The organism is Photobacterium minamisatsumaniensis (genome assembly GCF_050336695.1).
Taxonomy (GTDB): Bacteria; Pseudomonadota; Gammaproteobacteria; order Enterobacterales; family Vibrionaceae; genus Photobacterium; species Photobacterium minamisatsumaniensis.
In genome coordinates, this window is the sequence record NZ_JAKJSI010000013.1 from 1 (window position 1) to 57,671 (window position 57,671).

Annotated in this window: 46 protein-coding genes, 1 tRNA gene, 3 rRNA genes and 1 riboswitch (1 of these 51 running past the window's edge); of the genes, 34 read left to right on the forward strand and 16 right to left on the reverse strand. The window is 46.0% G+C overall.

Translation table 11 applies throughout. The annotated features are described in order from the left end of the window. The 5 genes from L4D78_RS04925 to metA all read left to right on the forward strand — a co-directional run. A 23S ribosomal RNA gene (locus L4D78_RS04925) occupies positions 1–234 on the forward strand; the annotation flags it as partial. A 118-nt stretch (positions 235–352) separates the two neighbouring features. Further along, positions 353–468, forward strand: a 5S ribosomal RNA gene (rrf, locus tag L4D78_RS04930). 84 nt (positions 469–552) lie between these two features. Beyond that, positions 553–628 (forward strand) — tRNA-Thr (locus L4D78_RS04935). Between the two features lie 8 nt (positions 629–636). Continuing rightward, positions 637–752, forward strand: a 5S ribosomal RNA gene (gene rrf, locus L4D78_RS04940). Between the two features lie 224 nt (positions 753–976). After that, entirely contained in the window at positions 977–1,918 is a 942-nt protein-coding gene (gene metA, locus L4D78_RS04945; protein WP_428465907.1) for a homoserine O-succinyltransferase MetA, read from the forward strand. 116 nt (positions 1,919–2,034) lie between these two features. On the opposite strand, the gene L4D78_RS04950 is transcribed toward metA, so the two are convergent. Beyond that, positions 2,035–3,318, reverse strand: a complete 1,284-nt coding sequence (locus L4D78_RS04950) for a cation:proton antiporter (protein ID WP_428465908.1) — start codon at positions 3,316–3,318, stop codon at positions 2,035–2,037. A 195-nt stretch (positions 3,319–3,513) separates the two neighbouring features. On the opposite strand from L4D78_RS04950, the gene metH reads away from it, so the two are divergent. Further along, on the forward strand, positions 3,514–7,188 hold the full coding sequence (metH, locus tag L4D78_RS04955) for a methionine synthase (RefSeq protein ID WP_428465909.1): 3,675 nt from the start codon (positions 3,514–3,516) through the stop codon (positions 7,186–7,188). 75 nt (positions 7,189–7,263) lie between these two features. Here the strand turns inward: metH and lysC are convergent, their stop codons facing one another. After that, a complete protein-coding gene (lysC, locus tag L4D78_RS04960) occupies positions 7,264–8,556 on the reverse strand; it encodes a lysine-sensitive aspartokinase 3 (protein ID WP_428466078.1) in 1,293 nt (430 codons plus the stop codon). Positions 8,557–8,756: 200 nt separating this feature from the next. After that, a riboswitch (Lysine riboswitch) is annotated at positions 8,757–8,942 on the reverse strand. 252 nt (positions 8,943–9,194) lie between these two features. On the opposite strand from lysC, the gene L4D78_RS04965 reads away from it, so the two are divergent. Further along, positions 9,195–10,313: a pyridoxal-phosphate-dependent aminotransferase family protein gene (locus tag L4D78_RS04965; protein WP_428465910.1), complete on the forward strand. Its 1,119-nt coding sequence runs from the start codon at positions 9,195–9,197 to the stop codon at positions 10,311–10,313. A gap of 57 nt (positions 10,314–10,370) precedes the next feature. On the opposite strand, the gene L4D78_RS04970 is transcribed toward L4D78_RS04965, so the two are convergent. Next, positions 10,371–12,116 (reverse strand): PglL family O-oligosaccharyltransferase, encoded by a 1,746-nt coding sequence (locus L4D78_RS04970; protein ID WP_428465911.1) that lies wholly within the window; start codon positions 12,114–12,116, stop codon positions 10,371–10,373. A gap of 123 nt (positions 12,117–12,239) precedes the next feature. Then, positions 12,240–15,083, reverse strand: coding sequence for an excinuclease ABC subunit UvrA (gene uvrA / locus L4D78_RS04975; RefSeq protein ID WP_428465912.1), 2,844 nt, complete (start codon positions 15,081–15,083; stop codon positions 12,240–12,242). A 271-nt stretch (positions 15,084–15,354) separates the two neighbouring features. On the opposite strand from uvrA, the gene L4D78_RS04980 reads away from it, so the two are divergent. After that, a complete protein-coding gene (locus tag L4D78_RS04980; protein WP_428465913.1) occupies positions 15,355–15,924 on the forward strand; it encodes a single-stranded DNA-binding protein in 570 nt (189 codons plus the stop codon). An 81-nt stretch (positions 15,925–16,005) separates the two neighbouring features. Here L4D78_RS04980 and L4D78_RS04985 read toward each other — a convergent pair whose 3' ends face one another. Next, complete coding sequence (locus L4D78_RS04985; RefSeq protein ID WP_428465914.1) at positions 16,006–16,890, reverse strand: LysR family transcriptional regulator; 885 nt, start codon at positions 16,888–16,890, stop codon at positions 16,006–16,008. 321 nt (positions 16,891–17,211) lie between these two features. Here L4D78_RS04985 and csrD point away from each other — a divergent pair, with 321 nt between their 5' ends. The 25 genes from csrD to tldD all read left to right on the forward strand — a co-directional run bounded on the left by csrD (position 17,212) and on the right by tldD (position 48,262). Next, positions 17,212–19,134 carry an RNase E specificity factor CsrD gene (gene csrD, locus L4D78_RS04990; protein WP_428465915.1) on the forward strand — a complete coding sequence of 641 codons (1,923 nt, stop codon included), beginning with the start codon at positions 17,212–17,214 and terminating at the stop codon, positions 19,132–19,134. Between the two features lie 240 nt (positions 19,135–19,374). Then, on the forward strand, positions 19,375–20,796 hold the full coding sequence (locus L4D78_RS04995; protein WP_428465916.1) for a PilN domain-containing protein: 1,422 nt from the start codon (positions 19,375–19,377) through the stop codon (positions 20,794–20,796). Further along, positions 20,793–21,428: an MSHA biogenesis protein MshJ gene (locus L4D78_RS05000; RefSeq protein WP_428456812.1), complete on the forward strand. Its 636-nt coding sequence runs from the start codon at positions 20,793–20,795 to the stop codon at positions 21,426–21,428. Before L4D78_RS04995 ends, L4D78_RS05000 begins: the two co-directional genes overlap by 4 nt. Next, the gene (locus L4D78_RS05005; RefSeq protein ID WP_428456811.1) at positions 21,421–21,750 is read left to right on the forward strand and encodes an MSHA biogenesis protein MshK; all 330 of its coding nucleotides are present in this window, start codon (positions 21,421–21,423) and stop codon (positions 21,748–21,750) included. The genes L4D78_RS05000 and L4D78_RS05005 overlap by 8 nt, the downstream gene beginning before the upstream one ends. A 17-nt stretch (positions 21,751–21,767) precedes the next feature. Beyond that, the gene (gene mshL / locus L4D78_RS05010) at positions 21,768–23,432 is read left to right on the forward strand and encodes a pilus (MSHA type) biogenesis protein MshL (protein WP_428465917.1); all 1,665 of its coding nucleotides are present in this window, start codon (positions 21,768–21,770) and stop codon (positions 23,430–23,432) included. Positions 23,433–23,441: 9 nt separating this feature from the next. Beyond that, positions 23,442–24,290 carry an ExeA family protein gene (locus tag L4D78_RS05015; protein ID WP_428465918.1) on the forward strand — a complete coding sequence of 283 codons (849 nt, stop codon included), beginning with the start codon at positions 23,442–23,444 and terminating at the stop codon, positions 24,288–24,290. Between the two features lie 5 nt (positions 24,291–24,295). Continuing rightward, positions 24,296–25,537, forward strand: coding sequence for a tetratricopeptide repeat protein (locus L4D78_RS05020; protein ID WP_428465919.1), 1,242 nt, complete (start codon positions 24,296–24,298; stop codon positions 25,535–25,537). A gap of 2 nt (positions 25,538–25,539) precedes the next feature. Continuing rightward, the gene (locus L4D78_RS05025; protein ID WP_428465920.1) at positions 25,540–27,261 is read left to right on the forward strand and encodes a GspE/PulE family protein; all 1,722 of its coding nucleotides are present in this window, start codon (positions 25,540–25,542) and stop codon (positions 27,259–27,261) included. Positions 27,262–27,274: 13 nt separating this feature from the next. Then, positions 27,275–28,495 (forward strand): type II secretion system F family protein, encoded by a 1,221-nt coding sequence (locus L4D78_RS05030; protein WP_428465921.1) that lies wholly within the window; start codon positions 27,275–27,277, stop codon positions 28,493–28,495. After that, positions 28,473–28,958 carry a hypothetical protein gene (locus L4D78_RS05035; protein WP_428465922.1) on the forward strand — a complete coding sequence of 162 codons (486 nt, stop codon included), beginning with the start codon at positions 28,473–28,475 and terminating at the stop codon, positions 28,956–28,958. Before L4D78_RS05030 ends, L4D78_RS05035 begins: the two co-directional genes overlap by 23 nt. Before the next feature lie 43 nt (positions 28,959–29,001). Beyond that, positions 29,002–29,601: a prepilin-type N-terminal cleavage/methylation domain-containing protein gene (locus L4D78_RS05040; RefSeq protein WP_428465923.1), complete on the forward strand. Its 600-nt coding sequence runs from the start codon at positions 29,002–29,004 to the stop codon at positions 29,599–29,601. A gap of 19 nt (positions 29,602–29,620) precedes the next feature. Continuing rightward, positions 29,621–30,103 (forward strand): prepilin-type N-terminal cleavage/methylation domain-containing protein, encoded by a 483-nt coding sequence (locus L4D78_RS05045; RefSeq protein WP_428465924.1) that lies wholly within the window; start codon positions 29,621–29,623, stop codon positions 30,101–30,103. A 100-nt stretch (positions 30,104–30,203) separates the two neighbouring features. Next, positions 30,204–30,713, forward strand: a complete 510-nt coding sequence (locus L4D78_RS05050) for a pilus assembly FimT family protein (RefSeq protein ID WP_428465925.1) — start codon at positions 30,204–30,206, stop codon at positions 30,711–30,713. Continuing rightward, positions 30,710–31,408 (forward strand): type IV pilus modification PilV family protein, encoded by a 699-nt coding sequence (locus L4D78_RS05055; protein ID WP_428465926.1) that lies wholly within the window; start codon positions 30,710–30,712, stop codon positions 31,406–31,408. The genes L4D78_RS05050 and L4D78_RS05055 overlap by 4 nt, the downstream gene beginning before the upstream one ends. Continuing rightward, complete coding sequence (locus L4D78_RS05060; RefSeq protein WP_428465927.1) at positions 31,408–32,163, forward strand: PilW family protein; 756 nt, start codon at positions 31,408–31,410, stop codon at positions 32,161–32,163. The genes L4D78_RS05055 and L4D78_RS05060 overlap by 1 nt, the downstream gene beginning before the upstream one ends. Further along, the gene (locus L4D78_RS05065; protein WP_428465928.1) at positions 32,153–32,578 is read left to right on the forward strand and encodes a hypothetical protein; all 426 of its coding nucleotides are present in this window, start codon (positions 32,153–32,155) and stop codon (positions 32,576–32,578) included. The genes L4D78_RS05060 and L4D78_RS05065 overlap by 11 nt, the downstream gene beginning before the upstream one ends. Beyond that, positions 32,571–37,256, forward strand: coding sequence for a DUF6701 domain-containing protein (locus L4D78_RS05070; RefSeq protein WP_428465929.1), 4,686 nt, complete (start codon positions 32,571–32,573; stop codon positions 37,254–37,256). The genes L4D78_RS05065 and L4D78_RS05070 overlap by 8 nt, the downstream gene beginning before the upstream one ends. A gap of 115 nt (positions 37,257–37,371) precedes the next feature. Further along, positions 37,372–38,415: a rod shape-determining protein gene (locus tag L4D78_RS05075; protein ID WP_428456797.1), complete on the forward strand. Its 1,044-nt coding sequence runs from the start codon at positions 37,372–37,374 to the stop codon at positions 38,413–38,415. Positions 38,416–38,455: 40 nt separating this feature from the next. Next, positions 38,456–39,316: a rod shape-determining protein MreC gene (mreC, locus tag L4D78_RS05080; protein WP_428465930.1), complete on the forward strand. Its 861-nt coding sequence runs from the start codon at positions 38,456–38,458 to the stop codon at positions 39,314–39,316. Next, the gene (gene mreD / locus L4D78_RS05085; protein WP_428456795.1) at positions 39,306–39,794 is read left to right on the forward strand and encodes a rod shape-determining protein MreD; all 489 of its coding nucleotides are present in this window, start codon (positions 39,306–39,308) and stop codon (positions 39,792–39,794) included. Before mreC ends, mreD begins: the two co-directional genes overlap by 11 nt. Positions 39,795–39,903: 109 nt before the next feature. Next, positions 39,904–40,482, forward strand: a complete 579-nt coding sequence (locus L4D78_RS05090; protein ID WP_428465931.1) for a Maf family protein — start codon at positions 39,904–39,906, stop codon at positions 40,480–40,482. An 8-nt stretch (positions 40,483–40,490) separates the two neighbouring features. Beyond that, entirely contained in the window at positions 40,491–41,960 is a 1,470-nt protein-coding gene (gene rng / locus L4D78_RS05095) for a ribonuclease G (RefSeq protein WP_428465932.1), read from the forward strand. An 18-nt stretch (positions 41,961–41,978) separates the two neighbouring features. Beyond that, complete coding sequence (locus L4D78_RS05100) at positions 41,979–45,875, forward strand: YhdP family protein (protein ID WP_428465933.1); 3,897 nt, start codon at positions 41,979–41,981, stop codon at positions 45,873–45,875. 68 nt (positions 45,876–45,943) lie between these two features. Continuing rightward, positions 45,944–46,762 carry a carbon-nitrogen hydrolase family protein gene (locus L4D78_RS05105; protein WP_428465934.1) on the forward strand — a complete coding sequence of 273 codons (819 nt, stop codon included), beginning with the start codon at positions 45,944–45,946 and terminating at the stop codon, positions 46,760–46,762. A 54-nt stretch (positions 46,763–46,816) separates the two neighbouring features. Then, positions 46,817–48,262, forward strand: a complete 1,446-nt coding sequence (gene tldD / locus L4D78_RS05110; RefSeq protein WP_428465935.1) for a metalloprotease TldD — start codon at positions 46,817–46,819, stop codon at positions 48,260–48,262. Positions 48,263–48,377: 115 nt separating this feature from the next. On the opposite strand, the gene yjgA is transcribed toward tldD, so the two are convergent. Then, the gene (gene yjgA, locus L4D78_RS05115) at positions 48,378–48,902 is read right to left on the reverse strand and encodes a ribosome biogenesis factor YjgA (RefSeq protein WP_428465936.1); all 525 of its coding nucleotides are present in this window, start codon (positions 48,900–48,902) and stop codon (positions 48,378–48,380) included. Between the two features lie 168 nt (positions 48,903–49,070). Here yjgA and pmbA point away from each other — a divergent pair, with 168 nt between their 5' ends. Beyond that, entirely contained in the window at positions 49,071–50,414 is a 1,344-nt protein-coding gene (gene pmbA, locus L4D78_RS05120) for a metalloprotease PmbA (protein ID WP_428465937.1), read from the forward strand. A 106-nt stretch (positions 50,415–50,520) separates the two neighbouring features. On the opposite strand, the gene mgtE is transcribed toward pmbA, so the two are convergent. The 10 genes from mgtE to kdsC form a co-directional block, all read right to left on the reverse strand. Further along, a complete protein-coding gene (gene mgtE / locus L4D78_RS05125) occupies positions 50,521–51,879 on the reverse strand; it encodes a magnesium transporter (RefSeq protein WP_428465938.1) in 1,359 nt (452 codons plus the stop codon). Positions 51,880–52,074: 195 nt separating this feature from the next. After that, a complete protein-coding gene (locus L4D78_RS05130; protein ID WP_428456786.1) occupies positions 52,075–52,350 on the reverse strand; it encodes an HPr family phosphocarrier protein in 276 nt (91 codons plus the stop codon). Continuing rightward, a complete protein-coding gene (rapZ, locus tag L4D78_RS05135; RefSeq protein WP_428465939.1) occupies positions 52,347–53,198 on the reverse strand; it encodes an RNase adapter RapZ in 852 nt (283 codons plus the stop codon). The genes L4D78_RS05130 and rapZ overlap by 4 nt, the downstream gene beginning before the upstream one ends. Positions 53,199–53,238: 40 nt before the next feature. Then, positions 53,239–53,688 (reverse strand): PTS IIA-like nitrogen regulatory protein PtsN, encoded by a 450-nt coding sequence (gene ptsN, locus L4D78_RS05140; RefSeq protein WP_428465940.1) that lies wholly within the window; start codon positions 53,686–53,688, stop codon positions 53,239–53,241. 2 nt (positions 53,689–53,690) lie between these two features. After that, complete coding sequence (hpf, locus tag L4D78_RS05145) at positions 53,691–53,978, reverse strand: ribosome hibernation promoting factor (RefSeq protein ID WP_428465941.1); 288 nt, start codon at positions 53,976–53,978, stop codon at positions 53,691–53,693. Between the two features lie 26 nt (positions 53,979–54,004). Next, positions 54,005–55,486: an RNA polymerase factor sigma-54 gene (locus tag L4D78_RS05150; protein ID WP_428465942.1), complete on the reverse strand. Its 1,482-nt coding sequence runs from the start codon at positions 55,484–55,486 to the stop codon at positions 54,005–54,007. A 114-nt stretch (positions 55,487–55,600) separates the two neighbouring features. Continuing rightward, entirely contained in the window at positions 55,601–56,326 is a 726-nt protein-coding gene (gene lptB / locus L4D78_RS05155; protein ID WP_428465943.1) for an LPS export ABC transporter ATP-binding protein, read from the reverse strand. A 7-nt stretch (positions 56,327–56,333) separates the two neighbouring features. After that, entirely contained in the window at positions 56,334–56,834 is a 501-nt protein-coding gene (gene lptA, locus L4D78_RS05160) for a lipopolysaccharide transport periplasmic protein LptA (RefSeq protein WP_428465944.1), read from the reverse strand. Next, positions 56,821–57,378: an LPS export ABC transporter periplasmic protein LptC gene (gene lptC / locus L4D78_RS05165; protein ID WP_428465945.1), complete on the reverse strand. Its 558-nt coding sequence runs from the start codon at positions 57,376–57,378 to the stop codon at positions 56,821–56,823. Before lptC ends, lptA begins: the two co-directional genes overlap by 14 nt. Further along, on the reverse strand, positions 57,375–57,671 hold the 3' portion of the coding sequence (gene kdsC, locus L4D78_RS05170; RefSeq protein ID WP_428465946.1) for a 3-deoxy-manno-octulosonate-8-phosphatase KdsC. The gene runs 255 nt beyond the window's last position; 297 of the gene's 552 nt are visible here — the last part of the coding sequence; the start codon falls outside the window, past its right edge; the stop codon is at positions 57,375–57,377. Before kdsC ends, lptC begins: the two co-directional genes overlap by 4 nt.

The following is a 57,671-nucleotide window of genomic DNA, read 5'->3' on the forward strand; positions in this document are numbered from 1 at the left end:
GTGGACGAACCTCTGGTGTTCGGGTTGTCACGCCAGTGGCATTGCCCGGTAGCTAAGTTCGGAATCGATAAGCGCTGAAAGCATCTAAGCGCGAAGCGAGCCCTGAGATGAGTCATCCCTGATACTTTAAGTATCCTAAAGGGTTGTTGGAGACTACGACGTAGATAGGTCAGGTGTGTAAGTGCTGCGAGGCATTGAGCTAACTGATACTAATTGCCCGTGAGGCTTAACCATACAACACCCAAGGGGTTTTTACGGACTCCACAAACGCTTGAATGTGAAGCGAGAACTAGTCAGATTTTCCCAGATTGCTTATTGACTGCCAGATGGCGGTGGATAAAAACAGAATTTGCTTGGCGGCCATAGCATTATGGACCCACCTGATCCCATGCCGAACTCAGTAGTGAAACGTAATAGCGCCGATGGTAGTGTGGGGTTTCCCCATGTGAGAGTAGGACATCGCCAGGCTTTAATTTAAGTTTTCATCTTTTTAAGATGAAAATAAGCAAATAAAGCGTAATAAGTAAGACTTTGTTTGTTATAAAGTTATTTGCTGGTATGGCTCAGTTGGTAGAGCGCACCCTTGGTAAGGGTGAGGTCCCCAGTTCGAATCTGGGTACTAGCACCATTAATTTTTTCAGCGACAATAGCACAATGGTACCACCTGATCCCATGCCGAACTCAGAAGTGAAACGTTGTTGCGCCGATGGTAGTGTGGGGTTTCCCCATGTGAGAGTAGGTCATTGCTGAATACCCTTTTAAAACCCAGCCTTCGGCTGGGTTTTTTCATTTCTGATGCATAAAATATTATGAATTATTTTCATGCTCTTGCCGTAAACCCCAATTCTTTTTATGTTCTTTTTCTTGCGTCATCCGACAAATTTCTATAATTTTATTTAGAAATCTGGACGTCTAAACATCTTGTTGTGTAAATAAGAATGGATCGTTCGGTGTAATGTTTAAGGAGTAAACTAAGATGCCGATTAAAATTCCTGACCAACTTCCAGCTACGGATATTCTGCGAAGTGAAAATATCTTTGTGATGTCAGAAGCTCGTGCTGCAAGTCAGGAAATTCGTCCATTGAAGGTTCTATTATTGAATTTAATGCCGAAGAAAATTGAGACAGAAACTCAGTTTCTACGTTTATTATCTAATAGCCCCTTACAGGTAGATGTTGAGCTATTGCGCATTGATAATCGGCCAACAAAAAATACACCAACAGAGCATCTAGATACTTTTTATCGACAGTTTGAGATGGTCAAAGACCGAAACTTCGATGGTCTTATTGTGACTGGAGCCCCACTAGGGCTTGTTCAATTTGAAGATGTACTGTATTGGGACGAAATCCAAACTATCATGAACTGGGCCAAACAGCATGTTACCTCAACCCTATTTGTTTGTTGGGCTGCCCAAGCTGGATTAAAGCTTCTTTACGACTTGCCCAAACGCACACGAAAGGAAAAGCTTTCTGGTGTGTATGGCCATCGTACTCATGATTGCCACCACCCTATTCTTAGGGGATTTGATGATACTTTCTTAGCTCCCCACTCGCGTTATGCAGACTTTTCTTCGGAGTTCTTAGCGGAGCATACAGATTTAGATATATTGGCGACGTCAGAACAAGCTGGGGTGTACCTAGCTGCAACCAAAGATAAGCGTAATGTGTTTGTGACTGGCCACCCTGAGTATGACGTTGAGACGTTACATAATGAATTTATAAGAGATCGTGCTGAAGGGATGGAGCCAACGGTTCCTGTTAATTATTATCCTGATGATAATCCAGATAAGCCACCGATGGCGAGCTGGCGCAGTCATGGACACCTGTTATTCTCAAACTGGCTAAATTATTGTGTGTACCAGCAGACACCGTATGATTTGAATCTGTTCTCTGAAGCGAATTTTACAAAAGAAGAATAGTGTTGATACTTTAATTGGTGTGATTAAATATAAAAAAGACCTGCACTGCAGGTCTTTTTTTAGGTATAGATAGTCATCAGATTGATAGACGTTGGTCGTCTCTAGATGGTTCGTCTTTAATTGTTATTTTGTGCTTCCCAGACTTTCGCTTTATGAATAAGTGACGTGATCGTTGAGCCTTGAATCAGAATAGAGAAGACAACGACAGAGTAGGTCATCACAAGGATAACTTCGCGAACATCAATATTCTTCTCAGGTATCACCATAACCCCAGCAGGTATTGCCATCGCCATTGCTAATGCAAGGCCACCACGTAAGCCTCCCCAAGTAAGAATCTTGACTGAAAGTGGGTTGTAGTCACGGTAGCGTTGGAAGCCTAAGTAAGACAGTTGGACACTTAAGAAGCGGCTGAATAGCACCAGCGGTATCGCAATGACCATTAATACCCAATCTTCTTGATGAAAACTGAATTGCAGCATACTCATACCGATCAGCAGGAACAATACGCCGTTTAGGAACTCATCGACTAGTTCCCAAAAGTGATCGAGATGGTCTTCACTTTCTTTCGAAAAGCCAATGTAGCGCGTCCAATTACCAATCATAATACCTGACACAACCATGGCTAATGGACCTGATACATGGATGACATCTGCGAACACGTAACCAGCAGTTGGGATTCCTAGAGTCAGAAGTAGCTCCATTGAGTGGTCATTGGTTGAACTGATTAAGTAGTGGAAAATAAGTCCAAGTGCGAAACCATAGGCGATACCTCCAATTGCTTCTTGCAAAAACAACTGAGTAACCCCTAAAACGGTTGGGGCTTCAGCACCAAAAGCAATGGTAAATAAGGTGACAAAGATGACTAAGCCAAAGCCATCATTAAATAACGACTCTCCCTCAATTTGCGTTGATATGCGTTTTGGTGCATCAAGGTTCTTAACGATTGCGAGCACTGCTATTGGATCGGTTGGGGAAATCAGGGAGCCAAAGAGTAAACAGTAAATTAAATCCAACTGGATACCAATGACCTGACAGATGCCCCATAGTGCGAACCCAATAAAGAACGTTGAAAATAATGTCGCTGCAAGCGCTAATGTAGTGATCTCCCATTTTTGATCTTCAAGGTGAGGCAATTTAATGCCTAACCCGCCAGCAAACAGTAAGAAACCAAGAATGCCTTTAAGCAGAAAGCTTTCAAAGTTGATCTCTCCGAGCTGTTCGGCAGCGATGTCTTCTAAGTGGAACCAACCATTTTGACCCGCAACGATAATGCCTAGGGAAAGAATCAACGCCCCAGCTGTAATTGCAATTGTGGTCTGCATTTTTCCTATCTTGCTGTTAATAAATGCAATAAACATTGCAGCAGCAGCTAGAAAGCATAGGGTGCTATAGACGGACATCCAAACCTCACAGGGTAATAAAAATAAAGCATGAAATTGTGTCAAAATATAAATGTATCGTGGTGTGATAGCTATAACTATTTTTACTCTCTTCCGTCATTATTTAATCAATGAAAAGAGCTTTAGACGTCTAGATTTCCATTTTTGCTATGGTAGGATGTGAATAAGCTGTAAAATTGAAAAGGAAGTAATGCGGTGTTGACGAACAAGGACTTATTACATAAGCGTATCGAAGAGCAAATCCTGATCATTGATGGTGGCATGGGCACCATGATCCAGGGTTATAAACTCGAAGAAGAAGATTATCGCGGCGATCGTTTTGCTAACTGGCATAGCGATTTAAAAGGCAACAATGATTTGTTGGTGCTGACGCAGCCTCAGTTGATTAAAGATATCCACTCTTCTTACTTAGAAGCTGGTGCTGACATCCTTGAAACGAATACTTTCAATGCCACGACCATCGCAATGGCCGATTATGACATGGAGAGTTTGAGTGCTGAAATCAACATTGAAGCTGCCCGTATAGCACGTGCTGTTGCTGATGAATGGACGGCAAAAACGCCGGATAAACCACGATTTGTTGCTGGCGTACTTGGACCAACGAACCGTACTTGTTCTATTTCGCCTGATGTGAATGATCCTGGTTTTCGTAATGTCAGTTTTGATGAACTGGTAGAAGCTTATTCGGAGTCAACACATGCCTTAATTAAAGGTGGCTCTGATATCATTCTGATTGAAACTATTTTCGATACCTTGAATGCAAAAGCCTGTGCGTTTGCCGTTGATACAGTGTTTGAAGAATTAGGTTACGCTTTACCAGTTATGATCTCTGGTACGATCACGGATGCTTCTGGGCGAACGTTATCAGGGCAAACAACGGAAGCCTTTTATAACTCTTTACGTCATGTAAATCCGATTTCATTTGGTTTGAACTGTGCACTTGGGCCTGATGAGCTACGCCAGTATGTTGAAGAGCTTTCACAGATTTCAGAATGTGCGGTATCGGCTCACCCTAATGCTGGTTTACCTAATGCATTTGGTGAATATGATCTTTCGCCTGAAGACATGGCAGAGCATATTCAAGAGTGGGCTGAAAGTGGCTTCTTGAATTTAGTCGGTGGCTGTTGTGGCACTACACCAGAACATATTCGTAAGATGGCAGAAGCTGTCTCTGAACTCCAACCTCGCCACCTGCCTACCTTACCAAAAGCTTGTCGCCTTTCTGGATTAGAACCACTAAAAATTGAAAAAGATACGCTATTCGTTAACGTTGGTGAGCGAACAAACGTAACCGGTTCTGCACGTTTTAAACGACTAATTAAAGAAGAGCTTTACGATGAAGCCCTAGATGTTGCCCGACAACAAGTTGAAAATGGCGCTCAAATCATTGATATCAACATGGATGAAGGAATGCTCGATGCAGAAGCCTGCATGGTACGTTTCCTGAATCTATGTGCTTCTGAGCCTGAAATATCGAAAGTCCCGATTATGGTCGACTCCTCGAAATGGGAAGTCATTGAAGCGGGCCTTAAATGTATTCAGGGCAAAGGGATCGTTAACTCTATCTCGCTAAAAGAAGGCAAAGAAAAGTTTGTAGAGCAAGCGAAACTTATTCGCCGTTATGGCGCAGCTGTTATTGTTATGGCTTTCGATGAAGTTGGGCAGGCTGACACTCGTGAGCGCAAAATAGAAATATGCACCAATGCTTATCGTATATTGGTAGATGAAGTTGGTTTCCCACCAGAAGATATTATCTTTGACCCGAATATTTTTGCTGTTGCAACGGGTATCGATGAACACAATAACTATGCCGTTGACTTTATTGAAGCAGTTGCTGATATCAAGCGTGATTTACCGCATGCAATGATTTCTGGGGGCGTCTCGAATGTTTCTTTTTCATTCCGAGGCAATAACTATGTACGCGAAGCGATCCACGCTGTTTTCCTTTACCACTGCTTTAAACATGGTATGGATATGGGGATCGTCAACGCAGGCCAGCTGGAAGTTTACGACAATGTGCCCGATAAGCTGCGTGAGGCGGTTGAAGATGTTGTACTGAATCGCCGTGATGATTCAACAGAACGCTTATTGGACATTGCTGCTGAATATGCCAATAAAGGTGTCGGAAAAGAAGAAGATGCTTCCGCGCTAGAATGGCGTACATGGCCTGTTGAAAAGCGGTTAGAACATGCGTTGGTTAAAGGTATTACTGAATTCATCGTTGAAGATACCGAAGAGGCCAGACTTAATGCTGAAAAACCACTAGAGGTCATTGAAGGGCCTCTGATGGATGGCATGAATGTGGTGGGTGACCTGTTTGGCGAAGGTAAAATGTTCTTGCCGCAAGTCGTTAAATCTGCGCGGGTTATGAAGCAAGCGGTGGGGCACTTAGAGCCCTTTATCGATGCCGCTAAGCAAGCTGGCTATACCAACGGTAAGATACTACTCGCTACTGTAAAAGGCGATGTTCATGACATCGGTAAAAATATTGTAGGGGTTGTATTGCAGTGTAATAACTACGAGATCATTGATCTTGGCGTTATGGTTTCGTGTGAAAAAATTCTTAAAGTCGCCAAAGAAGAAAACGTCGATATTATTGGTTTATCGGGATTGATCACGCCGTCACTCGATGAAATGGTCCATGTAGCCAAAGAAATGGAACGCCAAGGTTTTGAATTACCATTACTTATTGGTGGTGCGACAACGTCAAAAGCCCATACTGCGGTTAAGATTGAGCAAAATTACCATCAGCCTGTGGTTTACGTAAATAATGCCTCCCGTGCAGTAGGGGTATGTAGTTCATTGCTGTCAGATGAGCGACGCCCTGCGTTTGTTGAAAAGCTTGCGATTGATTATGACCGTGTTCGCGAGCAACATAGCCGTAAGAAGCCTCGAACTAAACCTGTCACCTTAGCGCAAGCGCGAGAAAATAAAGTCGCGATTGATTGGGATAGTTATACCCCGCCAGCACCTGCTAAACCGGGTGTACATGTGTTTGATGATTTTGATGTTGCGACACTACGACGTTATATCGATTGGACCCCATTCTTTATGACTTGGTCATTAATGGGTAAATATCCGGCTATATTCCAACATGAAGAAGTAGGTGAAGAAGCACAGCGCCTTTTTAAGGATGCGAATGTATTGCTTGATCGTGTTGAAAAAGAAGGATTGCTAAAAGCTCGAGGTATGTGTGCTTTGCTACCTGCGAGTAGCGTTGGCGATGACATTGAAGTTTATACTGACGAATCTCGTACTCAAGTTGCAAAGGTCTTATATAACTTACGTCAACAGACCGAGAAACCGAAAGGTTATAACTACTGCTTATCTGATTATATTGCCCCGAAAGAAAGTGGTAAGAAAGATTGGGTAGGGGCGTTTGCGGTGACGGGCGGCATTGGTGAGCGAAAGCTTGCTGATGAGTATAAAGCGCAGGGTGATGATTATAATGCCATCATGATCCAAGCGGTTGCCGACCGTCTTGCCGAGGCTTTTGCCGAATATTTGCATGAGCAAGTACGTAAAGATATTTGGGGCTATGCGGCTGATGAGAACCTTTCTAATGATGATTTGATCAGAGAGAAGTATCAGGGGATCCGTCCAGCACCGGGCTACCCAGCTTGTCCTGAACATACGGAGAAAGGCAGCCTTTGGGAGCTGTTGAATGTCGAAGAAACCATTGATATGTCTTTAACGTCTAGCTACGCAATGTGGCCAGGTGCATCGGTTTCCGGTTGGTATTTCTCACACCCCGATTCACGGTATTTTGCGATCGCTCAGATCCAAGACGATCAGCGTGATAGCTATGCTGATCGTAAAGGCTGGGACTTGTTGGAAGCTGAAAAGTGGCTTGGGCCAAACTTGCAGTGATAAAGCGGGTACATGTATATGAGAAAGGCGCTCTTTGAGCGCCTTTTTTGTATTGTAAGTATCTGAGCTTTATCGTTATTCGAAGAGCTCTTTGTGCAGTACCTTAATCACATCTTTTGAGTCGCTCGTCTTAACGAGGAAGCAAAGATTGTGTGGGCTTGCGCCATAGCAAATCATACGTAGATTATAATCTTCGAGGGTGTTAAACACTTGCTTAGCTGAGCCTTTAGTTGAGCTCATCTGGTTACCAATAAGTGCGACAAGGCAAAGGTCTTGTTCGACTTCAACACGACATAATTGACTAAGGGCTTCAATCGCTGCGTCGGGTAAACTTGGTGCGCCACCACTGGTATCGGTTTGATCGAGTGTTAAAGAAACACTGACTTCAGAGGTCGTGATCAGATCGACGGATATTTTGTGTTCAGCCAGTATGCGGAATACTTCAGCGAGGAAACCATAGGCGTGAAACATATTTAGGCTGGTTAAGGTGACCATCGTTTGATTGCAACGTAGGGCTAGAGCTCTAAATAATGGCGCTTCTGAAACACTTTCTCTTATCCAAGTTCCACCTTGCTCTGGTGCTTTTGATGATCCAATAAAGACGGGGATCTGCTGGCGAACTGCGGGCAGTAATGTTGATGGGTGGAGGATTTTCGCCCCAAAATTCGCCATTTCAGAGGCTTCGCTGAAACTGATTTCTTGAATTGGCTTTGCATTGGCAGCAATACGTGGATCTGTGCTGTACATGCCCGGTACATCGGTCCAGATCTCAAGAGTATCAGCACGTAACGCTTCTGCGATAAGGGCGGCACTGTAATCACTGCCACCACGACCAAGTGTCGTGGTGTTACCTTGCGCGTCGGATCCGATGAAGCCTTGGGAGACGATGACAGTGTCAGCGAGTAAAGGTTGTAGTTGGGTCTCAGCCTGTTGCTGAATTGTTTCTATGTCAGGGATCGCTTTACCGAACTGGCTATCGGTTCGCATGACTGGGCGAATGTCGAAACGCTGTGCGTTAGCACCCATTTCGGTCAGTATTTGGCTAAATAAGTGAGTTGAAAGTAGCTCACCGTGTGACACCAGTTGATCCGTTAACGCTTTAGAAGGCTTGGTAGCCGCTTGTTCAGCCAGAGCAGCAACATTATCCAGTAACATTGCGATTTCGGCAGAGACTTTGTCGGGTTGTGACAGGTTACTGATAATAGTTTGATGAGTGACTTGAAGTTGCTGTAGCCGTTGTAAGCGTTGTTCGCTATCTGCAATTCCATTTGCGAGTTCAACCAAAAGGTTGGTGACGCCAGAGCACGCACTGATCAAAACAACCCGGGCTGCAGGGTTATTTTTGACAATGGCTGCACTACGGCTCATGGCGGCATGATCGGCTACGCTGGTGCCGCCAAATTTCGCTACAGTAATGGGTGGAGGAATAGGTGTAACATTATCTATGATGCTCAAAGCGAGTCTCCCAGTTTAAAATTATAAAAACCAATACAGGGGAATGACTCGGGATGTAGATCCCGACGACCATGTCAGGAGAGCAATAAGGTAGGATTGCACACGTATGCACAATAACCAGAAGCTCCCCACTCTTTTATTCAATATAAAAAAGTGACAGCTAGAAGGATTCAACCTTCTTAGCCGATATGGCATGCCCCCTGTCATGTCATATCTCGGCGCTACTCCCCCTCTCTAGATTGCTTCGGGGTGGGGCCCCGCAACCGTAGATACCTGGGTAACGCTCCTCTTCTGTTTTTACCTTGATGATATTCTCACATCAAGGTGAACAAAAAACGATCTCCATTGAAGCGGATTTGTTATTACCTTGTCAATTGTTGCTTGAAAAAATATGTAAAAAAAATGAAAGAAATTGTATAGTTGAATAAGTAAAGCGGGGTTGGTTGAATTATAAACGCTATAAGCATAACCAAGAGAGACCTGATATAGTCGTTGAGTACCTTACAACAATAGGCCGATGCCAACTTAGTTACTATCAGGGAGAATAAAGAATGACAATAGGTAGTTTTTATCCACCGCAGCGCACTTTAATGGGACCAGGCCCATCTGATATTTACCCTCAGGTTTTGCAGGCGCTAAGCCGTCCAACGATTGGGCACCTTGACCCATTGTTTATTGGCATGATGGATGAACTTAAACAGTTGCTTCAGTATGCTTTCCAAACTGAGAATACATTTACTATTGCGGTATCTGCGCCGGGTAGTGCAGGCATGGAAGCATGCTTTGTTAACTTGGTTGAGCCTGGCGATAAAGTGATTGTCTGCCGTAATGGTGTGTTTGGCGACCGCATGCGAGAAAACGTTGAGCGTTGTGGCGGCGTGGCTGTCATGGTTGATTGTGCATGGGGTGAAGCTGTATCGCCAGCGTTGGTCGAGAAGACCTTGAAAGAGCATGCTGATGCCAAGGTTGTTGCCTTTGTTCATGCAGAAACCTCTACGGGGGCACTCAGTGATGCAGAGGCGATTGCTAAAATTGCCCGGCAGTATGATTGCCTGACGATTGTGGATGCGGTGACATCGCTTGGTGGTGTGCCACTATTGGTGGACGAATGGCAGCTCGATGCCGTGTATTCTGGCAGCCAGAAATGTTTATCGTGTGTGCCGGGCCTATCGCCATTAACCTTTTCGGAACGAGCGGTTGAAAAGATTCAAAGCCGTACGACCCCTGTGCAAAGTTGGTTCTTAGATCAAAGCTTGGTATTAGGCTACTGGAGTGGTGAAGGTAAGCGTAGTTATCACCATACAGCACCAGTAAATAGCTTATATGCACTGCATGAAGCATTGGTGTTGTTAAAGAATGAAGGGTTGGAAAATGCTTGGCAGCGCCATAAAGATGCCCACCTTGAATTACGTGAAGGGCTAGAGAAGCTTGGAATTGAATTCGTGGTTAATGAAGCTGACCGCCTACCGCAATTGAATGCGATATATATCCCACAGGGCGTTGATGATGCCTTGGTCAGAAAAAACCTCCTAGAACGTTACAATCTAGAAATTGGCGCTGGTTTAGGTGCCCTTGCTGGCAAGGCGTGGCGTATTGGCTTGATGGGGTATGCTGCAAGAAGTGAAAATGTGGCTCTCTGTTTACGTGCTCTAGAAACGACATTGAAATAAGCATGATCAAAATAAAAACGGCTACCTTCGGGTAGCCGTTTTTGTTTATATTTTTAGTTATTCACTCGTCGGGCTTGCTGCCGATTTAGGAGCCACTTCTGGTAAATCGAATGATCTTCCAGGAAATAAATAAAGCGCTTCTTGTTGGATCTGCGTTGCAAGATTCAACTGATCAAGATGAACATATGCTGCGATTAAGTTGGTATAAAGGGCTGGGCGAGGCCACAGTTTGGCTTTATTCTGCGCCCAATGAATATATTCATTGATCAGCTCTGGATTATTGGTTGCGGCCCCAAGTTGTAACTGCGTTAAATGTAAATTCCATTCGAAACGGTTCTGCCAAGCCCAAGGGTTATTGACGCCCATAAGGTAATCAATATTCACAGGCTGGGTGGTTTCATATTTTGTTAGCAGGTAGCCCGAATACAGCGTTGTTGTCATATAGCTGGTAACAATGAGAGGCAGTAAGATTACGGCTGTTTTTATCGAGGCTACATAATGCAGCTTAAGCTTATGGTACTTTGCGGTTAGGTTATCGACCCAATAAATAAGGATGATAAAAATAACCCAGTGCACTAGTGAGTGATAGAACGGGTACTCAAGTTGTGAGTGTAGGGTGATAGGGAAAAACAATCCTATCAACGCTAACTGCGTACCATCGCGGGCTTTTTTGACTTTAAAAAAGACAGCCGTCGCTGCTATCAGTAATGCAATAAGAGGAATGATCCCCCCTTCGGCAGCCCAATAGGCTAATTCATTGTGCGGGTGGTCCAGTGATGCCATCCCATAAGGACGCTCAGGGTTTTCATCATGCCATTGGGCTGTTTGAACGATATAACCGACTTCAAACTTCCCATAGCCATAACCTGTTAGAGGTTTGTTGAAGAACATCTCTACAGCTTGGGGGATATGCATGGCACGGGGGCTGACTAAACTGAGGCGCTCTTCTTTTGGCTCCCAGCCCGTTGATGAATTAATGTTCCATGACACACTTAGGCCTAAGGCGATCATTAATAACCACATTCGGCATTGGGCTTTTGCTGCAAAGCGATGTAGGTATGGCAATATTAATACTGTGCCGACGGCGGCACTCAGCCAACCGGTTCGCGAACTGAGAACGACGAGAATCGGTAATATGACGACAGGGGTGAGTAATAAGATCAATTGTTGCCATGACCACTTTCCTCGATACATCGGGATACGCGCTAATAAATAGGCGGATAAAATTAACCCTGTTGCAAGGAAGCTCGCCATTACATTTGGCTGTTGGAAAATACCATAAGGGCGGTTAGCAAGGGTGTCGTAACCAATTGGATTACCGGGCTCAAGCAGAAAGAACTGTACCCAGCCAAAGAGGGCTTCAATCCAAACGCTAAGCAATATCAGCCAAAGTAAACGCTGGCGCTGTTTTTGGGTAAAGGCAAATTGCTGTAATCCTACAAAGAAGAGGAAACCTGCCCATATCCCTAAGATCCGAGGGGTGCTTTCGGCAACGGCGGCATTGGGGTAGAACAAAGGAAAACTGAGCATTAAACAGCAGACAAAAAGCACTAAGGTCAGGCGAGAGTATCGCCATATACGTTGTCGGCAGATTTCGAGTAACCCAAACGCAATAGCAAAACTAAAAGGAATCCAGCTCGCGGCATTAAAAGAGAGTTCTAATCCGGCCCCCCCTGGATTGTGTTGGAAGTAGTGCATCGCAAGTAAAAACAGACACCCCATGGAAATCAAAAAGGGTTTGATCATCGGTTTACTGATCCTCTGCTCGGCTAACTTGGTGCCTTGTACTTGTAACACTGTCATGGTGGTTCCAATCGATATCGCGAGAATTAAAATGTAAACCGGGCTTCATTGCCCGGCTTACAACGTATTACCAATCTGTATGGATGTGACTCATTTGATTGGTATTTGATGGCTCTCTGCTGACTATTCTACTGGGACGAGAGCAGGTAGCAAAGGTTTCAAGAATCGCGCGGTATGAGATCCTTCAACCAGAGCGACTTGCTCTGGAGTACCCGTCGCAATAATTTCACCACCGCCGTAGCCACCTTCTGGGCCTAAATCGATGACCCAGTCTGCGGTTTTAACCACATCGAGATTATGTTCGATAACAACAATGGTATTGCCATGGTCACGTAAGCGATGTAATACCGTCAACAATTGTTGGATATCATGGAAGTGCAACCCTGTCGTTGGCTCATCCAAAATATACAGGGTTTGCCCTGTATCTCTTTTGGATAGCTCACGAGCAAGCTTAACCCGTTGGGCTTCACCACCGGATAAGGTCGTTGCTGCCTGGCCTAGGCGGATATACGATAAACCGACATCGACTAATGTTTGGAGTTTTCTTGCAATAGCTGGAACTGCATCAAAAAATTCGCGTGCATCTTCAACCGTTAACTCGAGCACTTCATCAATGGTTTTACCCTTATAGCGAACCTCCAGTGTTTCTCGATTGTAGCGTTTCCCTTTACAGGCATCACACGGCACGTAGACATCAGGAAGGAAGTGCATTTCCACTTTTATTACGCCATCACCCTGGCAGGCTTCACAGCGTCCACCTTTCACATTAAAGCTGAATCTCCCTGGCTTATAACCACGCGAACGAGATTCCTGTGTGCCTGCGAATAGCTCACGGATAGGCGTGAAAATGCCAGTATAAGTGGCAGGGTTGGAACGTGGCGTTCGACCTATTGGGCTTTGGTCGATATCAATGACTTTATCGCAATGTTCTAAATCTTGAATTTCTCGATAAGGAGCCGCATCGCCAGACGTTGCGCCATTAAGCTGGTGGTGGGCGATTTTGAAAAAGGTATCATTAATCAGTGTTGATTTGCCTGAACCAGACACACCAGTAATACAGGTCAGTAGCCCTACCGGAATTTCCGCATCAACATTTTTCAGGTTATTGCCAGTTGCACCCAGTAATTTGACGGTTTTTTCTGGATTAAAAGCGACCCGTTGAGCAGGGACTTCAATCGCCATTTTACCGCTCAAGTATTGGCCGGTCAGCGATGCTTCTGAGGCGAGAATGTCTTCAAGCTGACCTTCTGCAATGATGCTACCACCATGAACACCTGCACCTGGGCCGATATCAATAACATGATCTGCGGTACGAATGGCATCTTCATCATGCTCAACCACGATAACGGTATTACCAAGGTCCCGCAAATGGGTCAGGGTTTTGAGTAGGCGTTCATTATCACGCTGGTGGAGACCAATCGAGGGTTCATCCAGTACATACATGACACCGACTAGCCCTGCACCTATTTGGCTTGCCAGTCGTATCCGTTGCGCTTCCCCTCCCGACAAGGTGTCAGCACTGCGTGATAAGTTGAGGTAGTTAAGACCCACATTAACCAAGAAATTTAAACGGTCACCAATTTCCTTGAGGATCTTTTCTGCAATTTGGGCTTTTTGCCCGCTCAGGTTTAATTGACCGAAGAAGTCCAGTGCTTCGCTAATGCTCATTTCACTGACATGCGGCAAGGTGGTATCGGCAATAAATACATTACGTGCTTCAAGGCGTAAGCGTGAGCCGTCACAGCTAGAGCAGGGCTTTTTTGACACAAATTTAGAGAGGTCTTCTCGCACAGAGTTAGATTCTGTTTCGCGATAACGGCGCTCCATATTGTTCAGGATGCCTTCAAATGGATGGCGACGTACTGTGATGTCACCACGGTCATTAATATATTTGAATTCTATCTCAGTCTTGCCTGAACCACTGAGGATCACGGTTTGTATTTTTTTCGATAGTTCATCAAACGGTGCTTCGACGTCAAAATCATAGTGTTCGGCTAATGACTTTAGCATTTGGAAATAATAGAAGTTACGTTTGTCCCAGCCCCGAATCGCCCCGCCAGAAAGGCTTAGCTCGCCATTTTGTACAACGCGAGCGGGATCGAAAAATTGCTGTACCCCTAAACCATCACACGTACCACATGCACCAGCAGGGTTATTGAACGAGAATAAGCGAGGCTCAAGCTCTTGCATGCTGTAACCACAATGCGGGCAAGCAAAGTTGGCTGAAAAGACAATTTCTTCACCGTCTTCGCCCGACATTGGGCTAATGACAACGGTGCCTCCCGATAGCTCAAGTGCGGTCTCGAAAGATTCTGCAAGGCGTTGTTGAAGATCGTCTCGCACCTTGAAGCGATCGACTACTACTTCAATTGTATGTTTCTTATGGAGCTCAAGCGTTGGAGGATCGGAAAGATCGCACACTTCGCCATCAATTCTGGCGCGAATATAGCCTTGAGCCGCTAAATTAGCCAATGTCTTAACGTGCTCCCCTTTACGTTCTTTCACGATAGGGGCCAGCAGCATCATCTTGCTACCCTCTGGTAACGCCAGCACGTTGTCCACCATTTGGCTTACCGTTTGGGCGGCGAGTTCAACATGGTGGGTCGGGCAGCGTGGCTCACCTACTCGAGCATATAGCAAGCGTAGGTAATCGTAGACTTCAGTGATGGTGCCTACCGTCGAACGAGGGTTGTGTGACGTTGACTTTTGCTCGATAGAAATGGCAGGAGATAAACCTTCAATATGGTCAACATCAGGCTTTTCCATAAGAGATAAGAACTGACGAGCGTAGGCCGATAACGACTCCACATAGCGACGTTGCCCTTCGGCATAGAGGGTATCAAAAGCTAATGACGATTTACCTGAGCCAGATAAGCCTGTGATCACGATTAGCTGGTCCCGTGGCAGCGTAAGAGAAACGTTTTTGAGGTTGTGGGTTCGGGCGCCCCTGACTTCAATTTTATCCATATTCTATGAGCTTTATTGACTGACTGATGAGTTTTGCATTATTGCATAGCCGCAGAGGGCATGAAAGAACAGGCTGTATAAAGATACAGTGAACTGTATACATTTTATGCGAAGCCTATATACTAGGCAGCCGCTATATTTGCGTCAGATAACACAGCTTCAACTCTGTTCCCGATGGGGGGAAGCATGATAGACTGCGCGATTAAGTATAAACTTTGAATAGCGACCGCTGAGATAATTTCAGGGTCGGTTATGAGATCTGGAGTGAACTATGGCCAGTCGTGGCGTAAATAAAGTTATCCTTGTTGGTAACTTAGGTAATGACCCGGAAATCCGTTACATGCCAAGTGGTGGTGCAGTAGCAAATATTACCATTGCTACCTCTGAGTCATGGCGCGATAAGAACACCGGCGAGCAACGTGAAAAAACAGAATGGCACCGAGTTGCTCTGTTTGGCAAGCTTGCAGAAGTTGCTGGTGAGTATCTGCGTAAGGGTTCTCAGGTTTACATTGAAGGTCAACTACAGACCCGTAAGTGGCAAGATCAGAGCGGCCAAGACCGTTACACCACAGAAGTTGTGGTTCAGGGCTTTAACGGCGTAATGCAAATGCTAGGCGGTCGTCAGGGCGGCGGTCAAGGTATGGGCGCACCTATGGGTGGCGGTCAGCAGCAGCAACAACAAGGTGGTTGGGGTCAGCCTCAGCAACCAGCAGCTGCGCCACAGCAAAACTTCGCACCACAGCAGCAAAAGCAACAGGCTCCTCAGCAGCAGGCACCACAGCAGCCTCAGCAGCAGTACAATGAGCCACCAATGGACTTCGATGACGACATTCCGTTCTAATCGAAAGATGACTGGTTAAGTAGATTTGAAAAAGCAGCGTATATCGCTGCTTTTTCTTTATCTGCTATATCACTTTTTAGACTAGCGAGCTGGATTGGCTTTAGCCTTTATGAAGTCAATAAAGAGTTTGGTTTTTACATGGTTGTAATCAAGCTTCGGGTAATAGGCGTAAGCGGAGTTGATAGGCTGTTTTAGCTCTGGTAATACCGGCACTAACAACCCTTTGCTGAGCTCCCGTTTAACGGTGTTCCCACCCGCAAGAATGATCCCCATCCCAGAGACCGCAGCAGCCACCAGTGCTTCTGGATTTTGGGTGGTGAAGTTGCCTTTTAGTCTCAGGCGTAAATTATTTTCAAAGGTATGCTCTTGCTCATGGCCATGCGTACCAAACAGTAGGCAATTATGCTCGGCTAACTGCTCGGGTGTTTCAATGAGCTGCTTTCCTTCAAGGTAGCTTGGCGCAGCATAAAAACCATGCTGGAAGGTAAAAAGCCGGGTAGCGATATAGCTGGATGAGTTGAAATCTGTCAGTTCTTTACTGATGAAGACATCGAGATTGAGATCGGGTAATTGACCCGGCGTAATTGTATGCAACTCAACCTGAATTTTTGGGTAGGTCTCAAGAAACTCAGCAAGGTAGTTAACTAACAAACGGCTTCCTGTTGCTAAAGGCGCACCGATGCGTAGCACACCACTGACTTCACCGTAGGTCGAGGTAGTTTCGGCGAGCATTTGATGCCAATCTTCCAACAAACGAGCACTTCGTTGATAAAACAACTTGCCAGCATCAGTCATGGTGAGGCTTCGAGTTGTTCGTTTGAGCAACTGTACGCCGAGCTGCTTTTCAAGCCAGGAAAGGCGCTTGGAAAGGGCTGAGCTTGACGTATTGAGCTTATTAGCCGCTTGGGCTAACGAGCCTTGTTCGACAACAGTGACAAAACTTGTTGTGCAGGTGATCCAATCCATATTCGTTTGCTTACCTACTGTTAGATATAAGCCTATTGCCGTGATACCAGAATGGTGGTGTGAGCAAAAAAGTGCAAATCATTGAGATAAATAATTAATTTGTTTTTTATCATACCAAAAAATAACCGTTATCAATGGCTCTTCCTCATATCTTGATTGGCTTTCTATGTGATAGTTAACGTTAGCTGTTAACAAAATGCTAATATTGTCGACTTAAACACTGACAACTATATAAATTGAGTGGTATTTTGCTGTTAGTACTCGCGACAGGCACACCCTGCAGCCTAACAAAATCAACACCTTTTAAATGACTGGTCTTTTATGAGAAAAGCTTCGGGAATGAAGCTTACCAACCGTTTGGTAGCCTTCGTTACACTTATCGTTATTTGTGCCATTTTCGTTGTTTTTATCGGCGGGGCATTCAGTTTCCGTAAATTGGGACAAGATTACCAGACTCACCACCTTGACGGAGTGGTGGGGGTGATTGATCAAGAGCTAGCTGATCCGCAAGGCTCTCAATCATTATCCCGGTGGCTGCCTAAGTTATTACAAGCCAGCAATGTGGTTGAGCTAGAGGTTGGCAGTAACGCTGGTGTGGTGTATGACTTTAAAGGATTACAGCCGATCACCGATCGCTCTATTTTGCATAGCAGGCGTTATGATTTAGACCATAACCCGGGCTTCTATGTCACTTTAAAATCTATCCCCCCTTATACCGAGTTGACGTATTCCATTGGGGCGATGTCCTCTATTAGTTTGGCAATCGCGATCATTATCCTCGGTTTGGTTTGGGGAGTGGAGTGGCTGAGGCGACAGCTTTATGGATCGGAATTATTGGAACATCGGGGAAGGATGATCCTGGCTGGAAAGGTGGATGACAACGCCGTTGGTGATGAGAAAGAGTGGCCAGCAACCGCAAGCTTAGCGCTCGATAAAATGATCATGGAATTGAAAGATGCCCGCCAGGAGCGAAGCCGTTTTGATACCTTCATTCGTACTCACACTTTTCTCGATCAATTAACCGGTGCGGCAAACCGTGTGCTGTTTGATAGCCGTTTGCAGTCGATGCTGCAAGATCAGGAAACACACGGTGCAGTGGTGCTTATTCGCATTACTGACTGGGAAGAATTACTGGCAGAGAAAGGTAAAGAAGAAGCTGATGAGCTGATCCAAGACGTCGGGGTGATCATTTCTAACCTGATCCAACGCTATCCAGATACGGTGCTATCCCGTTACTTCGATGCAGAATTCGCCATTTTACTTTCTCAGCAATCAACGAAAGAAGTGAAGCAATTTACCAACTTATTGATGAACGCTTTAGACCGCTTGATCCCTTCAGCTCCCTTGGAAGCGGATAACTGGTGTCATATTGGCGTTACTTTTTGTGCCAGCGGTGAGCGCCGTGGCAGAGTGATGGATGAAGCGGATATGGCATTACGTAGTGCCCAGCTTCAGGGGGCTAACAGTTGGTATGCCTTTAAGAAAGATCAGCAATATGAAGATGCTCGCGGCAGTGTTCGCTGGCGCACATTGTTAGATGCCATTTTCAGTAGTGGTGGCCCGATCCTTTATCAACAACCGACCATGACGCTTGATGGTGACATATTGCACCGTGAGTTACTGGCGAGAATAAGAGATGAAAACGGTGTGCTGATTAAAGCCTCCCGTTTTCTAACGGCTGTTGAGCAAGTTGGCTTCAGTGCCAGAATGGACAAGCTAGTTATAGCCAAGGCATTGAAAATACTGAAAGAGAAGCCAGTTGAAGATGCAATTTCGGTGAATGTGAGTGTTGGTGCTTTACTCGAAAAAAGCTTCGTTAAGTGGTTGCGTGATGAGCTATTACAAACCCCACGAACAGTACTGAACCGACTGTCGTTTGAAGTGGCAGAAGGTGGGTTAGTGAAGCACCTTGATGCCATGCGTCCAGTCGCGAGAATGCTGGTGGGGCTTGGTTGTAAACTGGTGGTAGATCAGGCGGGTAGAACCATTGTTAGCACGCACTACATTAAAGATATTAAGGTTGATTATATCAAGTTGCACCGAAGCTTAGTGCGCGAAATTAACCTGCGACAGGAAAACCAATTATTTGTCAGGAGTATGCTGGGAGCTTGCGCTGACTCGAATGCCCAAGTGATTGCTGTGGGTGTTGAAAATGAAAAAGAGTGGCAGGTATTGCAGCAGCTTGGCGTTAAAGGTGGGCAAGGGCGCTATTTTTCGGCAGAAATATCAATGAGTAATCGATAATCAATAACTTAACTTGGTTGTGGAATATATCTAAACTTACAAAATAACATCAATAAAATGCTACTCCATTATTAAAATCTCATTATAATGGTCAAATATTTGACGCAACTTAAACTAAATCACTGTGCGTTACATTATTCGATAAATGTGATGTGCACTTGCTGGTAGTCCATAGAATTGAAGACGTTATTCCACAAAATAATAAAAAAGAAAGGCCAGGGCCATATTGCGGGTGTCTCGGTGTTTTCAGATAACGTTGTACTGGTGTACCGAGCTGAAAACGAGTGGGTAGTTGATGAAAAACCGATCTCCGACATCAGTAGTTGGGGACAAGCAATAAAGGCACTTGTTGAAAAGCACCAACTTAAGGGCTATGACTTTCGTGCGGTGTTAGGGCATGGCTTTTATCAAAGCATGCTGATTGAAAAAGTTGAGTTGCCACGTGAAGAGTACTCGACGGCATTACCCTATCTCGTCAAAGAGTTGGTGAATGAATCCCCCACTGACTTGGTGGCTGATGGCTTTTTAGCCCCACTCAAAGATCGGCTACAAGTGTTTGTGTCCCATAAAAAGCAGTTAGATGTATTGATTGCCGCTTTTCGTGATGTCGGATGTTCATTGGTTCGGGTGAGTGCGGAAGAAGTCGTTTGGGGGCAACTTACCGCGCATAATCAAAACCAATTGGTGCTGCATCGCCGTGGGCAAGGCAACTTGCAATTATCTGCATTTAAACAGCAAGCATTGTGCTTTCAGCGCCAACTGCGTGGTTTTACTTCACCGCTGTTGGGGAAGAGCGTGAGTGATACGCTGGCCCAAGGTTTACAGCTTGATAGCTTGGCGCTTGAGCTCCAGCGTTCATTGGATTTTCTAAGCGCTCAACTGCGTGATGCGCCGATTACCCAGTTACTTATTTCATGCGATGACGATGATGACGTAGCGTTGGCCAATGCGCTTAGCCAACGGTTAAACGTGGTTGTTATTGCAGTCGCTCCTAGCCATCCCGTGTTAGCAACTAACGCGGCTAGGATCGCTCATGCGGGTATTGTTGAGCCCGAGCAAGCGGGTATTAACTTTTACTCTGATGCGCTTAAGCCAACCGTGAATTTTTTGACGCTACCCAATATTTTAATGAGTTGGTTGGCGATAGCGGTTTTTATGGGGGCGTTAGCGGGTTGGTATGGCTGGCAGAATTACCAGCAACAGCAAAAGCTCATCACTGAACAAGCCCGCCTTACCGCGCAAAACGCTGAACTTGAGCGTGCGAAGGCAAGTCTTGCCAAGCATTTGCCTAGCCCATTGAAAATAGAGGCGGCAGATGGCCTTGAGCAGCAACTTGCGGCAAAACAAGCAACACTAGAAGCTATCGCTATGCATGATATTAGCTTGCAAGTGGGCTATGCCAGCATGCTGAAGCAACTCTCTGATGCCGCCGACGGCGATATTTCGCTACAGCGAATTTCGGTCTCGGGCCCACGTCTCGATTTGGAAGGTTTAGCGCGTACCCCTACGTCTGTTCCTAGCTGGCTCAAGGCATTTAAAGCATATCCAGACTTAGCCGATCGCCGCTTTCAGCTGATGTCTTTGGAACGTAATAAGCAAAACATTGTGACTTTTAAGCTACAGGCTGAAAGAGGCAATGGTCCGTCAGGGGAGCAATTATGAGCAGCTGGCAGGGTGTCTGTGACAAGTTTGAATTACTGACGCGTCGCGAGCAATGGCTTATCGCCATATCGGGCTGGATAGCGTTGTTATTTGTTGGCTTTATGGTGGTTATCGAACCTCAGGTTAATGCGTTCGGTGCCGCGAAGCGCCAGTTGGTATCGGTAACAAATGCCATGACGAGCAATGATAACCAATTGCTACTGATTGAGCGCAAACTACAGTCCGACCCGAACCTTGATGTTACTGCCCGCATTGCCCGGCTTGAGACGGATAATGCACTACTTGATGAGCAGCTTGACGGTAGGGTAGCAAGCTTAGTCAATGCAACCGAGATGTCGGTATTGATGGAGCAGGTGCTCCAGCGTTCAAAGCGTTTGAAGCTTGTCTCGTTATCTTCTTTGCCATCAGTGCAGCTGCTGAGTGGTGACGACCAAGGTTTCTATATTCACCCCGTAAGGCTTACTTTGCGAGGGCGTTATTTTGATGTCGTTGCCTACCTGCAGCAGCTAGAGGCACTCCCCGTAAAATACTATTGGCGGAGCCTTAATTATCAAGTTGATAACTACCCTTGGGCCGACATTCAACTGGAAGTATATACCTTGGGTGAAAGTAAGGATTTCATTGGTGGTTAAATCAATATTAATAGTCATCGGAGTGAACCTAACGGTAATCGGGGGGGCGCTGGCGAAGCAAGATCCGACAGCCCCGCTAGGGTGGCAAGCTCCTGCGGTTAAGTCGGCACCATCAAGGGCACGTTTACCGCAGTTACAAGGGATTTTTTGTGAGCAATCAGGCAGTAATTGTACGGTGATTCTCAATGATAGCTTGGTGTCGCGAGGTGGAAGGGTTAGTGGCTATACCTTGGATTCGATTCAAGATGACTTCGTCATTCTTCGACGAGGCAGCAAGCAGTGGCGGCTGGAACTTTTTGCCGATAACGTAAAATCAGATTAGAACATTAAGTGATAAACATGCGTGGATTAGTAATAGCAATCGTCATTGCCTCTTTGGTGGGGTGCTCGACCAATATGGGACACCGAGACCCTGTCGAGGTCAAAAGTGCGCTCAATGAAGCCGCCAATGAAGCGAACAGCCGACCATTGATCGATTTACCCGATTCAGTCAATGATGATCTGATGCCAAACCTTGGTGGCAGTGATTACACGAGCCATTCTGCGCTGGAAAAGCGTTTTCGTGTGAATGCCCGTAACGTTGATGCAAAAGCTTTTTTTGGCAGCTTGGTGAAAGGTACTTCTTTCAACATGGTGCTTCACCCTGACGTGCAAGGGCGAATCTCTCTAACGCTACGTGATGTAACGTTAGATGAAGTGCTGGAGGTGGTGTCAGATATTTACGGTTACAACACCAGCCGAAAAGGGAACATTATTCAGGTATTTCCAGCGACGTTACGTTCAGAGGTCATACCGGTTGATTACTTGCAGTTGCAACGCCGTGGTATTTCCCTGACAACGTTAACAACAGGGTCTATTTCTAATAATGGCTCGGGTAGCTCAAGCCAAAATAATTCAAGTAACAGCAACTCGAACAACAGCAACAACAGCAACAACAGCAGCTCGGGAACATCGACTGGCGGTACGACGATTGAAACGGTTTCTGAAAGTGATTTTTGGGCGCAGTTAGAAAAGGCTGTATCAGCGATGATTGGCAATGGCCAAGGGCGCAGTGTTGTGGTCTCTCCACAAGCAAGCTTGGTATCGGTTCGTGCTTACCCGAATGAATTGCGTGAAGTGAAAGAATTTCTTGGTGTGTCACAAAGACGCCTTAAGCGCCAAGTGGTGCTTGAAGCAAAAATCATGGAAGTCACCTTGAGTGATGGCTACCAGCAAGGGGTTAACTGGAGCAATATTACCAAGAGCATAGGTGGCACCGATATTATTTTCGGCCGCGGCAGCATTACGGATGCAAACGGTAATATCCCAGGTTTGCCTGGCGGTGATCCCATTGCAGCACTGTTAGGTGGCCAAACGAATATCACCATTTCTGATGGTAATTTTGATGCGGTTTTGAGCTTTTTGGACACCCAAGGTGATTTGAACGTTCTGTCTAGCCCTAGAATAACCGCAGCCAATAACCAAAAAGCGGTAATTAAAGTCGGTAGCGATCAGTATTTCGTGACTGATGTTTCGGGTGGTGAAGTGAATAGTGATGGTGGAACGGCCTCTCCTGATATTGAGCTAACGCCTTTCTTTTCAGGGATTTCCTTGGATGTTACCCCACAAATTGATGATCAAGACGGTGTATTACTGCACGTACACCCTGCGGTTATTGATGTTGTGACAGAAGTGAAAGACATTGCCCTTGGCGATACATTCGGCACATACCAGTTACCACTGGCGAAAAGTTCGATTCGTGAATCTGATTCTGTGATCCATGCTCGCTCTGGCGATGTTGTGGTTATTGGTGGATTGATGAAATCCATGACCAGTGATCAGGTCTCTAAAGTGCCGTTATTGGGTGATATACCGATGCTGGGCCACCTGTTCCGTAACGTAAATCAAATTCAGTTGAAAACTGAACTGGTGATTTTGTTAAAACCAACCGTGGTTGGTGAGCAAACGTGGCAGCAAGAGATCGAGCGTTCCCGTGCCTTGGTGACTGAATGGTTCCCTGAGTAGGGGATGAGCATGTATTTGTCGCACTTTGGCCTAACATCTGCCCCTTTTGCGTTGACACCCAATACGCAGTTTTTCCATGCGCTACCGCCTCATCTCGAGGCGATTACCACCACCTTGGCGGCATTAGAAATGGGAGAGGGCATTATTCAGATCTCAGGTGAAGTCGGTACCGGAAAAACACTCGTGTGCCGGATGATCATCAATCAATTGCCCGCGCATTTTGAATTAGCTTATCTACCCACACCAGCAGCTTGTGGCAATGAACTACGAATGGCGCTGGCAAAAGAACTGAATATTGATTCGACAGGTGATACAGCGACATTAACCGAGCGGCTGCATCAAGCACTGCTGGAACGTAAAGCAAAAAGAAAGTCGGTGGTACTGATACTCGATGAAGCGCAGGCGCTATCGGATGAAGTGCTCGAAGTGATCCGTTTATTAGGTAACTTAGAAACCGAGCACGAAAAATTGCTGCACATTATTTTGCTCGGCCAACCAGAGCTTGATCAACGACTTGCCCAACACCATATGCGCCAGTTTCGCCAGCGAATTACTTTTCGCAGCTGCTTGCGTGAACTGGAATTGGCTGAAGCGGTGGCTTATATCGAGCACCGTCTAAATAGTGTGAGTAAACAAGAGTATCAGTCATTGTTCTCACTCGCACAATATAAAGAGATATGGACTGCAAGCTACGGGATCCCTCGGTTAATTAATCAGTTATGCCATAAAGCATTGATTGCAGCATGCAGTGATAATCGTCTAAAAGTCAGCCGCCATGATGTTCTGTTGGCAATTAAAGATACCTTAGGAGCACGACAGCCTCGCTGGACGTATCCAGTTTTATGGGGATGGCATTAACAGCTATGAGTGAATTGAATAAAAAGCTGAATGCCTTGAGCCAGCAACAAGAACAGGGTGCAGTGAAAGCGGCGGTATTAAAGCCTGCACCCATTAAGCCTATCGTGAAATCATACTCGGCCTACTGGGCTATGCTGGCAGTGGCTGGGTTAGCCTTTGCTGGAAGCATTGGCTGGTGGCTGGGGGCTGGCAACCATCAACCCGATGAGACGGTAAGCCCAGTATTGCAAGAGAGTGAGTTGCAAGAGAGCGAGCAAACAACGGTTTTTGCTGTAGAGCCAACAGGAAAAATTGTACCGGTTATTTCTGAGGACGTTGCAACGATCGATGTTACCGCTGCCAATCACATGACAACAGCACCCGAACCTGCCGATAAGTTAGTGACGACTACGCAAGTTGAAGTGTTAAAACCAGCAGTTAAGCCAGTCGTTAAGACTCCAGTGGTGGTTCATTCTGAGCCAGTAAACCCACCCGTCAAAGTGGTGAAAAGCAACGTTATTGAGAAAAAAGCCATCAAGGCACCTACGGCTGTTACAGCCATCTCGAGTCCTACTGTAAAAGTGAAAGAACCCGTTTTGCCCGATCATCAATCGGAAGTGGTTTTGGCGAATGAAGAGGCTGACTCAGCGATTCAACCTGATGGCTTGATGATCGAATCCATAGAGTTGGATGCCGAGCAATTGGCAAACGTTGAATACAGCAAAGCCGAGAAGGCGTTGAAAGATGGTGACATCATTAAAGCCATTCGCTATTTAGAAGCAGCTGTTAAATACCAGCCGACATGGGTAACCGCCCGCCAAAAACTGTCTGCATTATATTATGGTCGTGGGGAGAATCGGCGTGCATTGGCGACCTTACAGCAAGGCCTTGTTCATGACGCCCAGCAACCCGATCTGCGTTTAACCATGGCGAAACTATTGGTGAACGAATCCCAATCACAAGCAGCGTTAAATGTGCTCGCCGAGATGCCAGCAGAGGTACATGGTGATTATCTGGCGATGCGTGGGGCATTGGCGCAAAGGCTAAAAAATAATGTATTAGCAATGAGCAGCTATCAGGCTTTGGTAAAAAAAGAACCCTATGATGGCCGTTGGTGGATGGGGTTGGGGATAGCGTTTGAGCGCAGCGATGCCAACGAGAAAGCGCAAAGTGCTTATTTACAAGCACTGCAGATGGGACGTATTTCGCAGCAGTCGCAGCAGTTTATCCAGCAACGCTTAACCATATTAGAGAACCGAGAGGGCTAACCATGCAAATCAAACTTCGTAAGCGCTTGGGTGATTTGTTGGTTGATGAAGGTATCGTTGGCCAAGATCAGCTAGAGCGAGCATTACTACAGCAGCAGTCTACCGGTCGCAAGCTCGGTGATACCTTGATCAGTATGGGCTTTTTGACAGAGCAACAAATGCTGCAGTTTCTTTCTCGTCAGCTTGATATCCCATTAGTCGATTTGAATCGGGTTACCGTTGATGCCGAGGCTGTCGCATCGTTATCAGAAGTGCATGCCCGCCGCTTACGAGGCTTAGTGATTGGCTTGCATGGTGATACGGTGCGGGTCGCCATGAGTGATCCCGCCGATCTGGCCGCACAGGAAGCCCTCTATGATCAGCTATCCCAATATCGAGTGGAGTTGGTGATCGCCCCTGAGCATCAGTTACTCGCAGCCTTTGACCGTTACTATCGCCGCACACAAGAAATTGTCTCTTTTGCCGAACAATTGCAGGCAGAGCACCAACACCAGTCGGACTTCAATTTTGGTTTCGATAATGACGACAACGATGAAGTCACGGTTGTAAAGCTGATCAACTCACTGTTCGAAGATGCCATCCAAGTGGGGGCGTCAGACATTCATATCGAACCTGATAGCGACGTGTTACGTATTCGCCAGCGTATTGATGGAATATTGCATGAAACATTGTTGAATGAATCAACGGTTGCCTCTGCACTTGTTTTACGCCTTAAGCTCATGAGTGGGCTAGATATCTCAGAAAAGCGCTTGCCGCAAGATGGTCGCTTTAACGTCAAAGTACGCGGTTGCTCTGTAGACGTCCGTGTTTCCACCATGCCAGTACAGCATGGTGAGTCGGTTGTTATGCGCTTGCTTAACCAGTCTTCAGGCATTTTAAGCCTTGAGCAAATAGGCATGCCTGCAGATATCTTGCAGCGTTTCCGTCGTCAGCTAAAGCGCCCTCATGGCATGATTTTGGTCACCGGCCCGACAGGTTCTGGTAAAACCACCACGCTCTATGGCGCACTCAGTGAATTGAATAAGCCGGGTAAGAAGTTGATCACCGCTGAAGACCCGGTGGAATATCGTCTTCCCCGGGTGAATCAGGTACAAGTGAACAGTAAAATTGGCCTGTCATTTTCATCGATACTGCGTACTTTCTTACGACAAGATCCCGACATTATTCTTGTCGGTGAAATGCGCGATCAAGAAACGGTCGAGATCGGTCTGCGCTCCGCGTTAACTGGCCACCTCGTATTATCAACGCTGCATACCAATGATGCGGTCGACAGTGCACTGCGTATGATGGACATGGAAGCACCTGGGTATTTGGTGGCAAGTGCGGTACGCGCGGTACTGGCTCAACGGTTGGTACGACGGGTATGCCGAGAGTGTGCCGAAGTTGAAACCCCGGAACACGCCAAGCAACAATGGTTAATGGCGCGTTTTCCCGACCTAGAAACCCCGATCTTCAAACAAGGGAAAGGCTGTCAAAGCTGCAACTTTACTGGGTATAAAGGTCGAATTGGGGTGTTTGAGTTACTTGAAATGAAACCGGCAATGATGGATGCATTACGTGCCAATGATGCGGTTGGTTTTAGTCAAATTGCGCGCCAGTCAGAAGGCTATAAACCGCTCGTGGAATCTGCGATGGCATTAGCGCTACAAGGAATGACGAGCTTGGATGAAGTGCTGTTACTGGGCGAAGGTGATGAGCATGATGGTTTCGTGCTGGGTTCATGAGTAGGAGTGTGTAATGCCGCAATTTATCTACCGTGGACGCGGTGCTCAAGGTGAGCTACAGCGTGGAAAAATCGAAGCTGCATCACAAGATGCTGCTGCCGATCTACTCATTCGTCAGGGGATCATTCCGCTTGAAATCCGACAGGGCCAAGCTCAGCGTAGTAATGGGGATTTCCAAAATCTATTCAAGAGCCATATCCCCCTTGATGCCTTAGTCGTTTTTTGCCGCCAGCTTTATAGCTTAACCAAAGCGGGTGTGCCTTTATTAAGGTCAATCAAGGGGCTAGGGCAAAGCTCTGGTCACCCATTGATGAAGAGTACGCTGGATACGGTTGTTGAAGAGCTGACCAATGGTAAATCGTTGTCTGCCTCGATGAAACAACATCCACGGGTGTTTTCAGAGCTGTTTGTTTCGATGATCCAAGTGGGGGAAAATACCGGACGCTTAGATGATTCACTGCTGCAACTTGCCCATTATTATGAGCAAGAGATGGAAACCCGTCGCCGGATCAAATCGGCCATGCGTTACCCAATGTTTGTGATCAGCGCAATTATGATCGCGATGGCGGTGTTAAATATTAAAGTGATCCCCCAATTTTCCGCTATGTTCAGTCGCTTTGGCGTTGACTTACCTTTGCCAACTCGGATCTTAATGGGAACCTCGAATGCGTTCGTCAATTATTGGCCACTCATGGTCGGTGGCATATTGGTGGTATGGATTGGCATTAAGGTCTGGCGTCAAACACCTGTCGGTAATGAAAGGTGGGATTATTGGCGGCTTAAAGTGCCAGTTATTGGCGATATCGTTAACCGATCTCAGTTATCACGCTTTTCACGTACTTTCTCATTAATGCTTCGTGCCGGTGTCCCCTTGAACCAAGCGATTCAAATGTCAGCCGAGGCATTAGGTAATCGTTATTTAGAAAACCGCCTTATTGAGATGAAAAATGGCATTGAGGGCGGGGCGAGTATTGCCAGTACCGCGAGCCAATCTGGCGTTTTTACCCCGTTAGTCCTTCAAATGATTGCAGTCGGTGAAGAGACAGGTCAGGTTGATGACCTATTGCTTGAGGCCTCTGACTTTTATGATCGGGAAGTCGATTATGATCTCAAAACCCTGACTGCTCGTGTTGAGCCTATGTTGTTGTTAGTGGTGGCTATTATGGTGCTTATTCTTGCACTTGGTATTTTCCTTCCAATGTGGAGCTTGCTTGATGTGGCTAGAGGCGTTTAACGCAAAACAGCATAGCCGCATTCATCATATTATTCTTTTATCGGCTATTTTTATGATCATTTCTGCGCTGTTGACCCAGTGGCAAAAGGTAAATGAGAAGGCTGAACAAACCCAACTCAGTGTACTGACTCAAACTCTTGTCAAAAGTGCGGCTTCTCTACGTCAGGAGTGGGAGTTAAGTGATAAACCTGAACGGGTGACGGTAAACGGAGCTAATGTCTCTTTTACTCAAAAGGGATGGCCAATTGTGCTGAATGAACAACAAATTAACTGCCAAAAAACGTGGGAACTACTTTCATCAAGGTTCAACCCCGTTTCTTACCTTGATCTGGTTGAAAAAAAAGAAATGAGATCAACTTATTATAATTCGTGTTATTTCAAAGTTAGTAGTGGAAATTGGCTAGCATTATTTTATGAAAATGAGACAATACAAATCGACAGTTTTTTGACGCGCGCCGAATAGTGATGACGTTGATTTGACAATAATTAAAAAAGGGTGAGTAAAGATGAAAAAACAAGCCGGTTTTTCATTAGTGGAATTGGTCATTGTGATTATCGTAGTCGGCCTGTTGGCTGTTGCTGCACTTCCGCGTTTTTTGAACGTCACCGACGAAGCTAAGAAGGCGCAAATTGAAGGTGTGGCTGGAGGGTATGCGACTGCTGTTCTTTCTGCTCGGGCACAGTGGGAAGCTGATGGTCGCCCACAGACTTCAAACGAGAAGCATAAAGTAAATTATGATGGTTCAGATTTTATGCTGACAGTGGCAACAGCGAATAACTCTGTACGTGACGGTTACCCGATCAGGTATGGTGATAATAATGGTGCAACGATTAGTAATATGACTAGCGGTACTTGTAAAGAGTTGTTTGAGCAATTAATGCAAAACCCTCCACAAATTACAGATAAAGCTGCTGAGGCAAAGGCTAATGGTGGCAACTTCCAATATTTCGCAAAAGTATCAGGTAATAACAATAATGCTGTTTGTGAGTATTACCAATTAGCATCAGCTAATACGAATAATAACGACAGTAATCTTTCAGAAGAAAGTGGTCACCAATTTACCTATAAGCCAGCTTTAGGTCAGGTTGTTGTAAATCTTAAATAAATAGTAGTTGGAGAATGTTATGAAACGTCAAGGCGGCTTTACGCTAATTGAAATGGTAGTGGTTATCGTAATCCTAGGTATTCTGGCGGTTACGGCAGCACCACGTTTTTTGAACCTACAAAATGATGCTCGTAAAGCTTCACTTCAAGGCCTTAAAGGTGGTGTTGATGGTGCAGCAGGTATTGTATTTGGCAAGGCTGCAATTAATGGCATTGAGTCTAACGATGCTGATGCAGATAACAAAGTAGAAGATATTTTAGTTGCTTATGGTTACCCAACAGCAGCAGATGGCGGCATCAATAATGCAGTTGTTGGTTTATCGACGGACTGGGTTATTAAGTATGATGACAAATCAGCGCCAAAAAATGCGGTTATGACTTTTAAAACTAATACAGTCTATAGTACCGTCAAAGAAATTCGTGATACTGAATGCTTTGTTCAATACAACCAAGCAACAAGCTCTGCGGTAGCGACAGCCGTTGTAACTGATACTAAGTGTTAATTATTAAATAGCGCTCCTCGGAGCGCTATTTAATAAGGGCATCATTATGATGCCCTTATTAAATAGACTTTTCCATTCCATAAAACCTTCAGGGTGAATAATGCCCAGTACCCAGCGCGGTTTTTCCTTAATCGAAGTTATTGTGGTGATAATGCTGGTGGGTATTATCTCGGTCACGGCTGCCTCACGAATTTTTGGCCGCAGTAGCTTTGATGCCTATGTTGCCCGCGACCAAGCCATATCTATCGCTCGTCAAATCCAAGTTACCGGCATGAACCAGGCCATAAATACCCCCAATGACGATCCGAGTCAGTGCCTTTCGTTAAAAATCACCGCTGATTATTTTGGCTCGTTGTCATGTTCATCTAATCAAGATTTTAGCCGCTGGTTAAGCACCGATAACGACAAGGTAAGCTTCGCTATTAATAACGGTATATCAACGATGTACTTCGATATATTGGGACGACCGTTTGTGTTTAATCGCAACAACCAAAAGGTCGCTATTTGCCAATCAGCAGCCTGTGAGGTGACGTTTACCTCGCGAAGTAACGAGCAAGCAACTATGTGTATTAATGCTGAAGGTTATATGTGGTCTGGGGTGTGCTCATGAAAAGGCTAAAATCACAGCGCGGCTTTACCTTGATTGAAGGCATTATCACCATTGTTATTCTTGGCGTGGCAATGGTAACGCTAACCAGTTTTCTATTTCCTCAAGTGCAACGCTCTGCTACGCCATATTATCAGGCGCGAGCGGTGGGCATCGGCAATGCCTTTCTCAATGAAATCCTCTCGCGCAAATTTGATGAAGAATCAGACCCGTTTAATGATAGCCGTATTCGATGTGGTGAATCCGTTCTCATTCAAGGCGTAGAGTTCTATCAGGAATGCTCACAACCCATAACTGCTGGTTCAGGAGTTCGTTGGCCTGAAGATGATACAAGCGAATATTATGATTACGTCGATCCGGTAAGTGGTAACTTGCTTGGGCGAGGATTAAGAGTTGAAATGGCCAATGATGTCGATGATTTTCATGGTTGCTGGGGTGATTTAGCATTATGCCGTGAAAGAAACGCTGGCAATAATAGTACCTTTCCTTGGCGTGGTTTTGTTGAAAGTCTAATTGAGCCAGTGAGTGCCGATGCTGAAAACGAGTATTACAAGAACATCACGGTTAATGTAAAGGTGAGCTATCCAGATAGCCTTAACCCTGAAACACCACCCCGTCAGCATAAGCGAATTGAAGTTGAGATAAATACGGGTAGTTATGGGCAATATGAGTTTGTTGCCTACAGGAGTAACTACTGATGGGCAGCTTCAAACGCATGCAGCAGGGTTTTACCTTGATGGAAATGGTGATTGCCTTGGTGATCCTCGCGATCATTTCATTGGCCATTGGCAGCTACCTCCAACTTGGCGCACAAGGTTATATCGGTACGGTTAACCGGGATCGGGCACAATCAATCGCCCGCTTTGCGCTGGAGAAAATGACCCGAGAAATTCGCCATGCCGCCCCAAATAGTGTTGAGGTTAACTCGCCTGGGCGGTGCCTCTCCTTCTATCCGGTAAAACTATCGGGCTTTTATCTTGCAGAGCCTATTAATACGGCGCTGGACTTTTCCCCTACAGTGGGCAGCGTGGATGAGTGGACGACAATTCAATCTAATGCTTGGATGGCTGTAGGGCTGCCATCGGCGAAACAATATGACGAAAAACGAAACACTATCCGTACCGTTGAACAGAGCAGTGATGATGGGGTGCTGACAGCGACTCTGGCACTTCCGCTTACATCGTCATCACCCGCTAACCGTCTGTATAGTTACAGCGAAAAAGTGAGCTATTGCTTTGACAGTACAACCAATGAATTACACCGTTTGGTCGATAATATGCTGCCGTCAAAGAACACCTTGATAGCACAAGATGTACAAGCGGTGAGCTTTGCCTCCGAAGGTGTCGGAATGAATAGTAACGGTATGGTTCATATTGGTTTGGTGATCCAGCGAGAGCAAACAGGCGAGCTATCTAATTACGAACACAGCGTGCAGGTGATTAATGTTTTATAGCAGGCAACGTGGCAGTGCGCTGATTGTGTCGATTTTTGTTATCACGGTGATGGCGGTAATGGCCTCGGCGATGATTAAGATTGATTGGTCTAGCCAAGATACTACCTCGCGAGAAGTGTTTGCTACCCGGGCGTGGTACGCCGCTCATTCTGGCAATGAGTATATGCTGAGTAAACTATTCCCATTAGGGGAAGCAAACTCGAAGCCTGAATACTGCAAAGAATATACCGGTGAGCTGTCTCCTCGCTTATTTAACTGCCAAGTATTAAAACTCGTTTGCACCAAGCATGAATATGGTAGTGCTGAATCTAAAAATTATAAATATCAATTAGAAGCGACCGCAACCTGTGGAACGGGGATGTTTGAAACCACGAGGACTCAGGAAGCGTGGGCCAAGGATTTAAATAATGAATAAAATAAAGACAATCTTTTGGGCGTTAATTGTATGTTTCTTTTTTCCCTCGTTAGCACATAGTGCAATCGACTTTTCTCAATGCCCATTTACTGGCCCTGCGCAGACCTGGAGCCGTGATGGTGATGTTGAGATAGATGGTGCAGGTGAAATCAATGGTGCTGTCGACGGGATGTTCCTTGGCTTTAATGAGGTTGATTCTCAGCCACATGGCTGTGGTAAGCACCAAAGATGTTATAGCAACCTCAGTTACCCAGAAAAAAACCTTTTGGTAGATAAGCCTTTATTTGTGTCATTTAAAGTAAATAACAACGAAAGAAAGCTTGAAAATGATGCTCATTTATCACCGGCTCGATATAAAAAGATCGAAATCATAAGCAAAGCCAAAGTTACCCTGGCTCCAGGGGAATACTGGGTTGATGAGTTTGTTATTAAAGAGAAGAGCGAATTAATCATTTCTGGGGCGGTAACCTTAAATGTTAATAAACTAATACTTGATGATAAGGCGACAATTAATCATTCAGGCTCACCCTCTAATCTTGTGATTATTGCACATAAAAATGATGGCGAGGTTGAGCTAAAGTCGAAGACCGAGCATGAATTTAGTGCGTATATTATTGCCAATGACGATGTTTTGATTTCAGAAAAAACGAGGGTTCGAGGAGCAGTGACAGCCTATGAGCTCAAAGTTGAAAAACAAGGTAAGTTAACTGCTGACTTGAATGGCTGTAATGTAACCCCTGAAGAACCTGAATATAGCGACGATGCTCAATTTCAATTTGGTACTCAGTCATGTAGCGCAGCTGAGTGTGAAATTCAAATTGATAATATTGATCAATATACCCTTAAGCCATTGGTCTTTTTGATGCCGACCATAGATCAAGGCTCACCAGATGACGATCCCCCCGCAACTCTTGCCGTGAAATCGGTTGATTTGAATGATGGAAAAGTAATTATTGAGCAAGTATCGCCTTCTGGAATTGGAGCCGCTGCAACGATGACTCAGGTCAGTTACTTAATCATGGAGCCAGGAAAGGCGAATTTTCATGGTAAAGAAGTGGTTGCGGGTTATGTCGATACCACTGAATATCAAGCAACATCAGGCGATGACCGAGGCTGGGAACGCGATATTGCATTGTCTGACTGGGGGGGAGGCTCGTTATCTAATCCTGTATTTTTAACCCAGCAGCAAGGTCTCAATAGAGATCATATTTTTTCTACTTCTGCGATTACAAATATTACCGCTGGAAAAAGTGATTTAGCGATTGAGCTAGGGCGGGGAACCGTGCACCCAGCTAACAAGCGTCGTGTCGCTTTCTTAGCAAGCAGTGTGGGAACTGGCGAGACAGATACCGGAATAAAATTTGAGTTTGGTGTTGTGCGAAATTTAAATCAAACGGGAACATTGGCTGAGTCATGTCAAAACCTGCGAGTCCCCTTTGCAAACAATTATACCGTACAACTTGGTGTCGTCGGGATGAAGCAAACCCGTAATGGCCCCCATGGTGGTTGGATCCGTCGTTGTGAGTTAACACCGTCTGATTTTAGCTTTGTGTTTGACGAAGATACCTTGGGTAGCCGTAAGCATCGTAGCGCAGAGGATGTCGGTTATTTTGCGTTTGGTACGGATTTTCAAATGCCGGAGCATTGTGAATACTTCCCAGGTCCAGTGCAGTCACACTCCGAGCAAGGAAAGATTGAGATCTATGATCAGGGCTTTATTCATGGTCAGGTTGAAAACTTCAAATTGGGGTTCAATTCTATAAATGATGGCTCTGGTTTAGGCGATGAATCATGCCGTACTGATAGTGCCTCTTGGAAGTGTCAGTTAAATCAGAATCTTGTTGTAGATTCTGTGGATTTACCTCAATTTCCTAGCGGTGGTAGCAGTGAGTCGTTTTATGACGGTAAAACACACGTTATTTCTTTTGAGAAGACATACCAAAGAATAGAAGCGGGCTCGACTTCAACGGTGAAGCTTGCAGCGAGCGGTGATTATTGGATTAGAAATTTAACCCTCAATGGCCAAGCAAAGTTAGTGGTTTCTGATGGAATAAAAGTCCGGTTATTTGTGGAGAGACTTCAAACTAATATTGATTCATCCATCAACCACAGCGGTAATCCAGATGATTTTATTTTGGTCGGTGTGGGAGCGAATGCCAATATACACCTAACAGGTGAGACCACATTCCATGGCATGGTGTACTCGGAAAACCAAGTAACCCTCGATTCCAAATTTAACTTCAACGACGACATTACCCAAATGCCTGCCACCATTACAGGAGCAGTGACTGCTCGTCAGGTATTTATGTCTGGAACCAGTAACATACGTAGCGGTGGCATGTGTTTCACACCTCCTGAGCAAAACTATCAAATTACTGTTAGCCCAGAGCAAGATTTATCACTGACGTGTGATCGCCAGCCCGTCGAGTTTCAAGTGCTGGACGAAAATGGCGCTCCTGCTGGTAGCTATGATGGTCAGGTCAATATCACCAGTACGCTAACGACGGCGAACAAGGCTTTTTGGTATCTTAGTGAGCAAGGCGGAGATGCAGGAAAGCTCGACATTAGCCAGAGTCATGCATTTAACGTTGATACTGACGGTAAGGTGACCCTATGGCTGAAGAGTGATGTGGTCGGCACTATTTCGGCAACTGGCCGCCTCTCGACTGACAGTGGGAAGAGTGCCACAGGCCAGTATGGTTTTGTGCCATTTAAGTTTGAAATTGCTGACAGTTACCTTCCGACCGTTGCCGGAAAGCCGTCAGCGATAAGTATCAAAGCCAAAGCCTGTAAAACCGATAATAACGATGAGGTATCGGTTGGCTATGATGGTAAGCGCACCCTGACACTCGGTACTCGCTATGACGCTCCCAATTCAGGCAGTCAAAATATTGAACTCCGGGCAGCTACCACAACCGCAAATTGGGTGAGTGATGAAATTGAACTCGACTTTAAACGTGGCATTGCAAGTGCCGAATTAAGGTACCTCGATGCAGGTAAAACAACCTTAACTCTTACCGATCCTCAATGTAGCCTCGCTGAAGGCTGCGAAATTTTACCGGATAGCCAAACGCTCGCACAGTATACGCTGGGGGACTGGACGCAGCTGGAAGGGACACAATCGGTGTGGTCGCGCCCCTATACATTTGCCTTGTGTAATGCGGGCGAGCCGTACATCGAAGGTGCAACAGGAACAGCTGATATCCCGAAAGAGTATACCAATGCTCATCAGGTCGCTTTTCTTCCTGCTGGACATCGTTTCAGTACTCTTGTGAAGCCAGTCATTTGGGATGATGATGGTGCATTTAGTGTGTCGGGTAAACAAGCTGATGTGGACTCAACGGCTTTGTGTGAGCGACCAGTGACGCAAAACTTTTTTCGGTCAGATGCCCCAACGGTTAATGTAGTACTGTCTCATCAGCTACATACACCTGAAAACCAACAGGCGGGACAGTTGTCAGGGACTTTATCGTTATCAAATACCGAGATAGAGAGTAAGCCATTTACGCTTAGTTGGGATGAAGTTGGCAGTATTAAATTGTTGGCTGATACTTCAGTAAATTATTTAGGGATGGATGTGAATGCTGGGTATCGATTCGTGGGCCGATTTTATCCCGATGCCTTTGCCATTGTTTCAGCAGAGAGTGGCAAGCAATACCCTGATGGCCAGTCGTTTGTTTATATGAACCAGTCTTTTAAAGCTCGTTTTAAGGTTGAAGCACAGAATGCGGCTGGGGGAGCTACCCAAAACTACGGCCACTTTGTACCGTCAAAACAAATTGGCCTTGAAATAGAGGCGATTGATAGCTCGATAGAGCATGGTCCAGTTAATCGTTTATCCGGGCGAATGGATTGGCATGGGTTGCCTGATGGCTGGGAAAAAGACTGGCAGGGCGCCCATGTGACCATCCCTTGGAGTCCGTTCATGTTCCAGCGCGATATTACAGCCCCAGCAACACCATCGACCTCAATCATCACGACAGAGGATGGTCCGTATGATGTTGCATTGGGTATTTTAAGGGAAGATCTAAGTTTTGCTGAGGCTGAGCGGATCGGTTACCCAGAAATTGATGGGGATATGGACGTTGTTTATTGCAACGGCGAGGAGGACTGCCGTGAGCCTCGGGCCGCGATGAAGTTTGCGGACTTTAATACTCGTTATGGCCGCATGGTGATGGATGATGGTGCGGGCCGCTCTGATGCTAGCATTGCAATTCCGCTCCGAGTCGAATATTGGAATGGTGATGAATTTACTACGCACTTCTCTGATAACGTTTCAGCGTTTGACGGCCAATATTCATGTAAACAAATTATCGCCCAGCCTGACAGTTCTGTGACAAGCGGCTCATACACTGAGGGTAAGGACCTTGTCACTGCTGGTGAAGCACCACTTAATCGGCTCGTCGCGAAACTGGAGACTAAGCAGCCGAATTACCGTGAGCAAGTCCGGTTTTGGCAGAAGTTAGTTAATACTATCCCGCAACAGGTCGCTGCTAATAATAATGAGATTAGCTGCAAGGCGGGAACGGTAGAAGGGCGTCTACAGCCTTGGCTGCTCTATAACTGGCGTGGTGTGGGTGACGAAAACCCATCCGCTGTGGTGACCTTTGGTGTCTATCGCGGTAACGATCGTATTCTCTACCGTGGTGAAAAGGGCATTAATACATTGCTCAATTAAATAAAATGCGGATCTGTGGCAGGTTTGACAAAGCTTACCTTGTCTCGATTCGCGCCCCTTGATACATTTAGCGCAATTTAACGAATTTGTAAGCTTGCAGGATTAGCCGAAGACTATGTTTAAAAAACTTCGTGGCATGTTTTCTAATGACCTGTCTATTGACTTGGGTACCGCCAATACTCTTATTTATGTCAAAGGACAGGGCATCGTACTTGATGAACCATCAGTAGTTGCGATCCGTCAGGATCGTGCTGGAGCAACCAAAAGTGTGGCCGCAGTCGGTCATGATGCCAAGCAAATGCTAGGCCGTACTCCGGGTAATATTGCTGCGATTCGTCCGATGAAAGACGGTGTTATCGCTGACTTCTACGTAACTGAAAAAATGCTTCAGCATTTTATCAAGCAGGTGCACGACAACAGCCTGTTACGTCCAAGTCCACGAGTTTTAGTCGCTGTACCGTGTGGTTCTACCCAAGTAGAACGCCGAGCTATCCGCGAATCAGCACAAGGTGCTGGTGCACGTGAAGTGTATTTGATTGACGAGCCAATGGCTGCGGCAATTGGTGCGGGTATGCCAGTATCTGAAGCGACAGGTTCGATGGTGATCGATATCGGTGGTGGTACAACGGAAGTTGCCGTTATTTCACTTAACGGTGTGGTGTACTCGTCATCTGTCCGCATCGGTGGTGACCGCTTTGATGAAGCTGTGATCAACTATGTGCGCCGTAACTACGGCAGCCTTATTGGTGAAGCAACAGCAGAGCGCATTAAGCACGAAATCGGCTCAGCGTACCCAGGTGATGAAGTACGTGAGATTGAAGTTCGAGGCCGTAACCTAGCTGAAGGTGTTCCTCGCAGCTTTACACTGAACTCAAATGAAATTCTTGAAGCACTGCAAGAGCCGTTAACGGGTATTGTTTCTGCGGTTATGGTTGCACTTGAGCAGTGTCCGCCAGAGCTAGCTTCTGATATTTCAGAGCGCGGTATGGTGCTGACTGGTGGTGGTGCGCTTCTGCGTGACCTCGATCGTCTACTGACCGAAGAAACCGGTATTCCAGTTGTTGTGGCTGATGAGCCGCTAACTTGTGTTGCCCTTGGTGGTGGTAAAGCCTTAGAAATGATCGACATGCACGGTGGCGATCTATTCAGCGAAGAATAATGCCCTCTTGGGCATGTCAACAAACAGGTTATAGCGTTACATGAAACCTATATTTGGCAGGGGTCCATCCCTGCAGTTGCGCCTGTTTCTTGCCATATTACTGTCGGTTGGCTTAATGCTGGCCGACAGCCGTCTTGATGCCTTTGCGAATGTCCGTTATCTATTGAATTCGGCCATTGCTCCCCTTCAATATGCTGCTAACTTACCCCGCGATCTACTAGATGGTGTCTCTGGGCAATTTAGTTCGCGTCAGCGGTTATTGGTTGAAAACAAAGCACTAAAACGAGATTTGCTTGTTCAGCAGAGCGATGTTCTGTTGCTTGAGCAATTAAAGCAAGAAAACCAGCGTTTACGGGAGCTATTAGGCTCTCCATTTGTGCGTGATGAAAAAAAATTGATTGCTGAAGTCATGGCGGTCGATTCCGATCCTTATAGCCATCAAGTCATGATCGATAAAGGTCGGATTGACGGTGTTTATGAAGGTCAACCCGTGATCAATGAAAAAGGCATTGTTGGTCAGGTGTCGTATGTGGGTGCCCATAACAGTCGTGTGCTGTTGCTCATTGACCCATCGCACGCGATCCCGGTGCAAGTCGTTCGTAATGATATTCGCGTTATAGCGTCTGGCAGTGGACAAATCGGTCAGATCCAACTTGAGCACGTGCCAAGCAGTACTGATATCGAAGTGGGTGATCTGTTGGTCAGCTCAGGTTTAGGTGGACGTTACCCTGAAGGCTACCCTGTTGGGTATATCACAGAGTTTTCATTTGATAATAAACGCCCGTTTGCCCAAATTAACGCAAGGCCTGCTGTACAGTTTGATCGTCTGCGTTATTTGCTGTTGGTTTGGCCAACACCGAATGAAACGTTAAGTGAAGGGGAGTTCAATAGTGGCGCATAGTAAACCTAATGGCCGCGTGTGGATTTGGCTGTCTTTCATTATTGCATTGGTGCTGCAAGCCGCGCCGTGGCCGGGTGAGTTGGAATATTTTCGCCCATCTTGGGTAACGTTGGTGGCCTTTTATTGGGTGCTGGCACTACCACATCGAGTGAATGTCGGCACAGCACTGTTACTTGGCTTGCTATGGGACTTAATGCTGGGTTCAACCCTTGGTGTGCGTGGGCTGATGATGTCGGTGCTATGTTATATAGTAGCGTTGAACTTTCAGGTGCTGCGAAACCTTTCTTTGTGGCAACAAGCGATGCTGGTGGCACTATTAACGCTGGGTGGAAAGCTGGTCGAGTTTTGGGCTGAATACCTAGTTTCAGTGATCACGTTTGACCCACAGCAACTTTGGTCTGTATTGCTTAACTTCCTGTTGTGGCCATGGCTGTTCTTACTGCTACGGCGAATGCGTCGTAAGTTCTCAATTCGTTAAACTTTTCTCCCAATACGATCTGTTCGATGCTAGTTTGTAACATTACCATCGAGTACCAATGAACAGGTCGTATTGATTTGTCATACTAAACAAAATAAATGTTATCATCATGCCGACACTGCAACTGTATTTAGCTTCTGGCTCTCCTCGCCGTAAGGAACTACTCACTCAACTAGGTTATACCTTTGAGCGAATCGTGGTTGATGTTGAAGAACAACATCAACTAGGTGAATTGCCCGCTGACTATGTACAGCGTTTATCAAAAGAGAAAGCCACTGCTGGCGTAGCGGCTTCTGATGGGCTGCTACCTGTATTGGGCGCCGACACCATTGTGGTGGTTGATGAAACAATTTTGGAGAAACCCCAAGACTTTGCAGATGCCAAGCGAATGCTATCGCTGCTTTCTGGCCGTCAGCATCAAGTCATGACCTCCGTGACATTGGCGACACCTATGAGGCAACAAACCACGCTTGTTATTACGAACGTTTGGTTTAAGACATTGTCTGATAAAGAAATTGAAGCCTATTGGCACAGTGGCGAGCCGCAAGATAAAGCCGGAAGTTATGGTATTCAGGGGATTGGCGGCAAATTTATCGAACGAATCGATGGCAGTTATTACGCTGTGGTGGGGTTACCTTTAGTGGAGACCGACATCATGGTTCAAGACTTTTTAAGTTTATCAATTTAGAGGCAACCATGAGCACAGAGCTGCTAATTAACGTCACGCCGAGTGAAACTCGCGTTGCAATGATTGAAGCGGGTAACCTTCAGGAAATCCATATCGAGCGCGAATCAAAGCGCGGTATTGTTGGCAATATTTATAAAGGGCGAGTGAGCCGCGTATTGCCAGGTATGCAAGCTGCATTTGTTGATATAGGTCTCGACAAAGCTGCATTTTTGCATGCTTCCGATATTGTTCCCCATACAGAATGTGTGGCAGAAAATGAAAAACAGCAGTTTCAGGTGCGTGATATATCTGAACTGGTGCGTCAAGGGCAAGATCTCGTTGTTCAGGTTGTCAAAGATCCGCTAGGCACCAAAGGGGCACGTTTAACGACGGATGTGACATTGCCTTCTCGTTACTTAGTGTTCATGCCTGGGGCTAGTCACGTTGGTGTTTCTCAGCGTATTGAGAGCGAGAAAGAACGTGAACGCCTTAAGAAAGTGGTCAATAAATATTGTGACGACCTTGGTGGCTTTATCATTCGTACTGCCGCTGAAGGTGCTACGTCGGAAGAGCTTGCCCAAGATGCGGCTTTTCTAAAGCACTTATGGCGAAAAGTGTTAGAGCGCCGTGCTAAACATAAACCAAAATCAATGCTTTACGGCGAGTTAGGTCTGGCGCAACGTATCTTACGTGACTTTGTCGGCACAGAGCTTGACTGTATTCAGGTTGATTCACGCTTAGGTTTCGAGAAGCTTAAAGAATTTACGGATGAATTTGTCCCTGAGTTGAGTGAAAAACTTGAGTATTATGCTGGTGAGCAGCCTATCTTTGATCTATACGATACTGAAAACGAAATTCAGCGTTCTCTGGATCGTAAAGTTGAGCTGAAATCTGGTGGTTACCTGATCATTGATCAGACTGAAGCGATGACAACGGTCGACATTAATACTGGTGCATTCGTCGGTCGTCGTAACCTTGAAGAAACCATTTTCAATACCAACATCGAGGCAACCAAAGCCATTGCTCGCCAACTACGCTTACGTAACCTTGGTGGCATCATTATTATCGATTTTATCGACATGGCCTTGGAAGATCACCAGCGTCGGGTATTGATTGCTCTAGAGCAAGCACTATCTTACGATCGGGTTAAAACCAATATTAATGGCTTTACCCAGCTAGGCTTGGTCGAGATGACACGTAAGCGTACGCGTGAAAGTATCGAACATGTGCTCTGTGACACCTGCCCGACTTGTGAAGGCCGTGGTACGGTGAAAACCGTTGAGAGTGTGTGCTACGAAATTTTACGTGAAATCACCCGAGTGAATCGTGCTTATGATGCAGATCGCTTTGTGGTATATGTCTCTCCTGCGGTTGCAGAAGCCTTGGCGGGAGATGAGTACCATGCACTGGCTGAGCTTGAAGTTTTCATTGGCAAACAGGTCAAGATCAAAGCTGAGCCACTGTATATTCAAGAACAGTTTGACGTCGTTATGATGTAAATATTGCGAGGCAATTGAGTGACAACAGTTCCAGTTCGTCTGGTACGTGGATTAATGTGGCTAGTGCTAATTTTATTAGTACTGGCCGCAATTGCTATTACAGGTCTGCGTCTTTTCCTTCCCCAGCTTAACGACTACCGTGAGCCTATTCGTCAATGGGCATCATCTCAAGCCAATATGCAGCTTGAAATTTCTCATGTCGAAGGGCATTGGCTTAACTTTGGACCCTCTCTGGTTTTGAAAGGTGTTGGGGTCAATATGCCGGATAATCCCGACTCTCTGGTTGAGGTCGGCGATGTTTCAATGCAGCTGGATATGCTTGGTTCAATCATGGGCTTGAGCCCTGTATTCAAAGATATTCGTATTGATCAATTACGTCTGGATATCACCCAGCTTTCTGGGTTATCTAATCGTAGTACTTCTACCGCGAGCAATCGGCAAACCTCAACTATTCGCCGTTTAGAAGAGTTGCTCTTTGTTCAGCTGGGGCAATTCTCCGTACGAAACTCTGCCGTGATATTGCTATCACCTGCTGGAGAGCGGGTCACGCTCAACATTGAAAATTTGCAGTGGGATACTCATAACAACCAGCGCCGTGCTGAAGGGGTTATCAGTATTGCCGATACGCATTTCAGTCAAATGCGGGTGATTGCCAACCTGTCAGAAAACCGCTCATTGACCGAACTATCCGGCGAGCTTTATGTGCAGGCCCGTAATCTTTCTGTGACGCCATGGCTGAATAAAAAGCAGCTAACGGACGCCAATATTACGAGCAGTAATATCAATGCCGAGGTATGGCTGACCGTTGATAGTGGCCGCTTACTTAAGAGTTTTGCAAGGCTCGATAGCAGCTACCTTCGTTGGCAGCAGGGGGAAGAGAAGCACGAGTTTAGTATTCGTCAGGGCCTTGTTAACCTGACGCCGATCTCATTGAAAAATGGTGAAATGGGCTGGCGCTTAGATAGTGACCAAATGGAGCTGCAAACTGACAATCTGCTCTGGCCGAGTTTCGATATAACGGCACGTTGGCAGCCAGAAAGCTGGCAGGTCGCGATCAGTCAATTATCGCTATCTCATCTGCGCCCTTTTATTAGCTTTTTACCCGATGACAACACTGCATTGAAGATGGTTAACACCTTGCAACCCAGTGGTACGTTAAGTGACATTCGGGCTATGGGCGGTAAGGATGTTCCACCGAGGTTTTCTTTCGCACTAAATCAGTTCGGTATGAAGCAATGGGAGTTATTGCCAGAAATCCATAAACTGGATGCTTTTGTCGCTGGTGATTTACAGGGCGGCAAAGCCGTGTTGTCATTGGAAGACGATGAGCTGCCTTATGGCGATGTATTTCAAGCGCCATTACAGATTAACGAAAGTGATGTAACGGCTTATTGGCAGATTGGCGATGACGGTTGGCGATTGTGGAGTGATCAACTGGTCGTGAATACGCCACATTTGAGTGTCGATGGTCAGTTTCGCCTAGATTTTCCAGCTAATGCACCGTCGTGGCTATCATTTTATGGTGAGGCAACACTCAGTCAGGCGGGTGAAACTTGGCGTTATCTACCAACGCACGCACTGGGTCAAGATTTAACGAACTACCTGTCGGCAGCGATTCGTGGCGGGAAGGCTGAAGATGCCCAGCTATTGTGGTACGGCGAATTGGCCGATTTCCCATATAGCGATAATACCGGTGTATTTCAGGCTTATGTGCCGATGCGCAATGGTAAGTTTAGCTTTGATACCGCTTGGCCTGAACTCACTGAGCTCGATCTTGATCTATTGTTTGAAAATGACTTTATGTACCTTGACGCGAACCATGCGCAAACCATGGGCGCGACAGCATCAAAGGTAACGGGTGATGCAGAATTAAGTGGCGATGGCCACCTCAAGTTAGCCGTTGATATTTCTGCGCAAGGTGATCAAGTCCGAGATTATATGATGGCGACGCCATTGGTTGATTCGGTCGGGGCCGCATTGACCACCGTACAGGTCAGTGGCCATGTCGACTCATCATTTCAGTTGGATATCCCTTTCGACGGCAGCGATGTCCGAGCATGGGGCAGTGCCACATTAGCGGGAAATCAAGTTGCTATTGATGCGCCACCTATCTCTCTAGAGCAGGTTAAAGGTACGATTTCTTTTGATAATGACATCGTCAATGGTGATGGCCTTACGGCATCGATGCTCACGCAGCCGGTATCGTTTGGATTTGCGGGGAAAAGTGACGATAGTGGCTATAAAGTTGGTATTGATCTAGAGGGCGACTGGCAAGTTGCTCCTTTGCAGGCGCAATTACAAGACCCATTGTTGGCACATGTTTCGGGAAGCAGTGCATGGCAAAGTAAAGTTGATATTGATCTACATGACACGGGATTCGATTATCTTGTTAATCTGCAAGCAGCACTTGAAAAGGTGCACAGTCAGTTACCTTATCCGTTGGAACAACCTGCTGGTAAAAAAGACAATATCACATTGACTGCAAGTGGTAATGCACAGTCATTAACCGGATTGATCACTGCACCAGATATGAAATACCAAGCAATTATCAATCTTGTACCCGAGCGTTTAGAAATAGATGCCAGCGAATGGGTTATTGGTGATGCTCGGGCTCAATCTCTCGTCAAAGGAACACATGCGCTAACGATCAACAGCCCTAAACTAGTAAATGGCGATCGTTGGGTTGACCTGTTCAGCGATATTGAGGACAAACAGGCGCAGGTTGAGCAATCCGGCAAGCCAAGTGTGATGCCAATCATTCCATTACCCACCCAAGTTGATGCGAAAGTGCGGCAGCTGAAACTGGCCACCCTTGACTGGAGTCGTGTTGATTTAACCCTCCGTAGACAGGCAAAGCAATGGCATATGCAGTTAGCCAGCCGTGAGGCCAAAGGCGAAGCTGTTTGGCCGGATAACGGCCCGATCAATATTATGCTCGATAATTTGCATCTCAATATTCCGAATATGGATGATCCTGAGATCAGTGATGCTCCTCGGAAAAAATACCAACCGCAGCGGGACATTCCGCCAGCGACAGATTTTGACCGCAGCATGATGCTGAATATTCCAGAAATGGATATCACGATGAATGATGCATGGTTACAAGGCTATCGACTGGGAAGTGTTTCAGGCAAGGTCCGCCGTGATGGCAGTATGCTTGAATTGGTCAACTTTACGATCGACTCGGGCGAGACATCACTCAACCTTGATGGTCACTGGACATTGACCGATGATCGTAATGAAACCCAGATTGCCTTTGATATCGATGGTGAGAACAGTTCTGATCTTATGGGACGCTTTGGTATATCCGGCGGAATCCAAGGGGCTAAGTTTAGTACTTATGCCTCTATTCAATGGCAAGGTTCACCGTGGTCAATGCACCGCGAGACGTTATCTGGCGAGATGAAATCAGAAACCGGACAGGGTGTGATCAGTGATATTGGTGGTGCGGGGCGTTTGCTTGGTCTATTTAGTATTGACTCAATTGTGCGCAAGATGCAGCTTGATTTCTCAGGGATCTTTGATGATGGCTTAGCATTTAACTATATCCGTGGTAGTGGCCAAATTGAGAATGGGCGCTTTGAAACCTCGAATATCAAAATGCAGGCACTGGCTGGTGATATGTTTATTCAGGGAAGTGCTAATCTTGTAAATGAGACCGTGGATGCAAGGGTCAGATTTACCCCGGACTTTACCTCTGGTATTCCGGTATTAACCGCATTTGCGGTGGCACCTCAAACGGCTATCTATGTGTTTGCTATATCAACGGCATTATCGCCAGTCTTGGATGTGTTTACTCAGGTTAACTATAGAGTTAAAGGGCCAATAGATTCGCCAATAGTGACTGAACAATCACGATTCACGGGTGAATATACCGTGCCTGAAGACTTAAAACAGCAAGAAAAATCAAAATAACGACAAGGCAGTGAGCTGCATTTTATCCAAGGGCGTATCTTGGATGAAATGCCATTAGGGAGAAAGTTATGGCTAAAGTTGGCATCGTACAAATGAATTCAGGCGCCGATCCTGAAGTGAACCTTAAGCACCTTAAACTAAAGCTGAAAGGGCTACAGTTGCAAGGGGCTAAGCTGGTTCTAACCCCTGAAAACTGTTTGGTTTTTGGTTCTCGGCATGATTATCAGCAACATGCAGAACCATTGGGGAATGGCCCTCTTCAGCAGGCTATCGCTCAATTGGCGAATCAGTTAGGCATTTGGATTCTGATTGGCTCTATGCCTATTCGTCATTCGAGTGGTGCAATCACCACAACGGCACTGCTGTTTGATGATAAAGGCGAGTGTCAGGGGCATTATAATAAGCTCCATATGTTTGATGTTGAAATTGAAGATAAGCATCATAGTTACCGTGAGTCCGATACCTTTTTACCGGGCAATGACGTTAAAGTGATCGCCACGCCTTATGGCAACATTGGCTTATCAATCTGTTATGATGTCAGGTTCCCGCAATTATATTCGGCCTTGCGAGAGCAAGGGGCGGACATCATTGTTGTGCCTGCTGCCTTTACCAAAGTAACCGGTAAAGCACACTGGGAGCTCCTGTTGAGGGCTAGGGCGGTAGAGACCCAGTGCTGGGTGATTGCTGCAGCACAATGGGGCGAACACAATGAGTCCCGAGAAACCTGGGGGCACTCAATGATTGTTGACCCTTGGGGGCAGGTTGTCGCTTGCCAGCAACAAGGAACTGGAGTGCTGCTGGCTGATGTTGATTTAGAGCTCAGCCAAGCAATAAGAACAAATATGCCATTGGTGAATCACGCAAGATTTAGTGTTCACCAACGCTAATACTGACACGCCTTCGCTATGTGTGGGCGGTCGGATATAACAAGAGCAAAGTAGATGACGCTGGAAACTGTAGAAGAGACAATGTTAGCCCAATCAGGGCTAGGACGTGAAGAGTTAAGCCAGACCTTGAGCATGATTGCTACAAGGGATGTGGACTATGCCGATATTTATTTTCAGTCTTGCTGGCATGAGTCATTAGTGCTTGAAGATAGCATTATTAAAGATGGTTCATTTAATATCGACCGGGGTGTAGGTGTTCGAGCAGTTTCTGGCGAAAAAACCGGTTTTGCTTACTCCGACCAAATCAACCATCTGGCATTAACCCAAAGTGCAAAAGCGGCACGGGGGATTACACGCATCGGTGGTAGCGGTAAAGTAAACGCATTCACACCAAGTAACCCAACCAACATCTATGCGCCAGTTAATCCGCTTAATAGTTTTGATAAATACCAGAAAATCGCATTACTGGAAGAGATTGACCGCTATATTCGTACCAAAGAGCCGATGGTAAAAGAAGTCTCGGTCAGTATTAATGGCGTTTACGAACAAGTCATGGTTGCCGCACTTGATGGTACCTATGCGGCGGATATTCGCCCATTGGTGCGCCTATCAATCAGTGTGTTGATTGAGAAAGGCGATAAACGCGAGCATGGTAGTGCGGGCGGTGGTGGCCGCTATGGTTATGAATATTTTCGAACTGAAGAAAACGGTAAGTCGATTGCTTTAAGTTATGCCGATGAAGCATTGCGTCAGGCGATTATCAACATTGATGCTGACGAAGCTCCAGCGGGTACAATGCCCGTTGTACTTGGTGCTGGCTGGCCGGGTGTCTTATTGCATGAAGCGGTCGGTCATGGCCTTGAGGGAGACTTCAACCGTAAAGGCTCTTCCATGTTCTCCGGTCAAATGGGTCAGCAAGTTACATCACCGCTGTGTACCATTGTGGATGATGGCACGCTCAAAGACCTTCGTGGTTCAATCAATATTGATGATGAAGGTACGCCGGGCCAATATAATGTATTGGTTGAGGGCGGCAAGCTCAAAGGCTACATGCAAGATAAGCTGAATGCACGCCTGATGGGTGTTGACCCGACAGGTAATGGCCGACGTGAATCGTATGCACATTTACCGATGCCACGTATGACCAATACGTACATGCTACCGGGTGAGCACTCACCGGAAGAGATCATTGCGAGTGTTAAGCGTGGTGTGTATGCGCCGAACTTTGGCGGTGGTCAGGTTGATATTACATCGGGTAAATTTGTCTTTTCAGCATCGGAAGCTTATCTGATTGAGAATGGTAAGATAACGCGTCCAATTAAAGGTACAACCTTGATCGGGAGTGGTATCGAAGCGATGCAGCAGGTATCGATGGTCGGTAATGATCTTGATATTGACCGTGGTGTAGGTGTATGCGGTAAAGCAGGCCAAAGTGTGCCTGTTGGTGTTGGGCAGCCAACCCTGAAAATTGATTCAATGACCGTGGGCGGTACACAGTAAGCACAAGCTTACGTGGTGTAATACCAAGGGTTATAAAAAATGCCAGCAGTGATGCTGGCATTTTTTTATCATCGCTAGGCCGTGACGCTTAGACCATGTCAGTTTTTTAAAGAGCTTAGTCTTTAATGTACAGCTCTTTTAGAAGCTGAAAAATTTCACGATAAGCTTTTGCAGGCTTATTCTGAGCTTTTTCTTTGCCTGCTTGGCGAACTAGCTGGCGCAAGCGAGTACGATCTGCATCAGGGTGATCAACTAAAATTGCGTTGATCATGCTATCGCCACTCTCAATTAAACGGTCACGTTTTTGCTCAAGTTTCTTTAACTCAAACGTTGCTTGAGAGTGCTTGTTATTAAGCTTATCTAAAGCGGCTTGAATAGGTTCAACTTCTACATGACGCATCAGTTTACCAATGCGCTGTAGCTGACGGCGTCGTGCTTCGTTTTTAAAGCGCTGTGCGTCTTTGATGGCCTCAAAGAGCTCTTCATCTAATGGTATTTTTGACAGTGCATTAGGCTTGAGTTCAACAAGGTCTTCACCCAGTTTCTGTAGGGCATCCATGTCACGTTTCATCTCGGATTTACTAACCCAGATGATTTCTTCTTCCTCTTCCCAAGGGGCTTTTTGGTTTTTGCGGCTCATATCAGGCTCTTCGGAATTGCATTTGTTTTTATTTTACCAGTTTAATCGGGATTTGGGGCGCAAAATACGCACAGGGGGTGTTATCCTAAGAGTAATACCAATTTCATTGGCTTATTTGGTTACCCGATAAGGTATCTTAAAGGTAAGCGATTACTGAGAAAATAAAGTATGGACGTGAAAGAACAGGTTGCTCAACAGCGTGTTGAACTGGAAGCGGCTGTTGCTAAAGCGCTGGAGTTGGCTGGCCAGCAGGCTGATGCGGCTGAAGTTGCGATAAATAAAACAACCGGGATCAGTGTCTCGACGCGCATGTGCGAAGTCGAGAACGTTGAGTTTAATAGTGATGGTGCACTTGGCATTACTGTTTATCGTGGTCAGCGTAAAGGTAGTGCATCAACGTCTGATCTGAGTGAAGGCGCAATTGCACAAACCGTTGCAGCAGCTCTGGATATTGCGCGTTATACCTCAGAAGACCCTTTTGCAGGCCCTGGCCCGAAAGAATTAATGGCGAGGGATATTCCTGAACTTGATTTGTTCCATCCGGATGAGCCTGAGCCAGACCATGCTGCCTCTATTGCGATTAAAGCTGAGCAGGCTGCCCTAGATTCTGATCCTCGAATCAAAATGAGTGATGGCGCAAGTTATGATAGCCATTATGGTATTCGTGTTTATGGTAACAGCCACGGCATGCTTGCAAGTTATGCTTCAAGCCGTCACAGCACCAGTTGCTGCGTGATAGCGGAAGGCAAAAATGGTGAGATGGAGCGAGACTACAGCTATACCACAGCGCGTCGTGCCTCTGAACTTTGGACTCCTGAAACAGTAGGGCGCCATGCGGCAGAGCGTACTGTTAGCCGAATTGACCCACAGAAGCTATCTACTCGAGAAGCGCCAATCATGTTTGCGGCGGATATTGCGACAGGGCTATTTGGCCATTTAGTGATGGGGATCAGTGGGTCTAATCTTTATCGTAAATCGACATTCTTACTTGACCAACTGGGTGAACAAATCTTCCCTGAGTGGCTCAATATTAGTGAGCGTCCACATATCTTACGTGGTATGGCGAGCACGCCATTTGATAGTGAAGGACTGGCAACGCGCGATTGTGAAATCATTCAAGATGGCGTGCTTCAAACGTATTTGATGACAAGCTATGCAGCACGTAAGCTAAACCGTCAGCCAACGGGTCATGCGGGTGGCATTCATAACTGGATTGTGAAACCGACCGGTGAAAGCTTTGATCAAATGCTGAAAAAGATGGATCGCGGCTTGTTGGTTACTGAGCTTATGGGTCAGGGCGTAAATATCGTGACAGGTGATTACTCGCGTGGTGCGGCTGGATTTTGGGTCGAAAATGGCGAAATCCAATACCCGGTCAGTGAGGTAACTATTGCGGGTAACTTGAAAGACATGATGAAAAACATTGTCGCTATTGGTAGTGATACCGAAACGCGTAGTCAAATCCTAACGGGTTCTATGCTAATGGATACCATGAAGATCGCGGGTGAGTAAGCCGTAGAGTTTTGTGGGTACCTCATCCTGATATGAGTTGAACAAAAAAGCGAGCTTCTAAAGCTCGCTTTTTTACGGGTGCTTGCCCATGATGCGAACGGGTAGGCTACACCAAAAAGATGGTCGCGAGTCCGAGGAAAACGGATAAGCCGACAATATCGGTAATGGTCGTTAGTGCCATACCGCCAGCTAGCGCGGGATCGATGTTCATTTTCTTGAGGAATATCGGAATACAGACACCCGCCACACCTGCAACTAATAAGTTGGTTAGCATTGCCCCAGCAATGATAGCCCCAAGCAGCAAGTTCCCTTTCCAGAAGACAACGACACCACCAATTATCGCCGCCCAGAGAATACCGTTGATTAACCCGACACGGGCTTCTTTACTTAATAGCCAGCGGGTATTGGTATCACCGATATGGCCGACGGCAAGGCCTCGAATAACCAGCGCAACGGTTTGGTTACCTGCTACACCCCCCATTGATGGGACAATTGTCATCAAGATAGCGATTGCCGCCATTTGCTCAAGCGTGTCTTCGAACAGGTTGGAAACCGATGCGGCGGCCAACGCAGCGAGTACGTTGACACCGAGCCAGATACTTCGACGTTTCGCGGATTTAACCACTGGCGCGAAGGTATCTTCGTCGTCATCCATACCTGCCATGCTCATCATGGTATGCTCTGCATCTTCACGAATGATATCGACAACATCATCAATGGTAATACGACCAACAAGTTGGTTGTTGGTATCAACAACGGGGGCTGAAAGCCAGTTACGTCGTTCAAACAGGTTGGCGACTTCACTATCATCCATATCAACCGCAATGGCCTCATCGGCATCATCCATAACATCTTGGATTTGGATGTCGGGCTGAGTGGTGATAAGCGTAGCCAATGATAAGTGCCCAATCAGTTTTTCATTTTGATCGACTACGTACAGGGCATCGGTAGCTTCCGGCAATTCGCTCTTCATTCGTAGGTAACGCAGAACCACATCTGCGGTTACATCCCCTCGAATGGTGATGAAATCGGTACTCATGATACCGCCGGCGGATTCTTCTGGGTAGGCTAGCGCTTTCTCAACACGGTGGCGATCGGTTGCGTCCATCTGTGCCAGTACTTCCTGATATTTGCTATCAGGTAAGCTACGTAGGACGTAGGCAACATCATCGGTTTCCATGCCCTCGGTAACGGCGGCCAGTTTGTCTGGTGCCATTTGAGCGACAATGCCATCTTTTACGTCTTCTGAAAGCTCGTCGAGGATTTCACCTTGTTCTTCAGGATCAGTAAGTTGCCAAAGTACTTGACGTTCTTTAGGCGGAGAGGCTTCGAGTAGGTGTGCAATGTCCTCCGGCTCCATCTCTTGGAGCATTCGGCGAACATGGACAAACATGCCGTTTTCAAGCGCTTGGTTGACTTCTTGTAGTGTTTGGTGGGTTTGGTCTTGCTCTATTACATCCGCCATTGCTTGCGATACCCCAAATAACCGTGATGCGATATACCTGAAGATACTTGATGGCCCAAAAGCCAGTCAGTAATGCTGAGAGGTATAACAATGCAATAAGCTGAATTTTAACGCAATAGTGATACAGTGTCTCATCAGAACTGAGAGGAAATAAAGATTTAATGCTTTTACGTTGTTTTATTCTTCGTTCTTGAGTTAGCTTTCTTCGTCAAAACCCGCTTCGATGAGCTGACTAACGGCGTCCAATGCGACGAGGGCGTCAGTCCCGTCAGCACTGACACTGATCTGTTGCCCTTGGGCTGATTCCAGCATCAATAATCCCATAACACTATCTGCTGTAGCCGTTTTTTCACCATTACAGATAGTAATACACGACTCGAAGCTCTGTGCAAGTTCGACCAATTTTATGGCAGCCCTTGCATGTAGTCCTAGGCGGTTTTTAATAAACAGTTCCCGGGAGCACTGTGTCATTTTTTAGCTTCCAGCGTACGGTGGCGAATCTGGATTTGATGCCCTTCGTATTTGAAATGTTCAGCCAGTTTTTGAGCGACATAGACGGAACGATGTTGGCCGCCAGTACAACCTATCGCGACAGTAAGGTAACTGCGGTTGTTCTTCTCAAGCATTGGCAACCAGGTTTCGATAAAGTTGCGAATTTGATAGATTAACTGGTTAACTTCAGGCTGGGCAGAAAGATACTCTTTGACGTCTTGATCAAGGCCTGTTTGCGGTTTGAGCTCAGGCACCCAATGCGGGTTAGGTAAAAAGCGGACATCAAACACATAATCGGCATCCGTTGGTAGGCCATGTTTAAAACCGAAAGATTCAAAGACCATGATGAGTTCGCGGGCATCCCGACCGAGCACGCGAGAACGTACCGTTTCACTAAGATCATGGATAGATTTACTGGTGGTATCAATAACAAGATCTGCGTGTTCTTTTAATTCTGAAAGATGATCGCTTTCAGAAAGAATGGCTTGCTCAAGGCTCATATTGTTACGAGATAGCGGGTGTAAGCGACGAGTTTCGCTGTAGCGCTTGATTAATTCTTTGTCATCAGCGTCGAGGAATAACACATTCACATCGACATCATCACCGAGCGAGTCCAGCGTTTCGCGGATCACTCCGGGCTTTGACGGCATATTACGGACATCAATGCTGACGGCGACATTTTGTTGGTTACCTTCTAGCGTCTTGATAAATTGCGGCAGTAGAGTAACCGGTAAGTTATCAACGCAGTAATAACCAAGATCTTCAAGTACACGCAAGGCGATAGACTTACCTGAGCCAGAGCGCCCACTTACGACCATTAACATCATGGTTAAGATACCTCAACAATCGGGGAGTGTGTGATGATCATTATGAATCACAGGTTAGGATTTGATAAAGCTCTTCATCACTTTTTGCGGTGCGAAGTTGCTTACAAACTTGTTTACTGCTGAGCTTTGCAGCCATACAGGAAAGAGTTTGTAGGTGCTCTTTACATTGTGCATCGGGCACGAGAAGCGCAAATAGCAAATCAACCGGTTGATTATCGATAGCATCAAACTGGATCGGATCCTGACACTGGATTAATACAGCAACGGCTTGCTCGCTATTATTGATGCGGCCATGAGGGATCGCGATGCCATTACCGATACCGGTACTGCCCATCTTTTCTCGGCTCAGCATACACTCAAAGAGAGGCTGGGGGTTCTGGTCAAGGTGCTCAGCAGCAATTTCGCTGATAATTTCCAAAGCACGCTTTTTACTGGAGCAAGGGACTGCACTTTTGGTGCAGTCCAGGCTCAATACATTACTCAGTTGCATGATTAGTGACTATTGAGTTTATCTTTGTGTTTGTTTAGTTGACGAACCAGTTTATCAGTTAATGCGTCAATAGCAGCATACATATTTTCAGAATCCGCCTTTGCGTGGATTTCTCCCGAATTAATATGGAGTGTAGCTTCTGCAACTTGCTGTAATTTTTCGACATTGAGCACAACATTAACATTATTAATTTTATCGAAAAAGCGCTCCAGCTTATCGAATTTCGTCATGACATATTCACGCATTGACGGTGTGATTTCGACATGGTGCCCGGTTAGGTTAATTTGCATAGACATCTTCCTTCTGTTGGCGCCTGTTAGAGCAGACGTTTTCGCTGATTAGACGGCGGAATACCCAGAGATTCACGGTATTTGGCAATGGTTCTTCTTGCCACCACGATCCCTTGGTCCGCCAGTAATGTCGCTATTTTACTGTCACTCAGTGGCTTGACTTGGTTTTCTGCTGCTACCAGCTTTTTTACCAAGGCGCGGATAGCGGTTGACGAGCATTCGCCGCCGTTATCAGTACTTACGTGACTTGAGAAGAAGTATTTCAGTTCAAAAATGCCACGGGGGGTATGCATATATTTTTGCGTCGTTACCCTGGAGATTGTGGACTCATGCATATCAACCGCCAACGCAATATCGTTAAGTACCATTGGTTTCATGGCTTCTTCGCCATATTCGAAGAAGTCTTGTTGGTATTCGACAATACAGCGGGCGACTTTTAATAATGTTTCATTACGGCTTTCTAGGCTTTTAATCAGCCATTTTGCATCTTGTAGGTGCGTGCGGATAAATTGGCTATCAGCGGTGCTACGGGTACTCTTGCTTAATGCTGCATACTGTTGATTGACACGAATGCGCGGTACGCTATCTGGATTGATAGTGACGACCCATTTACCGTGATCTTTAAAGACGGACACATCAGGCACAATGTATTCAGTTTCTGACGCAACGACACGGTTGCCCGGGCGAGGGTCTAGACCGTGAATTAGTTGCATAACAGCTTTTAGTTCGGGCTCTTTCAGTTTGGTATCACGCATTAACTGACGGTAATCGCGGTTTGCCAGTAAGTTGATACAATCGGTAAGCAGCATGCGAGCTTCAGCTAGCCACGGGGTGTCTTTCGGAAACGTGGCCAGTTGAAGTAAAAGGCATTCTTGTAGATTACGAGATGCGACCCCTAATGGGTCAAACTGTTGAATACGCTTAAGTACAGCTTCTACTTCGTCAAGCTCGACATCTTCAGCGCCTAAACTTTCGAGGATTTCATCGGTTGAACAGGTTAGGTAACCTTTGTCATCGACGCCATCAATAATCGCCGTTGCAATTGTGTGGTCGGTATCACTGAAAGGGGTCAGTTCAACTTGCCACATGAGATAATCTTGCAGGCTTTCGGTGGTTTCACCTTGATAAACAGGCATTTCGTCATCAATAGCAATCCCTGTGCTGCCTGTCCCTGCGCTGTAGACATCATCCCAAGTCGTATCGACAGGGAGTTCTTCTGGCATCTCTCGTTGTTCAATTACATCTGATGTGTCAAAGGGCTCTGGCTCACTGCTATCTGATTCTTGTGCAGATGCCTCTGTGTGCTCGGCGCTATCAGGCTTATGCTCTTCACCGGTTAAGGTTTCATGTGCACTTTCTTCAAGCTCCAGCAGTGGGTTGGCATCTAAGGCTTCTTGAATTTCCTGCTGAAGATCCAAGGTAGATAATTGCAAAAGCCGAATTGCTTGCTGCAGTTGTGGCGTCATTGCCAATTGTTGGCCAAGTTTAAGCTGGAGCGAGGTTTTCATATATATGTATGTACCTTGTTATTATCTTTGGTGTTGGCTGCATAGCACCGGTAAGTGATACGGAATCCATTATTCGATTCTCGGTGCTAGCTCCTGGTACGTCCTTATGTATAACTATAGACGGAACTGGTCACCCAGATAGACTCGTTTTACATGTTCATCATTTAGTACTTCGCTTGGAGTACCATGTGCAATCAAGTGTCCTTGGCTGACAATGTAAGCTTGCTCACAGACATCTAATGTTTCACGTACGTTATGGTCGGTGATCAGTACACCAAGTCCACGATCCCGTAGGTGCTCAATGATCTTTTTAATGTCGATCACCGAGATCGGGTCAACACCAGCAAAGGGTTCATCCAAGAGAATGAATTTTGGGTTAGCGGCCAGCGCGCGAGCTATTTCAACACGGCGGCGTTCACCCCCTGATAGTGCCATACCTAAACTGTTGCGAATGTGCTGGATGTTGAATTCATCCAATAATTCTTCCAACTTATCCTGACGTTCCGCTTTAGTCAGTTCTTTGCGTGTTTGCAATACTGCCATAAGGTTATCGTGTACCGACAGTTTGCGGAAAATCGATGCTTCTTGTGGCAGATAGCCGATCCCCATGCGAGAGCGGTTATGCATTGGCTGAAGACTGATGTCTTCATCATCAATGGTAATTAAACCTTCGTCACGCGCCACAAGGCCGACAATCATATAGAATGAGGTCGTTTTCCCAGCACCGTTTGGGCCTAATAGGCCAACGATTTTACCAGACTGAACCTCAAGGCTAACGTCGGACACTACTTTGCGGCCGTTATAGCTTTTTGCAAGATTTTGGGCTTTTAGCGTTGCCATGTCGTGATTACTTCTTGTTTTGATTCATTTGGTTAGGCTGCAAGATGGTGGTTACACGTTTTTTCTTGCCACTCTCAGCAACGAGTTTTTGCTCGTCAATTTTGTAGCTAATAACCTTGCCTTGAATTTCACTACCATCCTGAATCAGAATGGCTTCGTCGGTCATTTTGAGGAATTCGATATCTGTTTCATAACGCATCTTCTTTGCTGCGCCGTCAATGGGTTTACCATCATCCATTAATTGGTGGAAGGTGGCTGGGTTGCCATAAGCATCAATGGCTTCTTTTCCTTCACCGCCTGGACGCGTGACAACCACTTTATCAGCTCGAATATCAATACTGCCCTGACGCAAGATGACATTACCAGTAAAAGTGACGATATTTTTTTGAATATCAAGTTCTTGGTTGTCTGAGTCGATATAAATAGGTTGCTCTGTATCGCTCTTTAAAGCCCAGCTAGAGGTGCTGATACAAAGGCAGAGCAAGGTCGTAATTTTATAAAGCTTCATATCTACCTTTCACATTTTTTAATAAGGTGGCGACGCTACGATCCATATTTCCTTTCATCCCCAACCCTTCATTTTGAAAAGCATCACCAGTAATGGTGACATGATCTGGGGTGTCAAAATCTTTACTAATAAGATCAAGGCGTAAGTTTTCAGTTTTTATTACTTTAACAGCAGACTCTGGTAATAAGTTGAAAATACGAACATTACCCGTCATTTGTAACACGTGGTTCTTATCTAGTCTGGCTGTGTTTGAGCTGATCCGCCATTCTGTTTCTGTCCCATCACGGTAGACCCACAATACGGGTTCAACAAAATCAGTATTACCACTATTACTAAAGTGCTCAAGGTAATTGGCATCGATTTGGTAACTGCGTAACCCTGATTGATTGAAAGCTGTGTTCACCACGCTTTTGCCTGTAAATATAGGCTTTTCTGTATCAGGCGCGACTTGAATATCTGCCTGCCAGTGCTTATCAAGCAGGTAGTAGCCAGTCCATGCACAGATCACAATGAGTAGTACATAGAGTAGCCTTTGTAAGGTCATATACTTAAGCCTTTATGTTTATCTAGCTCCCCTCTGGCCTCAAGGATTAAGTCACACACTTCACGCACGGCACCATAACCGCCCTGAATACGGGTGATAAAATCAGCACGGCGAGCCAAGAGAGGGTGGCCATCTGCCACACAAATAGACAGGCCAACTTTCTCCATAACCGGCCAGTCAATTAAATCATCGCCAATGTAAGCGGTGTGCTCAGGGGCGATGGATAGGGTGTTTACGATATCGTCATAGGCAGCCAGTTTATTGTCTTGCCCTTGATAGATATGTTGGATGCC

Coding starts and splice junctions, on each gene's coding strand:
- L4D78_RS05025 (WP_428465920.1), top strand. CDS start 25,540: ATGCAAATCAAACTTCGTAAGCGCTTGGGTGATTTGTTGGTTGATGAA.
- yjgA (WP_428465936.1), bottom strand. CDS start 48,902: ATGAGCCGCAAAAACCAAAAAGCCCCTTGGGAAGAGGAAGAAGAAATC.
- lysC (WP_428466078.1), bottom strand. CDS start 8,556: ATGAGCCGTAGTGCAGCCATTGTCAAAAATAACCCTGCAGCCCGGGTT.
- L4D78_RS05090 (WP_428465931.1), top strand. CDS start 39,904: ATGCCGACACTGCAACTGTATTTAGCTTCTGGCTCTCCTCGCCGTAAG.
- ptsN (WP_428465940.1), bottom strand. CDS start 53,688: ATGCAACTGAGTAATGTATTGAGCCTGGACTGCACCAAAAGTGCAGTC.
- lptC (WP_428465945.1), bottom strand. CDS start 57,378: ATGACCTTACAAAGGCTACTCTATGTACTACTCATTGTGATCTGTGCA.
- mgtE (WP_428465938.1), bottom strand. CDS start 51,879: ATGGCGGATGTAATAGAGCAAGACCAAACCCACCAAACACTACAAGAA.
- L4D78_RS05055 (WP_428465926.1), top strand. CDS start 30,710: ATGAAAAGGCTAAAATCACAGCGCGGCTTTACCTTGATTGAAGGCATT.
- L4D78_RS05020 (WP_428465919.1), top strand. CDS start 24,296: ATGAGTGAATTGAATAAAAAGCTGAATGCCTTGAGCCAGCAACAAGAA.
- L4D78_RS05000 (WP_428456812.1), top strand. CDS start 20,793: ATGAGCAGCTGGCAGGGTGTCTGTGACAAGTTTGAATTACTGACGCGT.
- L4D78_RS05105 (WP_428465934.1), top strand. CDS start 45,944: ATGGCTAAAGTTGGCATCGTACAAATGAATTCAGGCGCCGATCCTGAA.
- L4D78_RS05060 (WP_428465927.1), top strand. CDS start 31,408: ATGGGCAGCTTCAAACGCATGCAGCAGGGTTTTACCTTGATGGAAATG.
- lptA (WP_428465944.1), bottom strand. CDS start 56,834: ATGAAGCTTTATAAAATTACGACCTTGCTCTGCCTTTGTATCAGCACC.
- metA (WP_428465907.1), top strand. CDS start 977: ATGCCGATTAAAATTCCTGACCAACTTCCAGCTACGGATATTCTGCGA.
- L4D78_RS05130 (WP_428456786.1), bottom strand. CDS start 52,350: ATGACACAGTGCTCCCGGGAACTGTTTATTAAAAACCGCCTAGGACTA.
- pmbA (WP_428465937.1), top strand. CDS start 49,071: ATGGACGTGAAAGAACAGGTTGCTCAACAGCGTGTTGAACTGGAAGCG.
- L4D78_RS05075 (WP_428456797.1), top strand. CDS start 37,372: ATGTTTAAAAAACTTCGTGGCATGTTTTCTAATGACCTGTCTATTGAC.
- L4D78_RS05030 (WP_428465921.1), top strand. CDS start 27,275: ATGCCGCAATTTATCTACCGTGGACGCGGTGCTCAAGGTGAGCTACAG.
- L4D78_RS05050 (WP_428465925.1), top strand. CDS start 30,204: ATGCCCAGTACCCAGCGCGGTTTTTCCTTAATCGAAGTTATTGTGGTG.
- L4D78_RS05015 (WP_428465918.1), top strand. CDS start 23,442: ATGTATTTGTCGCACTTTGGCCTAACATCTGCCCCTTTTGCGTTGACA.
- tldD (WP_428465935.1), top strand. CDS start 46,817: ATGACGCTGGAAACTGTAGAAGAGACAATGTTAGCCCAATCAGGGCTA.
- mreC (WP_428465930.1), top strand. CDS start 38,456: ATGAAACCTATATTTGGCAGGGGTCCATCCCTGCAGTTGCGCCTGTTT.
- L4D78_RS04980 (WP_428465913.1), top strand. CDS start 15,355: ATGGCCAGTCGTGGCGTAAATAAAGTTATCCTTGTTGGTAACTTAGGT.
- L4D78_RS05040 (WP_428465923.1), top strand. CDS start 29,002: ATGAAAAAACAAGCCGGTTTTTCATTAGTGGAATTGGTCATTGTGATT.
- csrD (WP_428465915.1), top strand. CDS start 17,212: ATGAGAAAAGCTTCGGGAATGAAGCTTACCAACCGTTTGGTAGCCTTC.
- mshL (WP_428465917.1), top strand. CDS start 21,768: ATGCGTGGATTAGTAATAGCAATCGTCATTGCCTCTTTGGTGGGGTGC.
- hpf (WP_428465941.1), bottom strand. CDS start 53,978: ATGCAAATTAACCTAACCGGGCACCATGTCGAAATCACACCGTCAATG.
- L4D78_RS04985 (WP_428465914.1), bottom strand. CDS start 16,890: ATGGATTGGATCACCTGCACAACAAGTTTTGTCACTGTTGTCGAACAA.
- rapZ (WP_428465939.1), bottom strand. CDS start 53,198: ATGATGTTAATGGTCGTAAGTGGGCGCTCTGGCTCAGGTAAGTCTATC.
- L4D78_RS04950 (WP_428465908.1), bottom strand. CDS start 3,318: ATGTCCGTCTATAGCACCCTATGCTTTCTAGCTGCTGCTGCAATGTTT.
- L4D78_RS05065 (WP_428465928.1), top strand. CDS start 32,153: ATGTTTTATAGCAGGCAACGTGGCAGTGCGCTGATTGTGTCGATTTTT.
- L4D78_RS05045 (WP_428465924.1), top strand. CDS start 29,621: ATGAAACGTCAAGGCGGCTTTACGCTAATTGAAATGGTAGTGGTTATC.
- L4D78_RS04965 (WP_428465910.1), top strand. CDS start 9,195: ATGACAATAGGTAGTTTTTATCCACCGCAGCGCACTTTAATGGGACCA.
- lptB (WP_428465943.1), bottom strand. CDS start 56,326: ATGGCAACGCTAAAAGCCCAAAATCTTGCAAAAAGCTATAACGGCCGC.
- L4D78_RS05070 (WP_428465929.1), top strand. CDS start 32,571: ATGAATAAAATAAAGACAATCTTTTGGGCGTTAATTGTATGTTTCTTT.
- uvrA (WP_428465912.1), bottom strand. CDS start 15,083: ATGGATAAAATTGAAGTCAGGGGCGCCCGAACCCACAACCTCAAAAAC.
- rng (WP_428465932.1), top strand. CDS start 40,491: ATGAGCACAGAGCTGCTAATTAACGTCACGCCGAGTGAAACTCGCGTT.
- L4D78_RS05150 (WP_428465942.1), bottom strand. CDS start 55,486: ATGAAAACCTCGCTCCAGCTTAAACTTGGCCAACAATTGGCAATGACG.
- L4D78_RS04970 (WP_428465911.1), bottom strand. CDS start 12,116: ATGACAGTGTTACAAGTACAAGGCACCAAGTTAGCCGAGCAGAGGATC.